The organism is Micromonospora sp. DH13, from assembly GCF_020873825.1.
GTDB classification, from domain to species: Bacteria; Actinomycetota; Actinomycetes; order Mycobacteriales; family Micromonosporaceae; genus Micromonospora; species Micromonospora haikouensis.
Genome location: NZ_JAHWGR010000048.1, coordinates 1 through 46,751 on the forward strand (window position 1 = coordinate 1; position 46,751 = coordinate 46,751).

Annotated in this window: 29 protein-coding genes; 14 read left to right on the forward strand and 15 right to left on the reverse strand. The window is 75.5% G+C overall.

The genetic code is table 11. From position 1 onward, the window contains the following. Positions 1 to 65: 65 nt before the first annotated feature. The 3 genes from LPA42_RS30450 to LPA42_RS30460 all read right to left on the reverse strand — a co-directional run bounded on the left by LPA42_RS30450 (position 66) and on the right by LPA42_RS30460 (position 2,639). Entirely contained in the window at positions 66 to 566 is a 501-nt protein-coding gene (locus tag LPA42_RS30450; protein ID WP_198956789.1) for a PepSY domain-containing protein, read from the reverse strand. A gap of 100 nt (positions 567 to 666) precedes the next feature. After that, on the reverse strand, positions 667 to 1,950 hold the full coding sequence (locus tag LPA42_RS30455) for a HAMP domain-containing sensor histidine kinase (RefSeq protein ID WP_077940380.1): 1,284 nt from the start codon (positions 1,948 to 1,950) through the stop codon (positions 667 to 669). Beyond that, positions 1,947 to 2,639, reverse strand: coding sequence for a response regulator transcription factor (locus LPA42_RS30460; protein WP_043969193.1), 693 nt, complete (start codon positions 2,637 to 2,639; stop codon positions 1,947 to 1,949). The genes LPA42_RS30455 and LPA42_RS30460 overlap by 4 nt, the downstream gene beginning before the upstream one ends. A gap of 101 nt (positions 2,640 to 2,740) precedes the next feature. Here LPA42_RS30460 and LPA42_RS30465 point away from each other — a divergent pair, with 101 nt between their 5' ends. Together LPA42_RS30465 and LPA42_RS30470 are read left to right on the forward strand one after the other, a co-directional pair. Then, a complete protein-coding gene (locus tag LPA42_RS30465; RefSeq protein WP_077940381.1) occupies positions 2,741 to 3,190 on the forward strand; it encodes a septum formation initiator in 450 nt (149 codons plus the stop codon). Positions 3,191 to 3,363: 173 nt separating this feature from the next. Next, on the forward strand, positions 3,364 to 4,974 hold the full coding sequence (locus tag LPA42_RS30470) for an RICIN domain-containing protein (RefSeq protein ID WP_077940382.1): 1,611 nt from the start codon (positions 3,364 to 3,366) through the stop codon (positions 4,972 to 4,974). A 51-nt stretch (positions 4,975 to 5,025) separates the two neighbouring features. On the opposite strand, the gene LPA42_RS30475 is transcribed toward LPA42_RS30470, so the two are convergent. The 5 genes from LPA42_RS30475 to LPA42_RS30495 form a co-directional block, all read right to left on the reverse strand. Continuing rightward, entirely contained in the window at positions 5,026 to 5,922 is an 897-nt protein-coding gene (locus tag LPA42_RS30475; protein WP_077940383.1) for a siderophore-interacting protein, read from the reverse strand. 139 nt (positions 5,923 to 6,061) lie between these two features. Next, on the reverse strand, positions 6,062 to 6,640 hold the full coding sequence (locus tag LPA42_RS30480) for a GNAT family N-acetyltransferase (protein WP_077940384.1): 579 nt from the start codon (positions 6,638 to 6,640) through the stop codon (positions 6,062 to 6,064). A 176-nt stretch (positions 6,641 to 6,816) separates the two neighbouring features. Further along, complete coding sequence (locus tag LPA42_RS30485; RefSeq protein WP_077940385.1) at positions 6,817 to 9,030, reverse strand: carbohydrate-binding module family 20 domain-containing protein; 2,214 nt, start codon at positions 9,028 to 9,030, stop codon at positions 6,817 to 6,819. Between the two features lie 332 nt (positions 9,031 to 9,362). Next, on the reverse strand, positions 9,363 to 10,844 hold the full coding sequence (locus LPA42_RS30490) for an MFS transporter (RefSeq protein WP_228987044.1): 1,482 nt from the start codon (positions 10,842 to 10,844) through the stop codon (positions 9,363 to 9,365). Further along, positions 10,841 to 11,551: a siderophore-interacting protein gene (locus LPA42_RS30495; RefSeq protein ID WP_077940386.1), complete on the reverse strand. Its 711-nt coding sequence runs from the start codon at positions 11,549 to 11,551 to the stop codon at positions 10,841 to 10,843. The genes LPA42_RS30490 and LPA42_RS30495 overlap by 4 nt, the downstream gene beginning before the upstream one ends. A gap of 46 nt (positions 11,552 to 11,597) precedes the next feature. Between LPA42_RS30495 and LPA42_RS30500 the strand changes: the two genes are divergently transcribed. Both LPA42_RS30500 and LPA42_RS30505 read left to right on the forward strand, forming a co-directional pair. After that, complete coding sequence (locus tag LPA42_RS30500) at positions 11,598 to 13,724, forward strand: penicillin acylase family protein (protein WP_077940387.1); 2,127 nt, start codon at positions 11,598 to 11,600, stop codon at positions 13,722 to 13,724. Continuing rightward, complete coding sequence (locus tag LPA42_RS30505) at positions 13,721 to 14,287, forward strand: GNAT family N-acetyltransferase (protein ID WP_077940388.1); 567 nt, start codon at positions 13,721 to 13,723, stop codon at positions 14,285 to 14,287. Before LPA42_RS30500 ends, LPA42_RS30505 begins: the two co-directional genes overlap by 4 nt. Before the next feature lie 228 nt (positions 14,288 to 14,515). Here LPA42_RS30505 and LPA42_RS30510 read toward each other — a convergent pair whose 3' ends face one another. Beyond that, entirely contained in the window at positions 14,516 to 15,760 is a 1,245-nt protein-coding gene (locus LPA42_RS30510; RefSeq protein WP_077940390.1) for a CdaR family transcriptional regulator, read from the reverse strand. Between the two features lie 181 nt (positions 15,761 to 15,941). Between LPA42_RS30510 and LPA42_RS30515 the strand changes: the two genes are divergently transcribed. Next, on the forward strand, positions 15,942 to 17,228 hold the full coding sequence (locus LPA42_RS30515; protein WP_077940391.1) for a YncE family protein: 1,287 nt from the start codon (positions 15,942 to 15,944) through the stop codon (positions 17,226 to 17,228). A 61-nt stretch (positions 17,229 to 17,289) separates the two neighbouring features. On the opposite strand, the gene LPA42_RS30520 is transcribed toward LPA42_RS30515, so the two are convergent. Continuing rightward, positions 17,290 to 18,087, reverse strand: coding sequence for a trypsin-like serine protease (locus LPA42_RS30520; RefSeq protein WP_077940392.1), 798 nt, complete (start codon positions 18,085 to 18,087; stop codon positions 17,290 to 17,292). A 126-nt stretch (positions 18,088 to 18,213) separates the two neighbouring features. Further along, entirely contained in the window at positions 18,214 to 20,823 is a 2,610-nt protein-coding gene (locus LPA42_RS34255; RefSeq protein WP_077940393.1) for a CHAT domain-containing tetratricopeptide repeat protein, read from the reverse strand. A 187-nt stretch (positions 20,824 to 21,010) separates the two neighbouring features. Between LPA42_RS34255 and LPA42_RS30540 the strand changes: the two genes are divergently transcribed. Genes LPA42_RS30540 through LPA42_RS30550 form a run of 3 tightly spaced genes read left to right on the forward strand, consistent with a single transcriptional unit; the run spans position 21,011 to position 23,421 of the window. Then, on the forward strand, positions 21,011 to 22,321 hold the full coding sequence (locus LPA42_RS30540) for a S8/S53 family peptidase (protein WP_228987045.1): 1,311 nt from the start codon (positions 21,011 to 21,013) through the stop codon (positions 22,319 to 22,321). A gap of 28 nt (positions 22,322 to 22,349) precedes the next feature. Then, positions 22,350 to 22,982: an RNA polymerase sigma factor gene (locus LPA42_RS30545; RefSeq protein ID WP_077940395.1), complete on the forward strand. Its 633-nt coding sequence runs from the start codon at positions 22,350 to 22,352 to the stop codon at positions 22,980 to 22,982. After that, positions 22,957 to 23,421, forward strand: a complete 465-nt coding sequence (locus LPA42_RS30550; protein WP_052504067.1) for a hypothetical protein — start codon at positions 22,957 to 22,959, stop codon at positions 23,419 to 23,421. Before LPA42_RS30545 ends, LPA42_RS30550 begins: the two co-directional genes overlap by 26 nt. A 207-nt stretch (positions 23,422 to 23,628) precedes the next feature. On the opposite strand, the gene LPA42_RS30555 is transcribed toward LPA42_RS30550, so the two are convergent. Together LPA42_RS30555 and LPA42_RS30560 are read right to left on the reverse strand one after the other, a co-directional pair. Further along, on the reverse strand, positions 23,629 to 29,082 hold the full coding sequence (locus LPA42_RS30555) for a carboxyl transferase domain-containing protein (protein ID WP_077940396.1): 5,454 nt from the start codon (positions 29,080 to 29,082) through the stop codon (positions 23,629 to 23,631). A 160-nt stretch (positions 29,083 to 29,242) separates the two neighbouring features. After that, positions 29,243 to 32,083, reverse strand: a complete 2,841-nt coding sequence (locus tag LPA42_RS30560) for a condensation domain-containing protein (protein ID WP_077940397.1) — start codon at positions 32,081 to 32,083, stop codon at positions 29,243 to 29,245. A 144-nt stretch (positions 32,084 to 32,227) separates the two neighbouring features. Here LPA42_RS30560 and LPA42_RS30565 point away from each other — a divergent pair, with 144 nt between their 5' ends. From LPA42_RS30565 to LPA42_RS30580, 4 genes are read left to right on the forward strand one after another with little or no spacing between them, the layout of a single operon-like run. Next, a complete protein-coding gene (locus LPA42_RS30565; RefSeq protein ID WP_077940398.1) occupies positions 32,228 to 37,879 on the forward strand; it encodes a non-ribosomal peptide synthetase/MFS transporter in 5,652 nt (1,883 codons plus the stop codon). Continuing rightward, positions 37,876 to 39,369 (forward strand): class I adenylate-forming enzyme family protein, encoded by a 1,494-nt coding sequence (locus LPA42_RS30570; protein ID WP_077940399.1) that lies wholly within the window; start codon positions 37,876 to 37,878, stop codon positions 39,367 to 39,369. The genes LPA42_RS30565 and LPA42_RS30570 overlap by 4 nt, the downstream gene beginning before the upstream one ends. Positions 39,370 to 39,388: 19 nt before the next feature. Next, complete coding sequence (locus tag LPA42_RS30575; protein WP_077940400.1) at positions 39,389 to 42,499, forward strand: non-ribosomal peptide synthetase; 3,111 nt, start codon at positions 39,389 to 39,391, stop codon at positions 42,497 to 42,499. Next, entirely contained in the window at positions 42,499 to 42,741 is a 243-nt protein-coding gene (locus LPA42_RS30580; protein WP_077940401.1) for an acyl carrier protein, read from the forward strand. The genes LPA42_RS30575 and LPA42_RS30580 overlap by 1 nt, the downstream gene beginning before the upstream one ends. A gap of 55 nt (positions 42,742 to 42,796) precedes the next feature. On the opposite strand, the gene LPA42_RS30585 is transcribed toward LPA42_RS30580, so the two are convergent. Then, complete coding sequence (locus tag LPA42_RS30585; protein ID WP_077940402.1) at positions 42,797 to 43,198, reverse strand: hypothetical protein; 402 nt, start codon at positions 43,196 to 43,198, stop codon at positions 42,797 to 42,799. 85 nt (positions 43,199 to 43,283) lie between these two features. Between LPA42_RS30585 and LPA42_RS30590 the strand changes: the two genes are divergently transcribed. Both LPA42_RS30590 and LPA42_RS30595 read left to right on the forward strand, forming a co-directional pair. After that, positions 43,284 to 43,904 (forward strand): L-threonylcarbamoyladenylate synthase, encoded by a 621-nt coding sequence (locus LPA42_RS30590; protein WP_043969213.1) that lies wholly within the window; start codon positions 43,284 to 43,286, stop codon positions 43,902 to 43,904. A gap of 104 nt (positions 43,905 to 44,008) precedes the next feature. Beyond that, complete coding sequence (locus LPA42_RS30595; RefSeq protein WP_077940403.1) at positions 44,009 to 45,559, forward strand: WD40 repeat domain-containing protein; 1,551 nt, start codon at positions 44,009 to 44,011, stop codon at positions 45,557 to 45,559. 9 nt (positions 45,560 to 45,568) lie between these two features. Here LPA42_RS30595 and LPA42_RS30600 read toward each other — a convergent pair whose 3' ends face one another. After that, a complete protein-coding gene (locus tag LPA42_RS30600) occupies positions 45,569 to 46,357 on the reverse strand; it encodes a neocarzinostatin apoprotein domain-containing protein (protein ID WP_228987047.1) in 789 nt (262 codons plus the stop codon). Positions 46,358 to 46,751: the final 394 nt, after the last annotated feature.

Here is a 46,751-nt window from a genome sequence, read left to right on the forward strand (position 1 = left end):
CTGAGCCGGACGGCGGCCCGCTCGTGTCTCATGGTGACGTACGGGCGTTCGGCCCGCCGTCCGGCTCAGTCGTCGTCGCGGTCGTCATCGTCGTCGCGGTCGTCCGCGTCGTGGTGATCGTCGCCGTCCACCGGCTCCTTCTCGGCCTCGACCACGGTGCCGTCGTTGCGGTCGACGTCGATCTCGTGTTCGGTCTGCCCGTCGACGATCTCGATGCTCCACACCGCCCGGCCGTTCTCGTCGTCGGCCTCGATCTCGACGATCCGCCCGCCGCCGGCCCGCGCGAGGGCGATCTCGCCGGCCCGCTGCTGGTCGACCTTGCCTGCCGGGGCACCGGTGTCCGCCGGGGCACTGGTGGCCGACGGCACGCCGGTGGCCGTGGGAGCGCCGGTCGGGGTGCCGCTCGCGCCGTCGTCCGGGGTGGTGGCCGCCGGGGCGGCGGTGGCGGCGGTCAGCGTGGTGCGAGCCACCCGGTCGTCGGCGGCGGTGACGCCGACGGCCACCCCGGCCGCCGCCAGCATCGCCGCGCCGCCCAGGGACGCCATGATCAGGGAGTTGCGCTTCATCTCGGGCACCTTTCCTCGTGTTCCTGCCTAGAAGGATCGGTCCCGGCGGGATAGCGGCGCGCTGCACCGACACTAAGGCCCGGTTAAGGCCGTGCCGGCGCTAGGAGCCCGACGACGGCGGACCGAGCCAGAGCCGCACCTCCGCCCCGCCGCCGCGGGCGGTGCGCAGCTCCAGCCGGCCCCCGGCGGCCTCCGCCGCCCGGCGGGCGATGTCCAGGCCGAGACCGGTGGACCCGGCCGGGCTCGCGCCCCGGGCCACGGTGGCGGCGGGCATGCCGGGGCCGGAATCAGCCACCGCGAGCAGCACCCGCCCGTCCCGCCGGGCGAGCCGGACGGTGAACGCGGTGCCGTCGGGGGTGTGCGCGAAGACGTTGCCGAGCAGCGCGTCGACCGCGGCGGCCAGCTCGTCGGCGGGCACCCCGACCGGCAGCGGCCCGCCGGCCAGGTCACGGTGGACCTCCCGTCCGGTGTCCTCGGCCAGCACCGACCAGAACGCCACCCGGTCGGCCACCACGGCGGCCGCGTCGCAGCCCGCCGGGGCGGCAGCCGGTGACCGGTCGCGGCGGGCCTGACGGATCAGGCCGGTCACCGCCCGCTCCAACGCGTCCGCCGCGGCGGCGATCCGGGCCGCGTCCTGCGGGTCGGGCAGCGACTCGGCCTCCAACCGCAGGGCCGTGAGCGGGGTGCGCAGCCGGTGGGACAGGTCGGCCACCTGCTCGCGTTCCTGCGCCAGGAGCACCTGGATGCGGCCGGCCAGGTGGTTGAGCGCGCCGGCCACCTCGCGCAGCTCGGCCGGGCCGGCGGGGGTGACCCGCGCGTCCAGCTCGGCGTTGGCGAGCCGGTGCGACACCGCCGACAGCTCGGTGATCGGCCGGACCAGGGTGCGGGCCAGCCGGTCGGCCACGGCCAGCCCCACCAGCACCAGCAGCACGCCGAGCAGGGCCAGCACGAGCCAGGCCCGGGTCACCCCGGCCGTCAGCTCGGCGCGGGGCACGACCGTGCGGATCACCCCGGTGCCGTCCGGCCGACCCTGCACGGCGATCACCACCTCGCGTCCCGCGTCGGACTCCGCGGTGAGGCTCTGCCCGCGTTCGGCCAGGGCCACCGCGGGGGTACGCGGGACGGGCGTGCCGAGCACGGTGTCGCCGGGAAGGTAGACGCTGACCGGGCGGCCGGACTCGGCGGCGAGCTGCTCGACGGTCAGCCGGATGGTCTCGGCGTCGGCGGTGCCCACCACGGGCACCAGGCTCTGCGCGTCGGCGGTGGCCCGGACGGTGGCCCGGTCCTCGGCGACGGCGCGCACCAGCAGCGCCAGCGGCACGAGGAACGCCACGAGGGTGAGCACACTGACGGCGGCGGCCAGCAGCGCCAGGCGGGCCCTCACGCCGCGCCGCCCGGCGGCTCCAGCCGCACGCCCACGCCCCGCACGGTGTGCAGGTAGCGGGGCTGCTGGGCGTTCTCGCCCAGCTTGCGGCGCAGCCACGACAGGTGCACGTCGACGGTCTTGTCCGCGCCGCCGTAGGGGATCTGCCAGACCTCGGTGAGCAGCTCCCGCTTGGTGACCACCTCGCCGGGGCGGGCGGCGAGGTGGTGCAGCAGGTCGAACTCGCGCGGGGTCAGCTCGACCGCGACGCCGTCGAGGGTCACCTGGCGGGCGCGCGGGTCGACGCGCAGGCCGCCCACCACGAGCGTCGGATCGTCCGCCCCGGTGCCCGCGCCACGCCTCAGCACCGCGCGGACCCGCGCGTCGAGCTGGGCGGCGGTGAACGGCTTCACGACGTAGTCGTCGGCGCCCGCGTCGAGGACCCGGACGATCTCGGTCTCGTCGTCGCGGGCGGTGGCCACGATGACGGGCACCGCGCTGACCGCCCGCAGCATCCGCAGCAGCTCCCGCCCGTCCAGGTCGGGCAGGCCCAGGTCGAGCACGACCAGGTCCGGCCGGTTGTCCAGGGCGTCGCGCAGCCCGTCCATCGCGGTCGACGCGGCGGCCACGGCGTGGCCCCGGTCCCGCAGCGCCCGCACCAGCGGCGTGCGGATGGTCAGGTCGTCCTCGATCAGCAGCAGGCGGGGCACACGACGAGGCTAGTCGCACCGGCCGGCGCCGGCCCGGCTCTTAACCCTCCCTTAGCGTCGTCCCATGCCACGGTCAACCCTCGATCGGGGATAGTCGGAGAATGCGTCGTCGTTCGTTACTCGCGGTCGCGGGATGGCTGGCCACCGCCGTGCTCGCCACGCTGGTCGGGGTGGCCGCCATCCGGCTGGTCGGGGAGAGCATCACCGGCACCCCGGGCGGGGTGCGCAGCCAGGAGGAGGTCGAGCGGGCGCTGGCCGCGCCGGCGCCCACGGCTTCCGGCACCTCCTCCCCCGGCGTCGGCGAGCCCACGGGGCCGGCCGGCCCCGGTGCCCGGCGGGCCTTCGCGACCGCCGGCGGCACGGCCGTGGCCGAGTGCGGGCCGGGCGGGGTACGCCTGGTCTCCTGGGCCCCCGCGCAGGACCACCGGGTCGCCGACGTCGACCGGGGGCCGGACGACGACGTCGAGGTCACCTTCGTCGGGCCGGGCGGGGAGCACGAGCTGAAGGTGCGGTGCGTGGGCGGCGAGCCGGTGGCGGTCGCGGACGACTGACCACGGCGACGGGCAGCCGGTGGGCGACGCGACGGGCGACGCCTTGACACGGCGGAAGGCGAACGAAAGCATCGATGATGGTCGCTGCTCGGAAAGCGCTTGCCGATCCGTCCCGCCGGCCCACCGGCTTCCGGGCGCGGCCGGTCCGACGCCACCGCACCCAAGGAGCACCGATGAGACTCCCCGTCCCCCGTCGACGCCCCCGCGCCCGGCGGTTCGGCCTGCCGGTCGCCACCGCGCTCGCCCTGGTCGGCGCGGCCGTGGCGGTCGCCCCGCAGGCCGCCTCCGCCGCCACCGTCGACACCGGCGCGACGTACGTCTTCGTGAACCGGCACAGCGGCAAGGCCATGGACCTGTACGACTGGTCCACCGCCGACGGCGCGCCGGTCAACCAGTACGCCCGCAACGACCTCGCCGTGCAGCAGTGGCGCTTCGTCGACGTGGGCGGCGGCTACTACCAGATCCGCTCCGCGCACAGCGGCAAGGTCCTCGAACTGCCCAACGCCGTCGACGGCACCCCGCTCGTGCAGAACCCGGCGGTCAGCGGCAACACCCGGCAGCACTTCGGGCTCGCCGACTCCGCCGGCGGATACGTCCGGTTCGTCAACCGGCACAGCGGCAAGGCCCTCGACGTGTGGGGCTGGTCCACCGCCGACGGGGGCATGATCTCGCAGTACCAGGACCTGGGCGGGGCCAACCAGCAGTGGCAGCTCGTCCGGGTCGGTGCCGCCGCCGACTGCGGGTCGGGCTCGTTCCAGGCCGAGGCGGTGCTCGGCGGCGGCACCTGGACGGTCCGCAACGGCGGCAGCACGGTCCACACCGGCACCGACATGCGCGCCGCCGTGCAGGCCGCCGTGAACAGCCTGACCGCCGGGCGCACCAGCAAGCAGCGGGTGGTGGTGCGCGGCTCCGGCTCGATGAGCGCCGGCTCCCGGATCTCGCTGCCCAGCTACACCACCATCGACGTGTGCGGCACGATCAACGTGACTGGCACCGGCTCCGGCGACCAGGCGCCCATCTACTCCCGGGGGACCACACAGGTGGAGGTGCAGCACCTCACCGTCACGGGCAGCCCGCTGTACGGGATCTTCCTGCGCAACGTCACCAACGTGGTCCTCGGGCAGATCGACATGCGGCTGACCGCCGGGCTGGGTGTGCGCATCGACAACCGCGGCGACACCAGCCAGTGGACGCGCAACGTACGCATCGACAACGTCTACGTCTCCGGGGCCAGCTCGCACGCCGTCGAGACCTACGGCGTCGACGGCCTGACCGTCGGCACCGTCACCGCCCGCAACGTCGGCGAGTCGGGGCTGCTGCTCAACCAGACCATCAACGCCACCGTCACCACCGTCGACGCGGAGAACGCCGGCACCGGCACCGGGTACGCGGCGTTCCGGATGGCCAACCGCAACGGCCGCGTCGGCGACAGCTATCCGACCAACGTCCGGGTGGGCACGGTCCGCGCCCGCGGCGGCGGCCGGGGGATCTTCTGCGTCTCCGAGTCCGGCGGGGCGACGATCGACCGGGTCGACATCGCCAACACCGGCAACAACGCCATCCTGATCGAGAACTGCTACGGCGTGAACATCGCCTCCGGCGGCGGCACGATCAGCGGCGGCGGCGAGGTGCGGCTCGCCGAGCGCACCGAGTTCCCCGGCACCCGTGACATCACGCTGCGCAACTTCACGCTGGTCAACAGCCGGATCGTGGAGAACCCGTGCGTGGACAACCTGACCATCAGCAACGTCACGTTGAACAACTCGTCGATCAGCCGCTGCTGAGGGAGCGGGCCGCACCGGGCCGCCGCCGGGCGCAGACGCACCGGCGGCGGCTCAGGCGGGGTCGGCCCGGCCCAGCCGCCAGTACCCCATGAAGGCCACCGCCCGCCGGTCCAGCCCCCGCTCCGCCACCAGGTGCCGGCGCAGCGTACGGATGACGCCGGCCTCCCCCGCCAGCCACGCGTACAGCGGCACCGGCGTCGCCGGGGTCGGCACCTCCCAGAGCAGTTCCCGGTCGACGTCGACGTCGGCGACCGGGCCGGCGCCCGGCGTGGGGCCGCAGAGCAGGTCGGCCGCCGCGACGGCGGGCACGAGACGGCTGCCGTGCCGCCCGCCGGCGCGGGGCAGCCAGGTGACCCGCATGCCGGGCGGCGCGGCGACGCCGAGCGTGTCGGCGGGCTCGGGCACCTCCAGCAGCGCCTGTCCCCGGGCGTCGGCCGGGAGCCGCTCCAGGATGGCGGTGATCGCCGGCACGGCGGTCTCGTCGCCGGCCAGCAGCAGCCGGCCTGCCGGCGGCGGCCGGAACTCGATGCCGCCGTGCTCGCCGTCGAAGCCGGCGTCGGGGCCGAGCAGGGCCGCCCGGTCACCGGGGCACACCCGGCGGGCCCACCGGGTGGCGGGGCCGCCGTCGCCGTGCAGGACGAGGTCGACGTCCACCTCGGCCAGGTCCGGGCGGGCGGCCCGGACGGTGTACGTGCGGACCGGGTTGCGCAGGTGCTCGGGCAGGGCCCGGTAGCGGGCGTACCAGTCGGGGCCCTCGGGGAGGTTCACCCCGGCCTGCCCGGGCAGCGGCAGCGCCAGCTTGATCCGCTGGTCGTAGCCGTTGTCGGCGAACCGGTCGAGGTCGGCGCCGGTGAAGGTGACGCGGACGAACGACGGGCTGAGCCGCCGCACGGCGCGGACCTCGACGTCGAACAGCCGCCACGGCGCGATGGGCAGGGTCTGGGTCATGGCGCCTCTCGGGCTCCGGCGGGGTCCCGTCCCACGGCACCCGGCGTCGATCATCGGACACCGGTCAGGTTAGCCTACCCTTACACAGTCACGCACGGGGGTGGGCGGCCGTCCCTCCACCGGGCGACCGGCCGCCGGCTCAGCCCCGGGCGGCCACCCGGTCGAGGAAGACCGACCGGTCCAGGAAGAGCAGCTGGGCCCGCTTCTCCGGCAGGTCGATCTGCGGCCCGGGCACGAACCCGGCGCGGACCAGCCGGGCGACCGCCTTGTCGTTGCGCGCGTCCGGCTCGGCGACGATGCGCAGCCGGCCCGGGTCGGCCAGCACGAAGGCGAGGAACGCGTCGAGGACCGCTCCGGTGAAGCCGGGCTCGACGCCGCCGTCCGGCGGGCCGATCAGCAGGTGGACGCCGAAGTCGCCGGGGCGCACGTCGTAGCACTCGCCGACCGGGTCGGCCGCCGGCTCGTACGTCTGGAACAGCGCCGCCGGCCGGCCGTCGCGGTGCACGAGGTAGGCGTGGTGGGTGGCGAGCGAGTCGAGGTACTCGTAGATCTCGCGCACCCGCTCGCGGCTGGCCTCACGCATGCCCCAGAACCGCGACCGCTCCCGGGTGACCCAGTCGTGGAGCACGTCGACGTCGCGGGCCGGCTCGACGGGGCGGATGAGCACCTCGCCGAACCCCTCGACGTGTCGCCGGCAGGTGGTCGATGCGGTCGCCATGTGACTCCTCGGTAGACGACACCGTGACGGACGGTCAGGTCAGGGCAGCTTAGCCACCCCATCGACGGCCGCGCACGTCGCCCGTCCACCCGCGACACCCGGGGCACGTACGCGGACGGGTGGCCGGCCCCCGTCGGTGTCGGGGCCGGCCACCCGCGTCGCCGCGTGCGCGGCGGCTACCTCCAGGTGTCGGTGTTGGTCCGGGTGCCGCTGGCCGGGGTGGTGAACGTGCGGTTGCCGCCGGACTCCCAGGTCACGGTGCCGTCGGGGTTCTTCTTCACGTACTTGTACTCGACGGCGGTGTTCGGGGGCAGGTCGACCGTCGCCCGCCAGACCGGGTAGGTGGCCGAGGAGAGCGCCACGGCGTTGGCCGGGTTCCACCCGCCGAGGGCCGCGACGTTGCCGACGACGTAGACGTTCTGGCCGTAGCTGGTCGTGACGGTGGCGTCGAACGAGGTGGCGATCTGCCCGCTCGTGACGGTGTCGCCGCGGAACGTCTCGGTGACCGCGTAGGTGCCGCTGGCGGGGGTGGTGAACGTCCGGTTCGCACCGGACTCCCAGGTGACCGCGCCGGCGGCGGTCTTCTTGACGAACTTGTACTCCACCGCCGTGGACCGGGGCAGGTCGACCACGGCCCGGTAGGTGCCGCCGCCCTGCGCGGTCAGCTTGACGGCGCTGGCCGGGGCCCACGAGCCCAGCTCGGCGACGCTGCCCACCACGTAGACGTCCTGGCCGGCGGCCGGGGTCGCGCCGACGGTGAAGGTCGTGGCGATCTTGTCGGTCGGGTTGCTGGTCGGGGTGGCCGTCGGCGACGCGGTCGGGGACACCGTGGGGCTGGCCGTCGGCGACGGGGTCGCGCCGGGGCGGGCGGCCACGTGGATCGCGACCGCGTTGTTGGCCGGGATCGTCACCGACGCCCGGCCGCCGGAGACGGTCACCGTGGCGCCGGCGCAGCCGGACGCGGTGGCGGGGCCGGAGACGACGTCGCAGTACTGGCCGTCGGCGAGGCCGGTGGTGAACGTGGCGGTCGCGGCGCTGCCGGAGTCGTTGATGCCGATCCAGGCGCGGTCGCCGCGGTGGAAGCCGATGACGTTGCTGTTCACCGCCGTGAAGTCCGAGACGGTCTTGACCGACCGTGCGGCGTTGGCCCAGCCGACCATGCCCTTGATGCCGGTGGACTGGGTCAGGCAGTTCCAGGAGCCGCCGCAGACGGTGTCGGTGACGTAGCCGTTGCCGTCGGCCGGCGGGGACTGGTTGCGGTTGGACCAGGAGAAGCTGTCGTAGACCGACGGCTTGCCGTGCGGGTAGGCCAGGGCGAAGTAGTTGGCCAGGGTGTAGTCGCTGCCGTTCTTGTAGGACAGCACGACCCCGTCGCGCTCCAGGTCGTGGTTGGTGACCATGGCGAAGACGTTGGCGCTGGGCGCGTCGAGGTTCCAGCTGCCGACGTTGGCGAGCGTGGAGATCGAGCCCTGGAAGGCGGACCTCAGGCCCTTGGCGTACGCGAAGTCGAGCACGTCGCCGTTGCCGATGAAGGCCCGCGCCTTGAGGGCGTCGTTGCTCGCGCCGTCGAAGATCTCCTGGGCGACGTACGGGCGCTTGTTCTCGGCGACGGTGTTGTTCAGCTTGCCGAGGATCGCCGCGAAGTCCTCCTTCTTGACGTGCTTGACGGCGTCCACCCGGAACCCGTCGACGCCGAGGCCGATCATGTCGTTGAGGAAGGCGGCGATCTTGGTGCGGACGCTGTCCTTCTCGGTGTACAGGTCCGTCAGGGACAACAGCTCGCAGCTGGTGACCTGGGCCTCGTTGTTCCAGTCGTTGATGGTGCCGTTGGTCGGACAGTTGTCGCCCGGCCGGTGGAAGTCGCCGGTGCCGTAGGGCACCGCGGGAAAGCTGTAGCCGGGGCCGGAGAAGTCGGTGCCGGCGTAGCCGACGACGGACTCCGGGTTGTTCGCACCGGCCATGTGGTTGACGACCGCGTCGACGTACACGCGCACGCCGGCGTTGTGGCAGGCGGTGACCATGGCCGCGAACTGCGCGCGGTTGCCGAAGCGACTCTCCAGCTTGTACGACACCGGCTGGTACACCTCGTACCAGGGGTGCACGCCGTCGGCGCTGTTGGGCAGGCTGACCGACTCCTGGGGCGGCGCGACCTGGACCGCGCCGTAGCCGGCGGGGCCGAGGTGGTTGGTGCAGGCGGCGGAGACGGAGTTCCAGTTCCACTCCCACAGGTTCGCCGTCACCTCGCTGTCGTTGAGGGCGACGGCGGCACGGGCGGGGGTGGCGGTGGTGGTGGCAGCGACGATCGCCGGTGTCGCGCCGGCCGCGACGATCGCGGCGGCGAGCAGCAGGCGACCGGCGCGGCCACGGGGGTGTGGCCCTACGGATTCCATGACAGGGGGAACCTTCTTCCGGGGTCGAAGAGGCACTGACGCGTGTGGACGGCCGTCCGGGTAGCGAAACGATGCGGCATACCTGAAAGGGATTGCAAGACCTTGCGGCAAGATTCTTGAAACCCATCGGCAACACCGCCGCCACGTGAACGGTCACACTCCCCCGGAAAGTCGCAGGCCAGCCCGGGACACTCCACTGCGGCGGGTCACCGCGCGAGCACCCAGCGCGCTTCGAAAACTGGGACGCCATTGACGCGCCGCCCGACCCGACGTAGCTTTCTCCGCAAGAGTTTCCAGCTGCTTTCAGTTCGCCGTCGCCGCGACGCCCCTCCTCAGCCGGCGCGCTGCGCCCGGCGCAGCAGCCACGCGGCGAGCAGCCCACCGGCGAGGACGGCAACGGCCCCGACGGTCTGCCCGGCCTCCGACGCGGCCCGGAAGGCGTCGGTGACCTGACCGCGCTCGGCGTCCGTCGCGGCGGCGGCGAGCGCGGCGGGGAACGAGCCGGCACCGGCCAGCGCGGCGGGCAGCAACGCGGCGAACCGGGCGTTGAGCACCGCCCCCAGCACGGCGACGCCGAGACTGCTGCCGACCTCCGTCATCGTGCCGTCCACCCCGGCGCCCGCCCCGGCCTTCTCCGGCGGGATCGCGCTCATCACCGCCTCCACGATCGCCGGGTTGGCCAGGGCGCAGCCGGTGCCCATCGTGAGCAGCCCGGCCAGCAGCACGGCGTAGCCGTCGGACGGGGCGTGGGTGACCAGCAGCAGGCCCCCGGCGAGCAGCGTCATGCCGACGGCGATGGCGGCGGCCGTGCCCAGCCGGTGGATCAGCCGCGCGGCCACCCCGGCGAGATTGAGCACGACGATGGACAGCGCGAACGGCACCATCCGCAACCCGGCCTCCCAGGCGGGGTAGCCCCGGACGAACTGGAGGTGCTGGGTGAGCAGGAACAGGGCCCCGGTGGCGCCGAAGGTGATCAGGACGACGCCGGAGATCGCGCCGACGAAGCGCCGGTTGCGGAACAGGTCCATGTCCAGCATGGGATGGGCGACCCGCAGCTCCCACCGGACGAAGCCGACGAGCAGCAGCGCGCCGCCCACGGCCGCGCCGAGCACCGGCACGGAGAGCCAGCCCTGCTCCGGGCCGGCGATGATCGCGTACACCACCGCGGTGAGGCCGGCGGTGGACAGCGCCACCCCGCCCACGTCGAACCGCCCGCCGGCCGGGTCCCGGGACTCCGGCACCAGGGCCGCGCCCGCCGCCAGGCAGAGCAGCACGATCGGGATGTTGACCAGGAAGATCGCCTCCCACGGGAAGTGCGCGAGGATGGCGCCGCCGACGGGCGGCCCGGCCGCGAAGCCCAGCGCGCTCGCCGCCGCCCACACGCCGATGGCCCGGGGGCGCTCGGTGGCGTCGAAGACCTGCATCGCCACCGCCAGGGTGGAGGTGACCAGCAGGGCCCCGCCGACGCCCATCCCGGCCCGGGCGGCGACGAGCTGGCCGGTGGACCCGGCGAGCGCGGCCAGCAGCGAACCCAGTCCGAACAGGACGAGGCCGGCGAGCAGCATGCGGCGGCGGCCGTACCGGTCGACGGCCCCACCGGCGGTGATCAGCAGCCCGGACTGCACCAGCGCGTACGCGTTGATGGTCCACTGCACGTCGGCGGTGCTGGCCCCCAGTTCGGCGGTGAGCACGGGCACCGCCACGGTGAGCACGGTGTTGTCGAGCACCACGGTGACCTGGGCGAGGCAGAGCACCGCGAGGATCAGCCACCGGGTGCGCAGCGGGCGGGCGAGGGTGCCCAGCGTCGCCGTCACCGGGCGCTCCAGTAGGCCAGCGCGGTGAGCTGGTGCCGGCCGACTCCCAGGGTGCGACGCAGGTGCCGGGTGATGTCGCGGGTGCTGGCCGCCTCGCAGGCCACCCAGTAGTGGGCGTCGGCGGCGCCGGGCAGGGCCGTCCGGACGGTGTCGACCAGGTGCCGCCCCCCGTCGCGGCGCGGCACCCAGACCACCTCGTGGCAGGGGCGGGCCCGGGACGGCAGCGCCTTCTCGTCGTCGTGGGCGTACTCGACCCAGACCGTCGCGGGCAGGTCGGGGGCGGCGTCGAGCAGGCTGTTGACCGCCGGCAGCGACGCGGCGTCGCCGACCAGGTAGAGGTGGCGCGGGGCGGGGTCGGGCAGCCGGAACGCGCTGCCCTGCACGGTGGCGTCGATGGTGTCCCCGACGCGGGCGGCGGCCGCCCAGCGGGCCGCGCACCCGTCGTGCAGGGCGAACTCCAGGCTGAACCGCCCGGCCGCCGGGTCGGGGTCGACGAGGGTGTAGGCGCGCTGGTGGGGCCGACCGTCGTCGTCGAACCACAGCCGGATCCACATGGTGGGGTGGACGCCGCACTCGGCGAGCAGGCCGCCGTCGTCGAGGTGCAGGCGCTGGTACCGCCCGCCCACCGACTCGGTCCCCCGCACCGTGAGCCGGAAGGTCCGGCCGCCCATCGCGCGGAGCACCAGGGCTTCCCAGTTCCGTTTCACGCACCCCTCCAGTAAGGTCAGCCTAAGTTAGGGGAGGGTAACCTAAATGACGCTGTTACGGGAGTCGGCCGCACCACCGACGCGGGCCGCCGGCATCCACCGCGACGCCTGGGGCGTGCCGCACCTGTGGGCCGAGACCGTGGACGACCTCGCCCGCCTGCAGGGGCGGGCCGCCGCGCTGGACCGGGCCTGGCAGGTCGAGGTGGAGCGGTGGCGCTCCGAGGGGCGGCTCGCCGAGCACCTCGGCCCGGCCGAGGTCGGCTGGGACCGCTTCGCCCGCCGCGCCCGCCTCGACGACACCGCCCGCAGCTGCTACGCGCGGCTCGACCCGGCCACCCGGCGCTGGGTCGCCGCGTACGCCCAGGGGGTCAACGACGGGCTGGCCGAGGGGGCCGCCGCGGCGCCGGAGTTCGCGGCGGCCGGCTGCGCCCCCGGCCGGTGGCGGCCCTGGTCGCCGCTGGGGGTCTTCCTGGTGCAGCACGTGTTGTTCTCGACCTTCCCCACCAAGCTGTGGCGCGCCCACGTCGCCGCCACGCTCGGGCCTGCGGCCACCGCCCTGTTCGACGCCGAACCCCCCGGCGGCTCGGGCAGCAACGCCTGGGTGACGCCCGCCGACCCGGCCACCGGCCGTGGCCCGGTCGTCGCCGGCGACCCGCACCGCATCCTCGAACTGCCCGGTGTCTACCACCAGGTGCGCCTCGCCTGCCCCGAGTTCGACGTGCTCGGCTTCGCGTTCCCCGGCGTGCCGGGCCTGCCCCACTTCGGCCACGCCGGCGACGTGGCCTGGGCCGTGACCAACGCGATGGCCGACTACCAGGACCTCTACCGCGAGCGGCTGCGCCGCGAGGGCGACCTGGTCTGGGTCCGCGAGGCCGACGGCTGGGCGCCGGCCCGCCGCCGGGTCGAGACCATCGGGGTACGCGACGGCGAGCCAGAATCCGTCGAAGTGATCGAGACGGCCCGGGGGCCGGTAATCGACCACGACCGGCACACCGGCGAGGCGCTCAGCCTGCGCACGCCCAGCCGTGTCGCGCAGCGGCTCGGCTTCGACGCGCTGCTGCCGCTGCTGCGGTCGCGGACCGTCGACGACGTCGCCACCGCGCTGCAGGCCTGGGTAGAGCCGGTCAACAGCGTGCTCGTCGCCGACCGGTCGGGCGCGGTCACCCAGCTCGTCGCCGGCCTGGTACCGGTGCGCGACGACCGGTGCCGCCAGGAACCGGTGCCCGCCTGGGAGCCGCGCTACCGCTGGAGCAGCGAGTACGCGCCGCTGCCCCGCACGGCGGTCACCGGGCCCACGGCCTGCGCCAACGACCGCCGGCCCGACGTGGCGGCGCTGGGCCGCGACTTCGCCCCGCCGCACCGGGCCCGCCGCATCCGCGCCCTGCTCGCCGAGGGCGCCGAACCGACGGCCGTGCACATGGACACCCGGCTCGACGCGGGCGTGCTGCGCGGCGTCCTCGGCCGGCTCGACCCCGACGCGCTCACCGGTCCGGCCCGCGACCTGCGGGACCGGCTTGCCACCTGGGACGGGCGGATGGCCGCCGACAGCGTCGACGCCGCCGCGTACGCCGCCTGGCGGGCGGCCCTGGCCCGGGGGCTGCACGAGCACCCGGCGCTGCGCCCGCTGCGCTCCCCCGGCGCGTACGACGAGCTGTTCGGGCCGTGGACGAACCCCCTCGGCCGGATCGGGTACGCCCTCGACGCCGTCGTGGCCGGGCTGCCCCGCCTCGGCGTCGACGTCGACCCCGTGGCCGCCGCCGCGCTGGAGGAGGTGGCCCACGGCGACCCGCCCGGCACCTGGGGGCAACGGCACACCCTGCACCCCGTGCACCTGCCGGTCAGCCCCGAGGTCGACGCGGCGGTGGACGCGATGCGCGCCCGCGTCACGCTGGGCGGCGACAGCGACTGCGTGCTCGCCACCAGCAGCGTCCCCGGCCTGTCCGACGCCTGTTGGCGCGGCCCGGTCGCCCGGTACGTGTGGGACCTGACCGACCGGGCGGAGAGCCGGTGGGTGGTGCCGTTCGGCGCGTCCGGCCGCCCCGGCGACCCGCACTTCGCCGACCAGTTGCCGCGGTGGGCCAGCGGCGAGCTGATCCCGGTCGTGACCGACTGGCGGCTGCTCACCCCCGAACCCGACGAACCGCGCCCCGACCCCGAGAAGAGGAACGCGTGACACCCCTGGAGACCCTGCCCGGCCTCGGCGAGCTGGCCCTCGCCACGGTCGACCCGCAGGCCCACGCCGAGCTGCTGCACGGCTGGGTCACCCAGCCCCGGGCCGTCTACTGGGGCATGGGCGGCTACACCGTCGACGAGGTCCGCGACGTCTACGCCTTCGTCGACGGGCTGGCGACGCACCACGCGTACCTGATTCTGCTCGACGGCGCGCCGGTCGGCCTGTTCCAGACCTACCAGCCCGAGGCCGACCCGGTCGGCGAGCGCTACCCGGTGCGGCCCGGCGACGTCGGCATGCACCTGCTGCTGGCCCCCGGTCGGCGCGCGGGGCGCGACTTCACCGGCGCGGTAGGTCCGGCGCTGGTGCGGTTCCTGTTCCGCGACCCGGCCCGGCAGCGGGTCGTGGTCGAGCCGGACGTGCGCAACGAGCTGGCGCTGCGCCGGCTGGAGCGCTCCGGCTTCACGTTCGACGACGAGATCGACATGCCGGACAAACGGGCCCGGCTGGCGTTCCTGACCCGGGACCGCTTCGAGGCGCTCTTCCCCGCCCCGCTGCCCGGCTGACGACCCGCGGGCCGGATCGGCCGGGCGGCGGGCGGCGGGCGGCGGGGCGGCGGGCGATGCCGCAGGGCCGGCGCATAGGGAGCTGAGTCGAATACGACATCACCCGCCGCTCCCCGTCCGGGCCGGCCCGGTGCCTGCACGGGCCAAGCCAGGGCGGGCCAGCCGGGGCGGGGCGCGGCGCGGCGGGCGATGTCGTATTCGACTCAGCTCCCTATGCGTGGGGTGGAGTCACCTCGCCGGGCGGTGCGGCTGGGCGAGCCCGGGACGGCCGGCGGCCGGATCGCGCAGCGGGTCGCCGTCGAGCCAGGTGCGCAGCGCCCACCACCAGCGCACCGTCTGCGGCACCGGCCACCGGCCGCCCGGCTCGGCGAGGGTCGGCGGCATCGCGGTCAGCTCCTGCACCCGGCGCAGCCGGTAGCGCACGGTGTTCGGGTGCAGGTGCAGGGCCTCGGCCGTGCGGTCCAGCCGCTGGCCGTGGTCGAGGTAGGTCAGTGCGGTCGAGGCGAGCTGCCGGTGGAACTCGTCGGCCGGGTCGAGGGCGGCCAGCAGCTCCCCACTGACCAGGTCGGCCAGGGCCGGCTGGGCGGCCAGCGCGGTCTCCCCGGCGAGGTCGACCACCCGGTGCAGGCCACGCAGCCCGGCCCGGGACGCGGCGCGCAGGGCGGCCACGCAGAGCCGGTGCAGGGCCGGGGCCTGCGCCAGGGGCCGCGCCGGGGCGGCCACCACGAGCCCGGCCGCGTCGGCGAGGTCGGCGGGCGGCAGCCGTACGCACAGGCCGGCGAGCCGGTCGTCGACGGTGCCGAACAGCGCGCCGCCGCCGCAGAGCTGCCGCTCCACCGCCGCGATGCGGGCCGGGTCGGTCAGCTCGGTGACCACGCAGTGGTAGCGGCCGTCGGGGCGCAGCCCGAAGGCGGCCAGGTCGTCGGGGCGCAGCCCGAGATCGTCCCCGGGGTGCCCGTCGCCCGCCTCGTCGAGCAGCAGCTGGCGCAGCAGCCGGTTGCGGGCGTCGCGGCGGGTGCGGGCCAGCTCCAGCTCCGCCGTGTGGTGGCCGTCGACCAGGGCGCGCTCCAGCGCGCTGGCATAGCGGCCGAGCTCCAGCAGGGCGTCCAGCAGCGCGGTGTCGGGTATCCCGGCGGCCCGGCCGCGGTCGAGCGCGATCTCGACCACGCGCTGCCGGCCAGCCTGCACCCCGCGCAGCAGGCCGGCGACGGAGACGCCCTGCGCGGCCCGGTCGGCGCCGAGGCGTCGGGCCTCGGCGAAATCCCGCTCGCTCGGCTCCGCCAGCCGTTCGAACGACGCCAGCCCGGCGGTCAGCAGGGCCGCCACGTGCCGACGGTTCTCGGCCGTCGGCAGCCGGGCCACCTCGGGCGAGTGTTCCCGGGCCGCCTCGACCATCTCGTCCACGACCCGCCGGTCGGTCGCCAGCTCGCGCAGCAGCGCGCCGAGGGCCCCGGCCCGCTCCGGCATCCTCATCGGCCCGCTTCCCTCCGCCCCGGCCACTGTGGGCCGTCCACAACGACCCTGCCGGGTTTTGGCCCCCGTGCCCTACCGGGAGTCCGGCTTCGGTTGGTTTCCTTCTGTTACCGCAAAGTAACACCGCACCAGCGCACCGCGGAACGCCACCATCGGTCGCCCCCACCGGCAGGAGCAGCCCATGCCCGCAGCAGCACCGTCGTCCCCGCCCGTCCGCCGCGCCCGCAGGTACGGCGCCCTCGCCGCCGCCCTCGCCGTCGTGGCCACCGCCGCGCCGGCCCCGGCCGTCGCCGCCCCCGCCGCGCCGGTGGGCGCCGCCGCCCTGGAGGAGGTGATGTTCGTCGGCAACAACTGGGAGGGCACCGTCGACGTCATCCGCTCCCGGGGCGACTACGCCCGCCTCGGCCGGGTCAACGTCGTGCCCGACAAGCAGCAGCGGCTCTGGGAGATCTACCTCAACCCGATCAAGCTCGCCTTCTACCTGGGCATCCAGCAGGGCCCCGGCGAGGGGCACGACCAGCTCGTCGACGACATGTACACCACGCCGGACGGGACGGCGCTGGTGGCGTCCCGGCCCAGCTTCGCCGACGTCGTCTCGATCGACCTGCGCACCGGCGCGGTGCGCTGGCGGTTCCCCGTCTCCGGGTTCCGCTCCGACCACATGGCCGTCTCCCCAGACGGCACCCGTGTCGCGGTCTCGGCGTCCACCTCGGACACCGTGCACGTGCTCGACATCAACACGGGCAAGCAGGTCGGCTCGTTCGGCACCGGCGACACCCCGCACGAGAACATCTTCACCGACGGCGGCCGGCACATCTGGAACATGTCCATCGGGGACGTCAACAGCTCGCTCGACGCCCCGTCGCAGGACTGGACCAAGGGCGACCGGAAGATCACCATTGCCGACGCGACCACCTTCGCGAAGGTCAAGGAGATCGACATGCGGCCCCGGCTCGACGCGTACGGCCGCAGCGACCTCTCCGACGCCGTCCGGCCGGCGGTCTTCACCCCCGACGAGAGCAAGCTCTACTTCCAGGTGTCGTTCTTCAACGGCTTCGTCGAGTACGACGTGGCCGGCGACCGGGTCACCCGGGTCGCCACGCTGCCGAAGAACCCGAACACCACCGAGGACCGCACGAAGTGGGTCAACGACTCGCGGCACCACGGCATGTCGATCAGCCCGGACGGGGCGAAGCTCTGCGTCGCCGGGACGATGGACGACTACACCACGATCGTCGACCGGTCCACCCTCGCCCCGGGTCCGCTGGTCACGGCCAGCAAGCCGTACTGGGCGACGGTGAGCGGCGACGGCCGCGACTGCGTCATCTCGGAGTCGGGCGCCGACCAGGTCACCGCGATCAGCTTCGCCACGGGCCAGAAGGTGGTAAGCGTCCCCGTCGGCGACCACCCCCAGCGGGTGCGGATCGGGCACCTCCCCGCCGGCTGGACCCCGCCGGCTGCCCGGTAGTCCCCCCGCGCGGGTGCGGCCCGGCCGGTGATCCGGCCGGGCCGCGCCCGTCTGCCCGTGGTCAGCCGCCGAGGCTGGTGGCGGCCGAGGCGATCGCGGAGGCGAAGTAGCTCACCTGCGTGTAGACGCCCGGGTAGTTGGGGCGGGCGCAGCCGTTGCCCCAGCTGACGATGCCGACCTGGATCCAGGCGTTGGCGGCGTCGCGGCGGAACATCGGGCCGCCCGAGTCGCCCTGGCAGGTGTCGGTGCCGCCGGAGGCGTAGCCGGCGCAGATCTCCTCGGCCGGGATGATGTCGCCGCCGTAGTTGGTGCTGCAGACGGAGTCGCTGACGAACGGCACGGTGGCCTTGAGCAGGTAGCGCTGCTGCGCGCCGCCCTCGCGCGCCGCGCCCCAGCCGGCGACGGTGAAGGTGCCGCTGTCGTACGCGCCGGTGGTGGCGATGGGCAGGGTGGCCAGGCCGGTGACCGGGGTGGCCAGGCGGATCAGCGCCCAGTCCTTGCCGTTGCCGTTGTAGCCGGGCGCGCGGTAGACGTAGTTGGACCGGACGGTGATCCGGCTGGCCGACTGCAGGTCGACCACGCCGAGCGTGGCGGTGATGCTGGTGTTGGCGCCGGTGCGGCCGACGCAGTGCGCGGCGGTGAGGACCAGGGTGGGGCTGTAGAGCGAGCCGCCGCAGCCCATGGAGAGCCGCACCATGAAGGGGAACTCGCCCTGGGCGGCGGGCGTGCCGCCGACGACGTTCGGGGTGACCGTGGCGTCGCCCGCGGCGGCGGCGGGTGCGGCGAGGGTGAGGCTGCCCGCGGTCACCGCGGCGAGCGCGGTGGCCAACAGGCCGGTGAGGGTGCGCCAGCGAACCATGTGTTCCTCCGCATCATCTGCGGCGCCCCGGGGGTGACGCGCCGCCTTCGGATGACGCGAATCATATTTAGGAACGTCGATTACCAGTCATCCTCACCTGGTCATACGACGGCGCTATCGCGGCGCTCAGCCGGCACCGAAGCAGACGAAGGCCGCCGCCGTGGCCAGGCTGGCGCCGTCGCCCGTCGCCACGAACGCGGCCTGGGCGTCGGCCAGGGCGCGCGCCGGCCGCGCACCCTGGCGCATCCTGCGGTGCAGGTCGAGCATCAGCGCGGTGGTGGGCTCGGCCGGCACCGGCAGCACGGTGGCCACCAGGCAGCGGGCGCCCCGGGCCAGCAGCACCGCCGTGAAGCCCATGACCTCGTCGCCGGGGCGCACCCCGGACAGCCCCGAGTCGCACGCGGACAGCACGACGCAGCCGGGCGGCCGGGGCAGCCGCTCCAGCTCGTACGCCAGCAGCGGCCCGTCGGCCAGCTCCAGGCGGGAGAAGAGCGGGTTGTCGGCCCGGAACGTGCCGTGCGCGGCGATGTGGGCCAGCGCCGCACCGTCCAGCGCGGCGGTCAGCGCACCGGCGGTGGCGTCCGCCCCGGTGAACACCCGCGCGCCCGGCAGCACGCCGGAGAGCTGGCGTACCTCGGTCTGGGCGGCCGGCAGGCGCGGACCCGCCGCCAGCACCGGCGGCCCGTCCGGCGCGTCCCTGCGGTCCGCGACCAGCCAGGCCGTGGCCGAGGGGGCGACGGTGACCGGCCGGCCGGCGCAGCTGGGCAGGCCCGACCACGGCACGGCGTGCAGGGCCCCGATCGGGACGACGACCAAGGGGCGGTCGCCCAGGTGCCGGCGCAACGGGTCGAACAGCTGCCGGTCCAGCGCCGCCGCCGCGTGCGCCACGCCGGCCCGCACGCCTGCCGAGTCGCCGGTGGTGACCAGCCGACGCAGGCCGAACCGGAGCAGCCGGGCCCGGTTCGCCGCCTCGGCGAGCGGGCCGAGGTCGTGCAGGGTCGCCCGCCCGTCGCGGACCAGCACCGCCCGCAGCCGCTCCCCGTGCGCCACCAGCTCGACCAGCACGCGCGGGCCGAGCCGCCCGGCCAGCGTCGCCACGCCGGGCGGCGACGCCACGGCCCCGCCGCCGGGCACCCGCCGGGACAGGTCGCGGATGTGCTGCTCCAGCCGGGCCTGCCGGCCCCGCAGCGCGTGCGCCGGCCGGCCGGCGAGCAGGGTGTCCTCCAGCAGGCTGCTGACCAGCCGCAGCTCGGTGAGCGCGGCGAACAGGTCCGGGTCGGCCGGCGGCAGCGCCGCCCGGGTGCGCACCGCGCTGGCCCGCCACCGCTCCGCCCAGGCCAGCACCCGCGCCGGGGCGCCCGAGCGGACCGCGATGTCGAGGCCCTCGGCGGCCAACTCCTGCCCGTACGCCCCGCTGTGCGCCCGCAGCTCGGTGGCGCCGAGCGAGGCCCGGTGGCTGTCCAGCACGACCAGCCCACGGCGCAGCGCCCGCGCCGCCGCCCGGTCGTCCCCGGCGAGCCGGTGCGACAGCGCCAGGGCGTACCACCCCTGGGCGCGGCCGGGCGCGGTGCCCCACCGGCGGGCGCGGGCCGCCGCGTCGAGCAGGGCCGCCGCACGGTCGGTGCGGCCCAGCGCGGCGGCCAGCCGGCCGGCGTCGATCCGCGTGGTCAACGCGGGGCCGGGCCACCCGGTCGCGTCGAGCTGACCGGCGGTACGCACCAACGCCGTCAACAGGGCCGCCGAGCGGGTGCCCCGGCGGAACTCGGCACGCAGCTCCACGTGCCGGGCGAAGGCGGCCCAGATGCGGCGGCCCTGGCGGCGGAACCGGGCCCGCGCCTGGGCTGCCGTGCCGGTGGCGGTGTCCAGGTCGCCGGCGAGCAGCGCCGCCCTGGCCCGGGCCAGCAGCGCCTCGGCGAGGTCGGAGGCCATGCCCCGGCGGTTCAGCTCCCGCACGGCCACGGCGGCGACCTCGACCGCCTCGTCGAGCAGGGGCACCGACAGCAGCAGCTCGAAGCGGTCCAGCAGCAGCGCCGGCCGGGGCACGGCGAGCCGCCGGTATTCCCGTTCGACCTCGGCGAAGCAGCGCAGCGCCCCCACCGTGTCGCCGCGCTGGCCGGCCGCGATGCCCAGGTTCCAGCGGGCGTCGGCGGCGGCGAGGTCCAGCCCCAGCCCCTCGAAGATGGCCGCCGACCGGGCGAGGTCGTCGTCGCGGCCCCGCGCGCCCCGGTGGGCGTTGAGCAGGCCCCGGTTGTTGCGGGCCCGGGCCTCCAGCAGCCGGTCGCCCTCGCGCTGGGCGATGTCGACGGCGAGGGAGTAGTCGCGCACCGCCTCGTCGTAGCGGCCCCGGTAGTGCAGCACCACGCCCCGCTGCATCCGGGCCCGCCCGGCGTCGGCGCCGGTGAGCTGCGGCAGGGCGGCGGTCACCGCCCGCAGCGCCGCGGCGGTGCGGCCGGCGTTGGCCAGCACGTAGCCGAGGCTCATCCGGGCCAGGGCCCGCGCCCGGGGCGTCGTGGCGGCCCGTTCCGCCCGGCGCAGGTGCCGCAGCGCCCCGGGCAGGTCGTTGAGCTCCCGCAGGGCCAGGCCGATCGCCCGTTCGGCGGTGGACCGCTCGTCACCGGCGACGGCGCGACCGGCGGCGAGCACCCGCTGCGCGATCGCGATCGCCTCGCGGGGATAGCGCTGCACGGCGTCGAGCGCGGACTGGGCCGCGCCGGCGGAACCGGCGCTGTCGGCCATGACAGACAGCGTTCCCGATGGACCCGGCCACCGTCAATCCGGGGTCCGACAGTGGAAATTGCCGGCATTGGACCGCCCATTCCTCCAATTGACTTTCAACTATGCTTTGGAAGAATCGACAGCGCCCCGACGTGCTGTCGCACCGGGACACCGCCGACCGCGCACGTCGCGACCGCCTGGAGGACCGGTGCTTCCTGACCGCCCCCGCACGCCACCGCCCGCCGGTCGACTGTCCCGGCGCGGGCTGCTCACCCTGGCCGCGTGCGCCGCGGCGGCACCGCTCGGCGACGTGCTGCGACCGGCCGCCGCCGCGGCCGAGGGCACCGACGACGACGCGTACCAGAAGGCGTTCTCCGCCGCGCTGGCCGCCGACCCCGACGTGCGGCGCTACACCGCGCCGGGCCGGGAGTTCCTCTACCGTCCCCGGCAGCTGCTCGCCGCCAACGCCGACGCCCAACGGGTCCTGTCCTGGCTGCGCTCGCGCGGGCACCAGGTGAGCGTGGGGGCCGGCTTCGCCGGCGTCACCCGGCTGCTGTTCGCCAAGGAGACCGACGTGCCGGCGGTGGTGACGGCGCTGCGCGACCCGAGGCAGTGGCCCGGCCAGCAGGTCCCCCGGGTGCAGCCGCACCACGTGCTGCTGGGCCTGGGCAACATCATGGGCAACCCCGGCAGCCCGCCCCGGGCCGCGGCGGCACTGCCGCCGCCGGACCCGGCCCGCCTCGGCGAGGGCGCCGGCGTCACCGTCGGGGTCTGCGACACCGGGATCTGGCAGCAGGCCGGCGCCTGGCATCCCCAGTGGCTCGGCGGCAGCTACCTGCCGGAGGCCGACGACCTGGACGCGCTGTACGTCTCCGGCACCACGCTGGCCCCGCAGGGCGGGCACGGCACCTTCGTCGCCGGGGTCGTCCGGCAGGCCGCGCCGGGGGTACGGGTGGACCCCGAGCAGGCGTTGAACCCCACCGGCGTCGGCGACGAGGCGATGCTGGTGGCCGCCATGTCCCGCCTCGGGTCGCAGGTGACCGTGGTCAACCTGTCTCTCGGCGGCTTCACCCAGGACGACGTGCCCCCGCTGCCGCTGGTCAACGCCGTGGCCGCGCTGCCGGCGCAGACCGCCGTGGTGGCCGCCGCCGGCAACGCCGGCAGCAGCCGTCCCGCCTGGCCGGCCGCCCTGGAACGGGTGCTCGCCGTGGCCGCGGTGTCCCGCGACGGCGGGGTCCTCGTGCCTGCGTCCTACAGCGGCTTCGGCCCGTGGGTCGACGCCTGCGCCCTCGGCGAGCGCGACAGCACGTACGTCGAGGGCCAGCTGCCGCTGCCGGGGCGGCCGACCCAGGTGTTCCACGGCTTCGCGACGTGGGCCGGCAGCTCCTTCGCCACGGGCCACGTGTCCGGTAGGCTCGCCGCGATGATGACCGCCGGTGGCCTGAGCGCCGACGCGGCGCGCCTCGCGCTGCTGGCCAACCCCCGCTGGCATCCCGACTACGGGGTGCTCGTCGCATGAGCCGCGCGACGGGCCACAGGGAGGCGCGGTGACCGACGCGACGGCGACGCGCCTGGTGGCGGCGGCCTCCGGTGGGGACGAGGCGGCCTGGGCGGAACTGGTGCGCCGCTACACGCCGCTGGTGGTGGCGGTGATCCGGGCCCACGGGATGAGCCGCGCCGACGCCGCCGACGTCAACCAGACCGTGTGGCTGCGCCTGGTGGAGCGGCTCGACCAGCTGCGCGACCCGGAGGCGCTGGCGGCCTGGCTGGCGACCACGACCCGGCGCGAGTGCTACCGGCTGTCCCGCCTCGACCGCCGCATGCGGCCCGTCGACCCGTACGACGACGCGCTCGACGCCCGGCACGGGTCGCTGGTGGACGCGGTGACGCCCGACGAGGAGCTGCTGCGGGCCGAACGGCGGCAGGCGCTGCGGGAGGGCTTCGCGCAGCTTCCGCCCCGCTGCCAGCACCTGCTGGCGCTGCTGACGGCCGACCCGCCGGTCAGCTACCGGGAGATCGGCGAACGGCTGGGCATGCCGGTGGGTAGCATCGGCCCGACCCAGGCGCGCTGCCTGCGCAAGCTGCGCGCCTGCCCGGCGCTCGCCCCATTCGTCGGGGTGCGCCGTGGCCTGGAGACGAGCGGGGGTGAACGCGATGGCGCCGTGGCCGCCGGCCGATGACGACGCCCTGACCGTGGAGCTGGGCGCCGCGCTGTGGGACACCGGGCCGGTCCCGGAGGAGTTCCTGACCGCGGCGCGGGCGGCGTTCGCCTGGCGGACGGTCGACGCCGAGCTGGCGGTCGCCGAGCTGATGTTCGACTCGGCGTGCGACGCCGAGCCGGCCGGGCTGACCCGCTCGGGCGGCTCCGCGCGCACGTTGTCGTTCCGCAGCGGGCAGGTGGTGCTGGAGATCGAGGTGACCGAGGCCGGCATCGTCGGCCAGCTCTCCCCGCCCCGGGGCGGCCGGGTCACCGCCCGCACGGCCACCGGCCCCTACGACGAGTCGCCGGTCGACGAGGTGGGCTTCTTCTCGCTGGGCGCTCCCCCGACGGGCCCCGTCCGGCTGTCCGCCCGCGCCGACGGGTACGCCGTCGCCACCGACTGGGTCAGCCTGGGCTGACGCCCGTGGCGCAGCGGGGAGCAGGGCCCACCGAGGCCGCGGGTCAGCGATAGGGAGCTGAGTCGGTCACGACATCAACCCGGCCGGAATCACGGCGGCCGCTTGATGTCGTATTCGACTCAGCTCCCTATGCGTCGAGAGAAGGGCCACCCGCTGGTGGGCTCCGGCCGGCCGACGCCCGAGGGCACCGGCCGGCCGGAGCTCGGCTCAGCGCAGACCGGACTCGATGGCCTCGATGATCCGGGGCCGCAGCTCGGCCGCGCGGATGACGGCGTCGACGGAGCCGACCTCGACCGCGCGCTGGATGTTGTGCACCCGGTCGAACTCGGCGGCGACCTCGCCCAGCTTCTCCGCCCGCACCGACGAGCGCAGCTCGTCCAGCTCGGCGGTCAGGGCGGCCCGCTCGGTGCCGGAGGCCGCCGCGACGCGGGCCTCCAGGTCCCGCACCCGCGGGTCGGCGGCGGTGCGGGCGTTGACGTCGCCGGAGAAGACCACTGCCGCGGCGGGCGCGCCGCCGAGCACCGACGCGAACGAGCCCTCCAGCGCCAGCACGGTCATGTTCGGGTTCAGCGCCTTGGAGAAGACGACGAACGCGCCGCCGTGGTAGCGGGAGATCACGCAGAACACGATCGGCCCGCGGAAGTTGACGATCGCCCGGCCGATCTCCGCGCCGTACTCCAGCTGGAGCTTGCGCATCGACTCCGGTGAGCCGTCGAAGCCGGACAGGTTCGCCAGCACCACGAGGGGCCGGTTGCCGCTGGCCGCGTTGATCGCCCGCGCGGCCTTCTTCGACGAGCGCGGGAACAGCGTGCCCGCCGTGTAGGTGTCCGGGCCGTCGGTGGGCGGGAAGCCGCGCCGGGGCACCGACCGCGACTCGATGCCGAGCAGGCACACCGGCATGCCGCCCAGGTGCACGTCCTGCACCACCGCGGTCTCCGCGTCGGCCATCCCCGCCCAGCGCTCCAGCACCGGGTGGTCCTGGTCGGACAGGGCCCGCATGACGCTGCGGATGTCGAACGGCTTCTTGCGGTCGGGGTTGGCCTGGGCGGAGAAGATCTCGCCGACCGTGGCGAAGTCGCTGCCCGCCATGACGTGCGGGAAGTCCGAGACGTCACGGTCGACCGGGTCGGTCGTGGTCGCCCGGCGCGGCCCGGACTCGCCGGGGGCGACGTACGTGTGGTCGTAGTGCGCCATCAGCACGTCCCGGGCGGCGGTCAGGTTCGGCGCCCAGTACTGCGCCTGCCCGTTCGGGCCCATCACCCGGTCGTAGCCGCCGATGCCGAAGTTGTCCTCCGCAGAGACGCCGCCGGAGAAGTCGAGCGACTGCTTGCCGGTGAGCACCATCGCCGAGTCCGGCGTCATCACCAGGACGCCCTTGGTGTGCATGAGCATCGTCGCCTCGGCGTTCCAGTACGGCTGCGCGCCGACGTTGATGCCCGCGACCACGATGTTGATCTCGCCGCCGTCCTGGGTGAACTCGACGATCCGCTTGAGCGCCGCGGCCACCCAGTCCATGTTCTCCGTGCCGGACTCCATGGAGATCCGCGCGCCGGAGGACAGCGCGTACCACTCCAGCGGGACCCGCATCGACTCGGCCAGGTCCAGCGCGGCGATCACCCGCCGGCACTCCGGCTCCGACAGCGCGCCGAGCGACTTCGTCGGGTCGCCGAGCAGCACGACCCGGGTGACACCCTCCGGGTAGCGCGTCGTGCGGGTGGTGACCACGCCCGCGACGAGCGCCGCGCGGTTGCGGCCCCGGGGCCGGTCGACCGGCACCAGCGCGTGCCGCTCGTCGAGGTCGTGCTCGACGAACTCGCCGAGCAGGCCGGTCAGCTCGTACGGGTAGACCGTGTTGCGGCTGGCCGCCCGCAGCACCTTCTGCCGGTAGTCGTCGAGCGGCTCGACCGGCTCGTCCGACGGCTCGCCGACGGTCAGCTCGGCGGCGCCGGTGGCGTCGAAGGAGACCCGCACGGCGATCTTGGTCAGCTCGCCGGTGACCCGGTCGCGCTGCCGCGCGATGAACAGGATCTCCTCCAGCCCGGCGCCGGCGGTCGTCGGCAGCACCCGCCCGGCGATCGTCTCCAGCTCGGCGCGGGTGATGTCGCTCGGCGGCCAGACGTAGACCACGATCCGGTTGGTGTTGACCCGCCTGTTCGACGGCCGCCGCGACTGCGCGCGCCGGATCGAGTCCAGGCAGGTGGCGACGGTGTCCTCGGCCGTCGGCAGCGACACCAGCCGGCCGTCGTGCTCGCGCAACTCGGTCAGGTCGCGCACCTGGGCGAACGCGACGAGGCGCTCGTCGGACGGGTTCTCCCGCGCCACGCACCGGAAGAGGTAGACCTCCTCGTCGGAGGACGGCAGCCGGGTGAGGTCGAACTTGCGCAGCCGCTCCAGCTGCATCCGCTGGGCGATGTACGGGTGCAGGAAGCGGACCAGCCGCTCCTCGGCCATCCCGGTGGTCGACGGGCGGAACGTGAAGTGGTGATGCATCACTGCGCCGCTGCGGCCGGCGACGGTGGCGGTGATCCGGCGGACCTGGGCGGGCAGCGGGTAGGCACCGATGACCTCGTGCAGCGCCGCCGCCATCGCGTCGGAGTCCTCCGGCTGCCGCTCCCAGGCGAGGTAGACGTCGGCGTCGACGGCCTCCTCGCCGCCGGCCAGCTCCGCCAGCCCGCGCAGCGCGTCGCCCAGCGCCTCGAACCGCACCGCGGCGGAGACCACCCGCGAGTCGGCCCGGTCGGCGACGACGAACGTGCAGCCGGCGACGGAGCTGGTGCGTACGCCGGTGAGGCCCTTGTTGCCGTAGTAGCGGCGGGTCAGCACCTCCAGCATCACCGCGTTGTCGAGGTGGTCGCGGACCAGCCGCTGGCCGAGCAGCCGCACCAGCGGCTCGGTGCTGCGGACCATCTCGGCGACGCGCTCGGCGCGGTCCGGCGCGTCGGGGTGGGCGTCGAGGTGACGCAGGTGCCGGCGCACGGCGGCGTAGACGCGGGCGCGGTTGCGGCGCAGCAGCGGCTGGCCCAGCCAGGCGAACACCACCCCGCGCGCGAGGTCGGCGACGACGGGGAAGCGGACCTGCGTGGCGGCCACCAGCCGCTCCAGCGCGAGGCCGGCGGGCTCGCGCAGCACGTCGTCCGGCGGGGGCTCGCGCAGCCACTCGCGCAGCAGCGTCGCGACGACCGTGGCGTCGGCGGCGGCGCGCTGCTGGGCGAGGAAGATCCGGAACACGGCGGCCTCGAGGGCGGGCGTGCGCTCCAGCTCGGTGACGCCGTAGTGCCCGAGGGCCTTGGCGAGCTTGGCCTGGAACGTCTCCGGCAGGCCGGCGCGCTCGACGTCGAGGCACTGCAGGTAGGTGTGGAAGTATTCGCGGGCGCTGAAGACGTGGCCGTCGCCGTCCTCGCCGGCCGGCCGGTTGCGGCTGAGCTCGGCGAGGTCGGCGAACACGTCGACGAGCCCGAACTCCTCGGCCAGCGGCCGGTAGCCCTCCTCGGCGGCGGCCCGGCGCGCGACCAGGTAGTCGTCGAGCACCCGGCGGTCGTCGTGCGGGTCGACGTCGAAGCCCAGCAGCAGGCTGCGCAGGTCCTCCTGGCCGCGCGTGGCGCGCTCGCGCGCCGGGATGGTCGCGGCGGCGGCGGGCAGGTCCAGCTCGACGGCCGGACCGGACGAGGTGTCCTCGGCGGCGTCGTCGTCGGCGAGGGGCTCCAGCCGCAGCAGCGGCGCGCCGGTCTCCACCTGGCTGCCGACGGAGACGGCGCACTCCTTGAGCCGCGCCCGGAACGGCGCGCGCAGCACCGTCTCCATCTTCATGCTCTCCAGCACGAGCACCGGCGCGCCCGCCTCGACCTCCGCGCCGACCTCCAGCGGCGTGGCGACGACCAGCGCGGGGGCGGGCGAGCGGACGACGCCGCCCTCGTCGCGGCTGACCCGGTGGGTCACCCCGTCGACCTCGACCAGGTGCACCGGCCCGTGGGTGCCGGTGAGCAGGCGGTAGCGCGTGCCGTTGACGGCGATCTGCCCGGTGTGCCGGTCGAAGCGGTCGAGCTCGACGTCGGCGGTGCGCACGCCGTCGCCGGCCTCGATGCCGACGCGGAACCGGTGCGCGCCGACGCGCGCCACCCGGACCCGGTAGCCGACGCCGCGCAGCTTCAGGTCCAGCGGCCGGCCGCTGGCGTGCTGCACCTGCGGGCGCCCGCCGAACGCCGTCGACAGCAGCCGCTGCCGCTCGGCGCGCTCCTCCTCCTCGTACGCCTCGATGGCGGCGGCGGCCAGGGCGACGGCGGAGTGCCGGTGCGTCACGAGCCGGCCCTCGCCCCGGACGCGGTCGATCCAGCCGGTGTCGGCGCTGGCGTCGATCACCTCGGGCTGGTCGAGCAGGTCGAGCACGAAGCTCTTGTTCGTCGCGCCACCCTCGATGATCACGGTGGTCTCCGCCATGGCGCGGCGCAGCCGGCCGAGCGCCTCGTGGCGGTCGCGGCCGTACGCGATGATCTTGGCGATCATGGAGTCGAAGTCGGCGGGAATGGTGTCGCCCGCGCTGACGCCGGTGTCGACCCGGATGCCGGGCCCGGCGGGCAGGTCGAGCCGGGCGATGCGGCCCGGGGAGGGGGCGAAGTCGCGGTCCGGGTCCTCGGCGTTGAGCCGGGCCTCGATGGCGTGCCCGCGCTCGACCGGCGGCGCGCCGTCGAGCCGGCCGCCGGAGGCCACGTGCAGCTGCGCCTTGACCAGGTCGAACCCGCAGGTCACCTCGGTGATCGGGTGCTCGACCTGCAGCCGGGTGTTGACCTCCAGGAACGCGAAGAGCCGGTCGCCGGGGTGGTAGAGGAACTCGACGGTGGCGGCGCCCCGGTAGCCGACCGCGACGGCGAGGCGCTCGGCCGACGCCTTGAGCTCGGCGGCCTGCTCAAGGCTGAGCACCGGCGAGGCCGACTCCTCGATGACCTTCTGGTTGCGCCGCTGCACGGAACAGTCGCGCACGCCCAGCGCCCACGCGGTGGCGCCGTCGGCGATCACCTGCACCTCGACGTGCCGGGCGCCGGTGACGAGGCGCTCCAGGAACACGACGCCGCTGCCGAACGCGCGCGCCGCCTCCTGGCTGGTGCGCTCGTAGGCGTCGGCCAGCTCGGCGGAGCTGGTGACCACCCGGATGCCACGCCCGCCGCCGCCCGCCGTGGCCTTGAGCATCAGCGGGTAGCCGATCCGCTCCGCGGCGGCCAGGGCGTCGTCGAGGGTCTCGACCGCGCCCCGGCTCCACGGCGCGACCGGCACGCCGACCTCCTCGGCGATCAGCTTCGCGCCGATCTTGTCGCCGAGCTTGCGCATGGCGTCCGCGCTCGGCCCGACGAAGGTGACGCCGACCCGCTCGCACAGCTCCGCGAACGCCGGGTCCTCCGCGACGAAGCCCCAGCCGACCCACGCGGCGTCGGCCCCGGTCTCCACCAGGGCGCGCTCCAGGGCCTTCAGGTCGAGGTACGGCCGCGCCGAGGCGGGGCCCAGGTCGTACGACAGGTCTGCCTCGCGGACGAAGGTGGCCGCGCGGTCGACGTCGGTGTGCAGGGCGACGGTCTCGATCCGTGTCCCGGTCTCGGCGGCCAGGTCCCGGACGGCGTGGATGAGCCGCATCGCGGCCTCTCCACGGTTGACGATGGCGACACGACTGAACACCGACCCAGCCCTCCTGTAGACCGACGACGGGCGCACGCGACACTGCGACCCCGGCAGTGTTCACCCTTCCGTCTACGGGGCGGCTGCGCCATGTCGCAGACAGCGCAGGCTGCGCGGCCGACGTTGTAGGAAACCACCAAAGACCGTTGGCCGCACACGCCTAACCAGGGCACTCGCCGGGCGGGGCGGCGGGCGGCGACCACGGCCACGGGACGTCCCGGAAGGCCGCCTCGACGAGCAGGGCCTCCACGGCGCGCAGGAACGCCTCGGCCCGCTGCGGCGGCAGGTAGCGGGTGTCCACGGTCACGGACAGCTCGACCGCGCCGGGGGCGTCGAGCACCTGGAGGCGGCAGCGCCAGCTGAACGCCTCCAGCTCCTCCACCCAGCGGAACGCGCTGCGCTCCGCCGCCGCCCGCAGCGTCGCCTCGTCGCAGCCGGCGGGGTCGACGCCGGCGTCGTGCGGCAGCCGGATGTCGTTGAGGTAGCAGAACGGGGCCAGGGCGGTGTGGTAGTCGAGGCCCCGCGCGGCGAACGCGCGTTCCAGCTCCCGGGGGTCGTAGTAGGCGTGCCGGTAGGCGTCCAGCGACGCCGTGCGGGCCCGGGTGAGCAGCTCGGCGAAGGCGGGCCGGTCGGCCAGGTCGATCCGGCAGAGCCCGATCTGGTTGAGCTTGCTGATCGCCCCGTCGTACTCGGGCTGGAAGCGGTTGTTGACCATCGTGAACACGCCGCAGACGTCGCCGCCGCCGTCGGCGGCGAGCACGGCGGCCGTGGCCGCGAGCAGGACCGTGGCGTCGCTGACCCCGTGCCGGGCGGCGACGATCCGCGCCGCGTGGCGCACGGCCGGCGAGACCAGCGATCCCCGGCGGTAGCGGGGGGTCAGGCCCGGGCCGACCGGGTCGAACAGGCCCACGGTGAGGTCGGGGAAGTGCCGCGTCCAGTACGCCACCGCCCGGTCGCCCCGGCGGCGTTCGCCGTCGCCCTCCCGCTCGGCGACGTCGAGCGACTGCGGGCCCGCCGGGGTGGGCACGGACCCCCGCAGCACGAGCATCCGCAGGTCGCGCAGCACCGTCTCGGCGGCGTGGAAGTCCACCGTGGAGTGGCTGAAGACCAGCACGACCTGGCGTACCCGGTCGTCGACGGTGACCACCGCGGCCCGCACCGGCCACTCGGCGGCGTGGTCGAAGCGGGGGTCGCCCAGCCGCGCGGCCAGCGCCGAGGCGGCGGCCCGGCCGTCCGGATCCGCCGCGGCCGACGCCACCGGGTGCACCAGCACGGGCAGCCGGCCCGCACCGGTGGCCGACTGGTACAGCTCGCCGTCGACCGAGCGGACCCGGGTGCGCAGCGACTCGTGCCGCCGCACCAGCGCCGCGACGGCCCGCACGGCCCGCGCCACGTCGACGTCGGCGCGCCGGGACACGGCCAGCGTGCGGCGCAGGTTGAGCACGCTGTGGCGCGGCGACTCGAACACCTCGACGGCCCGCCACATCGCCCGCTGGCCCCAGGTGAGCGGGCCGGTCGCGTCCCGGCCGCCGGTGAACTCCGCGTACGCCAGCTCCTCGTCGGCGGCGGCCGGGAGCACGGCGGGCGGCGGCACCGGCGGGGGTGCCGCCGGGACGGGCGACGGCCAGGGCACCTCGGCGAACGCGGCCTCCACCAGCAACTCCTCCAACTCGCGCAGGAACACCTCGACCGCGTCGAGGGCGACGTGCCGGGTGTCGGCGCTCAGGGTGAGCCCCACCCCGCCCGGGGTGTCGACCACGTGGGTCAACAGGTGCCAGGATGACCGGCTCAGCCCGGCCGTCCAGGAGAAGTCGCTGCGCGCCGCGGCGGCCCGCAGCTCGCCCCGGGTCGCCTCCGGCGCGGCGGCCGGGCCGCCGACGGGCAGCCGGACGTCGTTGAAATAGTAGTGGGGCAGGAATGCCGAGTCGTAGTCGCGGCCGCTCGCGGCGAAAGCCGCGCGCAGCGCGGCCGGATCGTAATAGGCGTGCCGCAGGCCGTTCAGCGACGCCTGCCACACGCGGGAGAGCACCTCCGCAAATGCCGGCCGGCCGGTCAGGTCGAGCACGCAGAATCCGATCTGGCCGAGGTTGGCCACGGCATTCGCGTAGCCGGCCGGGAACCGATTGTGCGCCATCGGGAAAGCGCCGCAGACCTCCCGGCCGGACCGGGCGGCGGCCAGGGCGCCCACCGCGGCCAGCAGCACCGCCGAGGTGCTGACCCGGTGCCGGGCGGCGATCATCCGGGATGCCACGTCGACGGCCGAGGAGACCAGCACGCCCCGGCGCAGCCGGGGGGTCAGGCCGGGGCCGCCGTCGGGCAGCGGTGCGGTCGGCAGCCGGTCGAACTCCCGCAGCCAGTACGCCACCGTCCGCGCGGAGCGCCGCACGTCGGCGGTGTGCTGGAGCCGGGCCACGTCCGCCGACTGGGGGCCGGGCGGGGTGTCGAGGCGACCGCGCAGCAGGAGCAGCCGCAGGTCCCGCAGCACCACCTCGGCGGCGTGGGCGTCCACCGTCGAGTGGCTGAACACCAGCACGACCTGGCGTACCCGGTCGTCCACGGTGACCACGGCGGCCCGCACCGGCCACTCGGCGGCGTGGTCGAACGCGACGTCGGCGAGCCGGTCGGCGGCGGCCCGGGCGGCGGCCGCGCCGTCGTCCACGCCGGGCACGACCAGCACCGGCAGGTGGCCGGTCGCGGCCTCCTGCTGGCGCGGCTCGCCGTCGACCACGCGGACCCGGGTGCGCAGCGAGGCGTGCCGGCCCACCAGCGCGCCGAGCGCCCGGACGGCGCGGTCGGGATCCGCACCGGCCCGCGCCGAGACCGGCACGACGCGGCGTAGGCTGAGGAACCGGTGGTTGGAGCCGTACCGGGCGTCCGCCCGCCACGTCACCTGCTGCGCCCAGGTCAGCGGGGCGGGCGGGGAGCCGACGCCACGGAACGGCGCGTGCAGCAGGGTCTCGGACGCCCACTCGGCGGGCACGACGGCATCGGCGAATCGCATTCCCGACCGTACGACGGGCGGTAGGGCGCGCCGGGTCGGTCGATCGGATTTTCCACAGTGGACCGATCAGACGACGCGATGCTCTGTTTGCAGCATGCAGACTACGTGCTCCTGACCGACCCTGGCGTGTGAGAAGGCTTCCGCGTGACCAATGTTGACGTACCGACGCGGGCCACATACACCCCGCCGAAAACGACGTTCCACCGTTCTGCGGAGAAACCGTCGCTGTCATTCGGCCAGGAGCGGATCTGGTTCACCGAACAGCTGACCCCCGGCACCGCCGCGTACCTCGTGTGGTCGACGACCCGGCTGCGCGGCCCCCTGGCGGTCGAGCTGCTGCGCGCGGCCCTCGACGGCGCCGCCGCCCGGCACGACAGCCTGCGCATGCGGTTCACCGAGAACGCCGACGGCGAACCCGTCGTGGAGGTGCTGCCCGAGGTGCGGGTGCCGGTCACCGTCACCGACGCGCCATCGCTGGCCGATGCCCGCGAGCAGGTGGCCGCCGCCCTGCGCACCCCGTTCGACCTCGACGCCGCTCCCCTGCTGCGGGCGCTGGTGATCCGCCTCGCCGACGACGACCACGTCCTGCACCTGGCCATGCACCACATCGTCAGCGACGGCTGGTCGCTGGACCTGCTGCTGGGCGAGGTGGCGGCCGGCTACGCCGCACTGCGCGACGGCGCTCCGCCGCCGGCGGCCCCCGGCACGCGGTACGTCGACTACGCCGCCTGGCAGCGCGACCGCCTCGACGGGCCGGCGAGCGGGGACGGGTTCGCGTACTGGACCGGTGCGCTGGCCGGGGTGCCCCCGCTGGAGCTGCCCACCGACCGGCCCCGCCCGGCCGTCCAGTCGTACGCGGGCGGCACCCACCGGTTCACCGTCGACGCCGACCTGACCGACGCGCTGCGCCGGTTGAGCCGCGCGCACCGGGCCACCCTCTACATGACGCTGCTCACCGGCCTGCAGGCGGTGCTGTTCCGCTACAGCGGCCAGCGGGACTTCGCCATCGGCTCCCCGGTGGCCGGGCGGGTGGTGCCGGAGCTGGAGAACCTGATCGGCCTGTTCGTCAACACCCTGGCGCTGCGCGCCGACCTCTCCCCGGCGGCGGGCCCGCCCGCCGCCGGGGCGGGCGCGGGTTCCCCGGCCAGCGACGCTCCCGCCGAGCCGAGCTTCGCCGCCCTGCTGCGGCGCACCCGGGGCACCGTCGTCCGCGCCCTGGCCCACCAGGAGATCCCCTTCGAGCGGCTGGTCCGGGAGCTGAACGTGCCCCGCGACGTCAGCCGCGCCCCGGTGTTCCAGGTGCTGTTCACGCTGCAGAACTACGCCCGCAGCGGCAGCCGGTGGCCGCAGGGACTGAGCAGCGAGAGCCTCGGCGCGGACGCCGCCACGGCCCGGTTCGACCTGTCGCTGTACGTCAGCGAGACCGCCGACGGGCTGCGCGGCATGTTCGTCTACAACAGCGACCTGTTCGACGCCGAGACGGTCGCCCGGCTGGCCGCGAGCCTCGACGCCCTGCTGCGCGCGGCGGTCGCCCGCCCGGACCTGCCCGTGGTCGACCTGGACCTGCTCGGCGACGCGGGGCGCGACCGGGTGCTGGCGCTGGCCCGGCCTGGGGGCGACGACCCGGAACCCGGCGGCGACCCGGCGCCCGGCGGCGGGCCCGGGGTCACCGGCGCGGCGGCCACCCTGGCCGACCTGGTCGCCCCGCACGCCGCCGCGACCCCCGACGCGCCGGCCGTGGTGTGCGGCGCCGACGCGATCACCTACCGGGAGCTGGACCGGCGCGCCAACCGGCTGGCGCACTGGCTACGCGGGCGCGGGGTCGGCCCCGACGTCCTGGTCGGGGTACTGCTGGAGCAGTCGGTGGAGCTGGCCGTGACGCTGCTGGGGGTGCTGCGGGCCGGCGGGGCGTACCTGCCGCTGGACCCGGAGCAGCCGCCGGCCCGGCTGGGCCTGATGCTCGCCGACGCCCGGCCCGCCGTGGTGCTGACCAGCGCCGAGCTGCGCGACCGGCTGCCGGTGGAGCCGACCGCGCCGCCCGGGGCCCACCCGGACGCCCCGGGCTGCGCGGTGGCCTGCCTGGCCGAGATCGCCGCCGAGGTCACCGCCCGGCCCGACACGCCCCCGGAGACCGGAGCCGGCGGCGACGACCTGGCGTACGTCATCTACACCTCCGGGTCCACCGGCGTCCCGAAGGGCGTGGCCGTCGCACACCGGCAGGTGCTGCGCTACCTCGACGGGGTGGCCGACCGGTTCGCCGTCGTCCCGGCCGCCCGGTACGCGCTGCTGCAGTCGATGTCGTTCGACTTCGCCGTCACCGTCTTCTACCTGGCGCTGGCCACCGGCGGAACGGTGCACCTGGTGCCGCGCCGCTGCACCGGCGCCGAACTGGCCGAGCAGCTGCGCGCGCACCGCATCGACTACCTGAAGATCACCCCGTCGCACCTCGCGGCGCTGGCCGCCGACGCCGAGCCCGGCGACCTGCTGCCCGCCCGCGCGCTGATCCTCGGCGGCGAGGCGTCCGACCTGGAGCGGATCGCCCCGCTCGCCGCCGCCGGCACGGCCCGGGTGTTCAACCACTACGGCCCCACCGAGGCCACGGTCGGCGTCGCCACCTACGAGGTGACCGCCGACGGTCCCGCCACCGGCCCGGTGCCGACCGGCCGGCCGCTGCCCCACGCCCGGGTGTACCTGCTCGACGAGCGGATGCGGCCGGTACCGGTGGGGGTGCCCGGCGAGCTGTACCTGGGCGGGGAGCGGCTGGCGCGCGGCTACCTCAACCGGCCCGGCCTGACCGCCGAGCGGTTCGTGCCCGACCCGTACGGGCCGCCGGGGGCCCGCCTGTACCGCACCGGTGACCTGGGCCGGTGGCGCGCCGACGGGCAGCTGATGTTCCTGGGCCGCCGCGACCACCAGGTGAAGATCCGCGGCTACCGGGTGGAACTCGGCGAGGTCGAGGCCGCGCTGCGCGACTGCCCCGGCGTGCACCAGGCGGCGGTGCTGCTGCGCGACGACCGCCTCGTCGCCTACCTGGAGCCGACGCCCGACGCGCAGGCCCTGGAGCCGGCGCGGCTGCGCCGCGCCCTGGCCGACCGGCTGCCCGAGCACATGGTGCCCGGCCGGTGGGTGGTGTTGGACCGGCTGCCGTTGCAGGAGCACGGCAAGGTGGACCGGCGGGCGCTGCCCGCGCCGAGCGACGAGGTCCCCGCCGGCGAACGGGTGCCGCCGGCCGGGCCGGTGGAGACGCTGGTCGCCGCGATCTGGCAGGCCGTGCTGGGGGTGGCCGAGGTCGGCGCGACCGACGACTTCTTCGACCTCGGCGGGCACTCGCTGCTGGCCACGCAGGTGGTGGCCCGGCTGCGCCGGGAGCTGCCCGCCGTGGCCGGCGGCGCGACGGGCACGGTCAGCGTGATGGACCTGTTCCGGCACCGGACCGTCCGCGAGCTGGCCGCCCTGGCCGCCGGGGGCGACACCGGGCCGGCGGGGCTGCTGCACGAGCTGACCCCGCCGGTGGCCGCCGCCGACCGCGTGGCCACGCTCGTCTGCGTCCCGTACGGCGGCGGCAGCGCCGTGGTCTACCAGCCGCTGGCCGACGCGCTGCCCGCCGGCTACCGGCTGCTGTCGGTGGCCATGCCGGGCCACGACATCGGCCTCGCCGACGACCCCGCGCCGATCGACCAGGTCGCCGCCGGGGTCGCCGAGGAGATCCTGGCCCGGGTGTCGGGCCCGCTGATCCTGTACGGGCACTGCGGCCCCGGCGGCGCACTCGCCGTGGAGGTGGCCCGGCTGTTGGAGGCGCGGGGGCGCGACCTCGACGCCGTGTACCTCGGCGCGGTGTTCCCGTTCGGCCGTCCCGCCGGTGGGCTGCTCGGTCCGCTGCTGCGGCTGCGGCTGGCCGAGCGGATCCGCAGCGACCGGATCTACCGCACCTGGTTGCAGGCGCAGGGCACCTCGGTCGGCTCGCTCGCCCCCGACGAGGTGGCGTTCCTGATCCGGGCGATGCGCCACGACGCCCGGGTCTCCGAGGAGTACTTCACCGAGCTGATGCATCGGCGGGTCACCCCGCTGCGCGCCCCGCTCATCTCGGTGGTCGGCGAGCGGGACCGCAGCACCGACTACCACGCCGAGCGGTTCCGGGAGTGGCACTTCCTCAGCGACCGCACCGCCCTCGCCGTGGTCGACGAGGCCGGGCACTACTTCCTGAAGTACCGGGCCGCCGAGCTGGCGGAGATCGTCACGACGGTGCACCGGCGGCTCGACGCGCCGGCCCCGCCAGCGCCCCCGGCCACCCCCGTGGTCGCGAGCGAGCCCGCGTGGCAGTTGGCCGGGATCTCCCGCCAGCCCGCCGGCCCGCCCGGGGCACCGCAGCCGTCGGGGCCGACGGCCGGCGCGGACGGCGCCCCGGAGCCGAGCATGCGCCGGTTCGGTCTGGTCGCCGCCGGTCAGGTGGTCTCCGGCATGGGCACCGCGCTGACCAACTTCGCGATCCCCCTGTGGATCTACCTGGAGACCGGGTCGCTGGCCCGGTTCGCCCTGTTCGCCGTGCTCGGCCTGCTGCCGGGGCTGCTGGTCGCGCCGCTGGCCGGGGCCGTGATCGACCGGACCAGCCGGCGGCGGGTGCTGCTGGCCGCCGGCCTCGCCGCCGGGGGCGCGAACGCGGTGCTGGCCGCCCTGGTGCTGACCGACCGGGCGCAGGTGTGGCACTTCTACCCGCTGGTCGCCTGGCTGTCGGTGGCGCTGGCGTTCCAACGCCTCGCGTTCGTCTCGGCGGTGCCGCAGCTGGTGCCCAAACGCTTCCTCGGTCACGCCAACGGCGTCACCCAGACGGCGATGGGGCTGACCCAGTTCACCGTCCCGCTGGTCGCGGTGGCCCTGCTCGACGCGGTCGGGCTGCGCGGCATCCTGCTCATCGACGTGGCGTCGTACGTGTTCGCGGTCGGGGTGCTGGGGCTCGTCAGGTTCCCCCGCACCCTGGCCCTGCAACGCCGCGAGGGCATCGGCGAGGAGATGGTCGCCGGCCTGCGGTACGCGCTGCGCCGCCGCGAGTTCCGGGCCATGCTGACGTTCTTCGCCGCCCTGAACCTGTTCCTGTTCCCGGCGCTGTACCTGCTCTCCCCGCTGGTGCTCGGCTTCGCCGACCTGGACCAGGTGGCGCGGATCGCGCTGACCGGCGGCGTCGGCGCGGCCGTCGGCGGCCTGGTGATGCTCCTCTGGGGCGGCCCGAGCCACCGCCGGATGCGGGCCGTGCTGCTGGGCACCCTCGGCATCGCGGCGGCCGCCGTGCTGACCGGGCTGCGGCCGGACCCGCTGGTGGTCGGCGCGGGCGCGTTCGGCATGTACCTGGCGCTGGGCGTCGTCAACGGCGTCTACAACACGATCATCCAGACGAAGGTGCCGCCGCGCTTCCACGGCCGGGTGTTCGCGCTCAACCAGATGATCGCCTGGTCGACGATGCCGCTGGGGTGGGGGCTCGTCGCCCCGTTCGCGGCGCGGGTCGCCGAGCCGCTGCTGCTGCCCGGCGGCGCGCTCGCCGGCACGGTCGGCGCGGTCATCGGCGTCGGCCCCGGCCGGGGCCACGGCCTGCTGTACGTCGTCTTCGGGGTGTGCATCGCGCTGACCGCCCTCGTCGCGCTGGCCACGCCGGTGCTGGCCCGGTTCGACGACGAGGTGCCCGACGCGCCGCCGGACGATCTGGTCGGCATCGCCGAACGCGAGGCCCGCGCCGCCGGGCACCCGGCCCGCGCCGCCGCCGACACGGGGCAGGCCCAGGGCACCACCCCGGGCGGGCCACGGTGACGGCGGCGCCGGCCGCCCGGACCGTCCCGGAGCTGCTGGCCTGGCGCACCGCCCTGCACCCCGACCGGGTCGCCGTCGAGGTGGCCGGGGTGCGGGCGCTGACCTTCGCGGAGTGGTCGGCCGACGCCGCGGCGGTCGCCGCCGGCCTGCACGGCCGGGGGGTGCGCCCCGGCGACCGGGTCGGGCTGGTGTTCGGCGCCCGCGACTGGACCGGCTTCGCGGTGGCGTACTGCGGGGTGCTGCGGGCCGGCGCGGTCGCGGTGCCGTTGTCGGACCGGCTCGCCGCCGGCCAGCTCGGCCACGCGTTGACCCACTGCGGGGCCGCCGCCGTCGTGCACGGCGACGCCACGGCCGCGCCGCCCGCCCCCGCCGGGCTGCCGGTGTGGCGGGCCGCCGACCTGGCCGCCGGCCCCGCCGACGCGGCCGACCCCCCGCCGGTACGCCCCGGCGACCTCGCGCAGATCCTCTACACCTCCGGCACCACCGGGCGCCCGAAGGGCGTCGCCGCCAGCCACGCCAACCTGACCACCGGCGCGCCGACCCACCCGCGCCGGCTGGCGCTGGCCCACTCAGAGCGGTTCCTGCACGCGTTCGCCATCGGCACCAACGCCGGGCAGACGATGCTGTTCAACGCGCTGACCGCGAAGGCCGGGGCGCTCACCCTGCCCGCGTTCACGCCGGTCCGGTTCGCCCGGCTGGTGCAGACCCCGGGCACGGGGACGCTGTTCGTCGTCCCGTCGATGGCCATCGAGCTGCTCGACTCGGGGGCGCTGCGCGGCCGGGACTGCTCCGGCGTACACCTGATCGGGTCGACCGCGGCGGCGCTGCCGCCGGCCGTGGCGGCCCGGCTCGCCGCGGCCTTTCCCGAGGCGACCATCGTCAACTACTACACCTCCACCGAGGCGGCCCCCGCCCAGACCACGATGATCTGGGATCCGGCGCGCCGGGACGCGGTGGGCCGCCCGGTCGGCGGGCAGCTGCGCGTCGCCGACGCCGACGGCAACCCGCTGCCGCCCGGCACCACCGGCGACGTGTGGCTGCGCGCGCCGTACCCCCGCGCCTACTACCGCGACGACGCCGCCAACCGGGCCACCTTCCGCGACGGGTGGGTGCGGATGGGCGACGTCGGGCGCATCGACGCCGACGGCTACCTCTACCTCACCGACCGGCACCAGGACGTCATCAAGTCCGGCGCGTTCAAGGTCTCCAGCCTGGAGGTCGAGGCGGCGCTGCACGAGCACCCCCTCGTCGCCGAGGCGGCCGTCGTCGGCGTGCCGCACCCGGTGCTCGGCTCGGCCGTCGCCGCCGCCGTGGTGGCCCGGCCGCACGCCGACGCCGCCGGGCTGACCCTGCCGGCGCTGCGCGCCTTCCTCGCCGACCGGCTCGCCGACTACCAGCTTCCCGCCCGGCTGCTGCTGCTCGCCGAACTGCCCCGCAACGAGGGCGGCAAGGTGCTCAAGCGGCAGCTCACCGGCCTGTTCGACAACTGATCCACCCCGAAAACGATCCATGGGAGAGCATGTGGGCACCGCCGAGGCGACATACGCGCAGCACGCCGTCTGGTTCACCGAGCAGGCCGGGGTCGCCGGCACGGCGTACCACATGGCGCTCGGCGTCCGGTTCGCCGCCGACCTGGACCGCCGGGCCCTGGTCGAGGCGTGCGCCGCCGTGGCCGACCGGCACCCCGTGCTCGGCGCCCGGGTCGTCACCGACGCCGACGGCACGCCGGGGCTGGCCCCCGCCGACGGGCGGGCCTCGATGACCTTCGGCGAGTGGACCGACGCCCGGGTCGCCGAGGAACTGGCCCGCCCGCACGACCTGCGGGTCGGCCCGCTGGCCCGGTTCACGCTGCTGACCGCCGCCGACGGCCGGCACCTGCTGCTGGTCTGCGTCCACCACCTCGCCTTCGACGGGATGTCGAAGGACGTGCTGGCCCGCGACCTGGCCGACGCGTACGCCGCCGCGCTCGCCGGGACGGCGGCGCAGGCCACGCCCCCCGCGGACGGGTACGCCGGGGACGCGGCGGCCGAGCGGGACCGCGTCGCCGTCGACCTGCCGGCCGCCCGCGAGTTCTGGGCGCAGGCCCGGCCCGACGCCGCCGACGTGGTCCTGCCGGGCCTGCGCCGGGTGCCCACCGGCGCGGAGCCGGGCGCCGTCGTGGCCGTGGCGCTGCCCGCCGACCTGGTCGACGGCGTGGGCCGGGTCGCCGGCAGCCTCGGGGTGACCCGGTTCGAGCTGCTGCTCGCCGCCGTGCACGCCCTGCTGCACCGCTACGGCAACCGGGGCGTGCCCGTCGGCGTCACGCTGTCCACCCGCGCGCCGGAGCAGGCCGACCGGGTCGGGCTGTTCGTCAACGAGCTGCCCGTCACCGCCGACGACCCCGCCGCCGGCTCGTTCGCCGAGCACGCCCGCGCCGTGCGGGCCCGACTGCGCGAGGTGTACCGGTTCCGGCACGTGCCGCTGGCCCACGCCGTGTCGGGGCTGCGCCCCGCGCCCGCGCTCACGGCCGTGTCGGTCGGCTACCGCCGGCGCGGCGACGACCCCGCGTTCGCCGGGGTGGACTCCGAGGTGGAGTGGACCCTGTTCGGCGGCGCGGCCCGCAACGCGCTGCACGTGCAGGTCGTGGACGGCCCCACCGGCGTCGACGTCGGCCTCCAGCACAGCCCGGCCGCCATCGACACCGACGCGGTCGAGCGCATCGGCGGCCACCTGCGCACGCTGCTCGCCGCCGTCGTGGCCGACCCGCAGCGGCCGGTCGCCGACCTGCCGGTGCTGCCCGCCGACGAGCGGGAGCAGGTCGTCCGGGACGGCACCGGCCCCGCGCGGGCGTACCCGGACGTCACCGTGCCCGAGCTGTTCGCCGCCCGGGTCGCCGCCGACCCGGACGCGGTGGCCGTCGTCGACGGCGACGTGCGGCTCGGCTACGCCCGGCTCGACGCCGCCGCCGGCCGGCTCGCGGCGCTGCTGCGCGGCCGGGGCGTCGGCCCGGGTTCGCTGGTCGCGGTGGCGCTGGACCGCTCCTGGCGGACGGTGGTGACGATGCTGGCGGTGCTGCGCTGCCGGGCGGCGTACCTGCCCGTCGACCCGGGCCATCCCCCGGCGCGGCAGCGGCTCGTGCTCGCCGACGCCGCCCCGACGCTGGTGGTCACCGCCGCCGCGCCGGACGCCGGCCCCGACGCCGGGCCGCCGGTGCTCGCCCTCGACGAGGTCGACCTGCTCGGCGGCGGGCACACCGACGTCGACGCCGACGTCCCGACGGCCGCGGACCTCGCGTACGTGCTCTACACCTCCGGCTCGACCGGCCGGCCCAAGGGCGTGGCGGTCGGCCACGGCGCGCTGACCAACCTGCTGCTGGGCATGCGGGACCTGTTGGACGCCGGGCCCGCGCACCGCTGGCTGCACCTGACCTCGCCGTCGTTCGACATCTCCGCCGTGGAGGTGTTCCTGCCGCTGGTCACCGGCGGCCGGGTGGTCGTCGCCTCGGGGGTCAGCGCCCTCGACGGCGCGGCCGTGCTGCGGCTGGTCCGCGACGCCGGGGTGACCCACGCCCAGGCCACCCCGTCGGGCTGGCGGGTGCTGCTGGCGGCGGGCCTCGGCGCGGCCGAAACCGCCGACGCGGCGGGTGCGGCCGGGTCGCTGGTGGCGGTCGCCGGCGGGGAGGCCCTGCCGGTCGCCCTCGCCCGCGAGCTGCGGGCCCGCACCGCCCGGCTCGTCAACGGGTACGGCCCGACCGAGGCGACCGTCTACGCCACCGTCGAGGACGTCCCCGCCGACCCGGACACGGTGACCATCGGTCGGCCGCTGCCGAACGTGCGGGCGTACGTGCTGGACGCCGCGCTGCGGCCGGTGCCCGTCGGGGTGCCCGGCGAGCTGTACCTGGCCGGGGCGGGGCTCGCCGTCGGCTACCGGGGGCGCGACGACCTGACCGCCGAACGGTTCGTGCCGGACCCGTTCGGCGCGGCCGACGGGCGGCTGTACCGCACCGGGGACCGCTGCCGGTGGCTGCCGGACGGCCGCCTCGACTTCCTCGGCCGCGCCGACGACCAGGTGAAGGTCCGGGGGCACCGGCTCGAACTGGGCGAGGTCACCGCCCGCCTGCTGGAGCACCCGGGGGTGGCCGAGGCTACCGCGACGCTGCACGCCGACGCCGACGGCGAGGCCCGCCTCGTCGCGTACGCCGTGCCCCGCGCCGGCTCGGCCGTCGACGCCGCGGAGCTGCGGCGGCACCTGGCGCTCAGCCTCCCGGCGGCGGTCCTGCCCACCGACTGGGTGCTGCTGGACGGGCTGCCCGTCGGCCCGAACGGCAAGGTCGACCGCGCCGCGCTGCCCGCGCCGACGCGCCGCGACGCCCCCGAGGAGGCGGCGCCCCCCGCGCCGGAGACCGACGCCGACCCGGTGGTGCAGGCGCTGCGCGAGATCTGGCAGGACGTGTTGAAGATCCCCGACATCGGGCTGCACGAGGACCTGTTCGACCTGGGCGGGCACTCGCTGACCATCACCCGGATCAGCGGACGGATCCAGCAGCGGCTCGGCGTCGAGGTGCCGCTCGACGCCTTCTTCGACACCCCCACGATCGCGGAGATCGCCGAGATCGTCCGACAGTCCCGAGAGGAACTCTGATGGGCACCACCGACCCGCGTACGCGGATCGCCGCACTGGTCAGCGAGGCCACCGGGGGCGAGGTGTCCGCCGTCGACGTGCTCGGCGGCGGCTCGCTGATGGCCCTCGGCGTGGACTCCCTCGGCCTGCTGCGCCTCGTCGACGCCCTCGAACTGGAGTACGGCGTCGAGGTGGAGCTGACCGCGCCCGGCCAGCGGCTGGACACGGTCGACGACCTGGTGGCGATCGTCGCGCGGGGCTGACCGTCGGGTGGCGGTGGCGCCCCCCGGGCCGCGCCACCGCCACCCCGGTCGGGCGTCACCGCAGCCGGCGACGCCCGCTCAACCACTCCCGCGCGGGCCGCGTGTTGAGCGACCAGAGCACCCAGGCGAGCAGCCCCAGCCCGACGATCGTGATCGCACCGAAGAGGCCGAGCGAGGCCGCGGCGAACAGCCCGGACAGCGCGTACGCCGGGTAGGCCGCCCACGGCCGGCGGGCCGCCAGGGTGCCCGCCACCAGCGCGCAGGCCGCCGCCATGGTGGCGAAGAACACCGCGGCGCCGAGCGAGCCGTCCTCGACCAGCAGCCGGTGCACCGTCGCCAGGGCGAACAGCAGCGTCAGGACCGCGAAGACGAGCACGGTGACCCGCACGGGGCCGGGCATCGGCGGGGCACCCAGCAGGTCCCCGTATCCGCCCCCACGGAACGATCGAACGGCCATGGGACAACGATGACCGTCTACTTTTACGTCTCTTGAACACTGTCAGGAAGACGACAGGTCGGGGCGGGGGCCTAAGCTTCCCGCCATGGCGAAGTACCTCGACGTGCACCCGGACAACCCGCAGCCCCGCACCATCGGCCAGGTGGCCGACCTCATCCGCCGGGACGGGCTGATCGCCTACCCCACGGACTCCTGCTTCGCCCTGGGCTGCCGGCTCGGCAACAAGGACGGCATGGACCGGATCCGGGAGATCCGCCACCTCGACAGCGGCCACCACTTCACCCTGGTCTGCCGCGACTTCGCGCAGCTCGGCCAGTTCGTGCACCTCGGCAACGCCGTCTTCCGGGCCGTCAAGGCGGCCACCCCCGGCAGCTACACCTTCATCCTGCCCGCCACGAAGGAGGTGCCGCGCCGGCTGCTGCACCCGAAGAAGAAGACCGTCGGCGTCCGCATCCCCGCGCACACCGTCGCCCAGGCCCTGCTCACCGAGCTGGGCGAGCCGCTGCTGTCGAGCACCCTGCTGCTGCCCGGCGACGACGAGCCGATGACCCAGGGCTGGGAGATCAAGGAACGCCTCGACCACGCCATCGACGCGGTCGTCGACTCCGGCGACTGCGGCACCGAGCCCACCACCGTGGTGGACTTCTCCGACGGGGACCCCGAGATCGTGCGCGTCGGCGCGGGAGACCCGTCCCGCTTCGCCTAGCCCGGCCCCCCACCGGCGTGGCGTCCACTTGACACAATCGGACCCGCATTCGCTCGACATCATCGATCCCGGCCGCGCCGGGCCGGGCACTGCGAGGTCATCCGATGGTACGACTCCTCCTGACCGTCGTCGCGACGCTGCTCCTGCTGGTCGTGGTGCGGTGGTCACAACCGGACGCCCTGCGGGTCGACGGGTTCTGGTCGCTGGCGGCGGTCGCGCTCGTGACGGCGGCCGGGGCGGCCCTGACCCTGCGGCTGTCCCGGGTGCTGTTCACGCGGCTGGCACCGTGGGTGCGCGGGGTGCTCTCCACCGCCGTCGCGTTCGCCCTGGTGGCCTCGTTCACCGGCGACTTCGGTCCCGTCGTCATCGTGGGCGCGGTGCTGCTGGCGCTGTCGCTGCTGTTCTCGTTGCTGCGGGGCGGCACGCTCCGCGCGGAGCCGTTCCCGCCGGACATGCTCGCCGTGGGCCGCCTCGCGGGGCGGTTCGCGGTGCCCGCGCTCTGGTATCTCGCCGCCGTCGCCGTGGTGCCGGGGGTGCAGTCGGCGCAGCGCTGGCCGGGCGCGCTGCTGGGCGGCATCGTCGCGGGCGGCACCCTCGTCACCGGCGCCGTGCTGGCGTTCACCCGGCCCTGGCACGCCGCCGTGACGCCGGTGACGGTGGACGGCGCCGTCAGGGCCGCGTACGGCGGGCTCGGGCACCTCGTCGGGATCGGTGACCCGCACACCGGCGCGGACCTGCGGGTGATGGGCTCCTCCGGCGTGCTCCTCGACCTCGCGGGCTTTCTGCCGGACCCGACGCCCGACGCGGTGCGTCGGCAGGCCGGCCGGCTCACCCCCGGCCTGGTGCGGGCGCTCTGCGCGGTCGAGACGCCGCAGCGCACGCTGCTCGCCTCCGCCGGCTACGGCGAGGCCGTGCACCTGTGGGACCCGGCGACCGGGAAGGCGGTGCGCGCCCTCGCCGGCCACCTGGCCCCCGTGAACGCCCTGTGCGTCGTGCCGGTCGACGGGACGGTCCTGCTCGCCTCCGGCGGCGGCGAGCGAGGGGTCCGGATCTGGGACCCCGAGGCCGGTCGGCAGGTCAGGACGATCGGGCACGGAGTGCGAGCGGGCGTCCAGGCGCTGTGCACCGTCGCCCGCGACGACGGGGGCAGGGCCCTCCTCGCCGCCGCGTACACCGACGGCGGGATCCGGGTGTGGGACCCGGTCGACGGACGGCCGATCCTCCAGATCGCCGCCCACTCCAGCAGCGTCAACGCCCTCTGCACCGGCACCGTGGACGGCGCGGGCTGGCTCGCCTCGGCCGCCAACGACGGCACCGTACGCCTGTGGGACCTCGTCACCGGCAAGGCGCTCGGTTCCTTCGACGACAGCTCACCCCGGTACGCGCTCTGCCCCGTGGAGTTGGACGGGGAGGTCCTCGTCGCGGCGGCCGGCGACGGCGTGGGCATCTCGCTGTTCGATCCGGCGACGAGGACGCGCCGGGGTTCCCTGGGCACGGGGCCCGTGCTGCAGATGCTGCTGAACCCGAGACCGACGGGCTGGATCCGGTCCATGTGCCAGGTCGGCAGCGGCGACGACGCGTTCCTGATGTTCGCCGGGTACGACCGCGCAGTCGGCCAGATCCGCCTCCGCCCGGCGCTACAGGCCCTGGCCTGACCTTCGACGCTAGGCGACCGGGGCGAAGCCGAGGTAGGCGCTGTGTGGGCCGGACCAGCCGGAGCCGAACGAGCCGTCGGGCTTTCCCTGCGCGTCGTACACCACCACGTGCAGCTCGCACGTCGTCATGTAGTCATCCGGCGCGCAGTTGGGCCAGTACTGGACGTTCACGGATGCCGTGAACGTGTCGTCCTCGGTGAGCGGCACCGTGGCCAGCGGTGTGTCGCCATAGCAGCCGCTGTCCTGGATGATGTCGTAGCACGCGGTCTGAATGATGGTCACGTGCCGGCTGGGTGAGCCCTTCGCGGTGCCGGTGACCTCCACCAGTTGCCCGTCGACCAGGCCACTGTGCGGGGTCGCGGTGATCGTGGCCGGGTCGCCGGTGAACTCCAGGGGCGCGGTGGCGACCGACTGCCAATCATCGTCGACGACCCATTCGACGAAGAATCGGCAGATGTCCGCGCGGCAGTAGACCGGCTCGTCGTCACCGTAGGGGCGGCTGCGGTAGACCCTGGTGCTGGCGCTCACCTGCTCGGAGATCCGCCCCAGCCGGCTGGTGGTCGTCGTGTGCACGACCGCGCAGCCGAGGCGGCTGCCGTCGTAGTCGTAGGTTTCCTTGTCGCACTGGACGATGGAGACCTCGGTCCTCTTGGGCAGGCCGGTCGCCGTGACCCTGACGACCGACGAGGCCGACAACCCGGTCGACGGGCGCGCCGTGACCGACGGCGCGCGGTCGAGCTGGGCCGACGCCGCAGGGGCGGACGGGCTCACGGCCACCACGCCCACCGCCAGGACCACTGCGGACAACCATGACCGGAACCTCATGCGGCGCCCCTTTCACAACAAGTCGGCTATCGACACTCGTCGTTGCAAAATCGACCCTAGTCGAGGAGAGTCCCGGAGACGGGACCGGCCGCTGTCGGCTGTCAGACAGCGCCGCACCGCGGCTCGCCGCCCTGGACGCGACGCCCGCCAGCACCTCCGGTGATCAAGAGGAAAGTGTCAGAGTAGATCTTCAGTCCGACGCTTTTCTCTTGATGACCGGAGGCTTTCGCAGCCGGGGCTGGACGCGTTTCAGGGCCACCCCGGTTGGGGTGGCCCTGAAACGAAAGAATGTCCGGCGGTGTCCTACTCTCCCACACCCTCCCGAGTGCAGTACCATCGGCGCTGGAGGGCTTAGCTTCCGGGTTCG

What these genes read in the sequence shown, in the direction of transcription:
- LPA42_RS30450 (WP_198956789.1), bottom strand. Translation starts at nt 566, where the DNA reads ATGAAGCGCAACTCCCTGATCATGGCGTCCCTGGGCGGCGCGGCGATG.
- LPA42_RS30465 (WP_077940381.1), top strand. Translation starts at nt 2,741, where the DNA reads ATGCGTCGTCGTTCGTTACTCGCGGTCGCGGGATGGCTGGCCACCGCC.
- LPA42_RS30470 (WP_077940382.1), top strand. Translation starts at nt 3,364, where the DNA reads ATGAGACTCCCCGTCCCCCGTCGACGCCCCCGCGCCCGGCGGTTCGGC.
- LPA42_RS30475 (WP_077940383.1), bottom strand. Translation starts at nt 5,922, where the DNA reads ATGACCCAGACCCTGCCCATCGCGCCGTGGCGGCTGTTCGACGTCGAG.
- LPA42_RS30480 (WP_077940384.1), bottom strand. Translation starts at nt 6,640, where the DNA reads ATGGCGACCGCATCGACCACCTGCCGGCGACACGTCGAGGGGTTCGGC.
- LPA42_RS30485 (WP_077940385.1), bottom strand. Translation starts at nt 9,030, where the DNA reads ATGGAATCCGTAGGGCCACACCCCCGTGGCCGCGCCGGTCGCCTGCTG.
- LPA42_RS30500 (WP_077940387.1), top strand. Translation starts at nt 11,598, where the DNA reads ATGACGCTGTTACGGGAGTCGGCCGCACCACCGACGCGGGCCGCCGGC.
- LPA42_RS30510 (WP_077940390.1), bottom strand. Translation starts at nt 15,760, where the DNA reads ATGAGGATGCCGGAGCGGGCCGGGGCCCTCGGCGCGCTGCTGCGCGAG.
- LPA42_RS30515 (WP_077940391.1), top strand. Translation starts at nt 15,942, where the DNA reads ATGCCCGCAGCAGCACCGTCGTCCCCGCCCGTCCGCCGCGCCCGCAGG.
- LPA42_RS30520 (WP_077940392.1), bottom strand. Translation starts at nt 18,087, where the DNA reads ATGGTTCGCTGGCGCACCCTCACCGGCCTGTTGGCCACCGCGCTCGCC.
- LPA42_RS34255 (WP_077940393.1), bottom strand. Translation starts at nt 20,823, where the DNA reads ATGGCCGACAGCGCCGGTTCCGCCGGCGCGGCCCAGTCCGCGCTCGAC.
- LPA42_RS30550 (WP_052504067.1), top strand. Translation starts at nt 22,957, where the DNA reads ATGGCGCCGTGGCCGCCGGCCGATGACGACGCCCTGACCGTGGAGCTG.
- LPA42_RS30560 (WP_077940397.1), bottom strand. Translation starts at nt 32,083, where the DNA reads ATGCGATTCGCCGATGCCGTCGTGCCCGCCGAGTGGGCGTCCGAGACC.
- LPA42_RS30575 (WP_077940400.1), top strand. Translation starts at nt 39,389, where the DNA reads ATGGGAGAGCATGTGGGCACCGCCGAGGCGACATACGCGCAGCACGCC.
- LPA42_RS30580 (WP_077940401.1), top strand. Translation starts at nt 42,499, where the DNA reads ATGGGCACCACCGACCCGCGTACGCGGATCGCCGCACTGGTCAGCGAG.
- LPA42_RS30585 (WP_077940402.1), bottom strand. Translation starts at nt 43,198, where the DNA reads ATGGCCGTTCGATCGTTCCGTGGGGGCGGATACGGGGACCTGCTGGGT.
- LPA42_RS30590 (WP_043969213.1), top strand. Translation starts at nt 43,284, where the DNA reads ATGGCGAAGTACCTCGACGTGCACCCGGACAACCCGCAGCCCCGCACC.
- LPA42_RS30595 (WP_077940403.1), top strand. Translation starts at nt 44,009, where the DNA reads ATGGTACGACTCCTCCTGACCGTCGTCGCGACGCTGCTCCTGCTGGTC.